This window comes from Mucilaginibacter rubeus (assembly GCF_003286415.2).
GTDB lineage: Bacteria > Bacteroidota > Bacteroidia > Sphingobacteriales > Sphingobacteriaceae > Mucilaginibacter > Mucilaginibacter rubeus_A.
The window spans coordinates 3,460,288-3,517,958 of the sequence record NZ_CP043450.1 but is presented as its reverse complement, the minus strand read 5'-3'; the positions used below and the strand labels follow the sequence as shown (position 1 = coordinate 3,517,958).

Below are 57,671 nucleotides of genomic sequence, written 5' to 3'. Positions count from 1 at the left end.
TATAATAATTCACGATGCTGCCTTTTAGCTTACCGTTTTCAAGCAGCGTAAGATCGAACATATGCGTTGTTGCGGCTTTTTGCTGTGTGCTTAATTCCATCCAGTACGATGGTTTAGTCATGCTGATAACCCGGCCTTTATCATTGATACATTTAAGTGGCAGTAAGCCGAATGAAAGTAACGGATCGGTAGCATCAAGCAGGTAGGTTTGTTCGCCAATAGTTAGCCTCGCTATAACATAGTTAAAGTCGGTTAGTACCGGATAAAGTGTATTCACCATGCCATGGTCGCGGGTTGAAAGTAATACGGCTTCGGCATTAAGACCGGCTGCGTTCAAGGCGGTAATCAGTGTAAGGTTGATATCAGCAATACTTCCGGAGTGAGTATCTAATGCCTTTTTCTCACCCTCGCTGCTATAAATGCCGATATAATCGTTCCATTTAATCTGGCTTTTTATCCATGCATATAAGGTTTTTGCTTTGTCAAGCTCATCGGTTTTACCCGCTATAACTGATGCTATTCTTTCTTTAAGCAGGCTTGTGCGTTTTACCTGCGAACCAAATTCATCGGCTATTTTTAGTTGACGGTCTACATCGCTCCACTCTTTGGTTACTACGGTTTTAACACTGGTATAAGGATTGGTAAACTCAACCAGCTCAAAATAAATGGCCGATAAAAAGTTTTTACGCGCGGTCATAAAGTCTTCATCAACAAAGGCAGGAATATCCTTCATATCATAAGTAATATGCGAGCAGTCTGCTTTTGAGCCGCCGGATGAAAAACATTCACGCTCCACTTCCGATGTGCTTTTGGTTAGCTTCAATACACCACGTATTGAGGCGTTAAAGTTCCAGAAGCCAGGGATATGTACTTCGTATTGTGAGTTTATTTTAGGGATATCATCCTGGAATGTCCACCCTCTGAAATGGTCCCAGTATGGTGAGATCAGTTCATATTTAAACTCAATAACACAACCCGGGCGTAGCGCAGGTAATGCAAATTTTACTGTGCTGCCGTATTTGTAATCTTTAACCGTATATACCTTTTTAGATTCAAATTCTGCCTTTTGGATGATACCGTTATCGTCTTTATAGTAAGTAAAACCGGTAACATTATTAACTTCCTCCGCCGAGTTATCGCCGTTATGTATCGGTATTTCGATGGTGCCGTGCTTAAGTCCTTCTTTAGTAAAAATTTTAATTTTGGCGTGATATGTATGGATGAGCCTGATGTGGTCCATATATTCATCTATTCGGGTATTGCCAAATTCATTTAAAAAAACAGCGTTGGCCTGCGGATCTTTATCATATTTGGCCATTTCAATTTCATCGTTGCTTACCCCGGTTTCAAAATCCTGTGCCGAAGCCCAATTTGATAAGCCGATAAAAATCAGAAGAATAAGAAAAAATCTGTTCATACAAATTGTGATAATTAGGGATAATGAAATTAAATAATAAATCGGTATATTAAATAAATTAAAAAATTTATTCTGCTGATTAATTTTAGGACATTTGCGACCTTTGCATCTCTGAACACTTACAAATGAAATTAAAACTAAAACGCCCCCTTGCTTTCTTCGATCTTGAAACAACTGGTACCAATATCGGTGCCGACCGCATAGTTGAAATATCGGTTATCAAGCTTAATCCTGATGGTAGCGAGGAGGTTAAAACATGGCGTGTTCACCCGGGCATCCCAATTCCGCTGGAGTCGTCGCTGGTACACGGTATTTACGACGAGCATATCCAAAACGAAAAGCAGTTTAAAGAACTTGGCCAGGAAATTGCCGATTTTATTGGCGATAGCGATTTGGCCGGATATAACTCCAATAAGTTTGATATTCCGATGATCATGGAGGAGTTTTTGCGTGCGGGAGTGAATTTTAACCTGGATGCGCGTCATTTTGTGGATGTGCAGAATATATTCCACCAGATGGAGCAGCGTACCTTGAAGGCTGCTTACCAATTTTACTGCAATAAGGTAATAGAAAATGCCCACTCGGCCGAAGCTGATACCCGTGCAACCATGGAGGTTTTGCTGGCGCAGATAGAACGTTATGAAAACGTAGAGTGGGAAGATAAAAAAGGAAATAAATTAGTCCCTGTTGTTGGCGATGTTGAGGCTTTACATGTATTTACAAACCTGAGTAAACCTGTTGATTTTGCCGGCAGAATGGTGTACAACGAGCAGGGCGAAGAGTTGATAAACTTTGGTAAGCACAAAGGCAAACGTGTAGAAGATGTATTAACTGCCGAACCAAGCTATTATTCATGGATGATGCAGGGCGATTTCCCGTTGTATACCAAACGTAAACTTGAGGAGATCCATGCCCGCTGGAACGCTAAGAAAACAGCCGAACGCCAGGCTAACAAAGCGGCACAGCCTAAACCGGCCGATCAACAGCCTGCAGCTCCAAAGCAAGAGTACCAGAAAAAAGAATATACCAAGCCCGATCATACCAAAAATCAACAATATCAAAACAAACCTTATAAAAAGAAAGATGAGCCTGCACAGCCCGTTAATGACGATATGCTGGCTCAATTAGCTTTGAAGTTTAAGAAAGGTTGATAGCGTCTGAATCAGAATTTTCAGAATTAAATATTGAAGCCCTTGCAGGAATTTATGCAGGGGCTTTTGTTGATAATATCCTGAAACCTTAGTCTCGTGAATTCGTTCCACTTTAGCCTTTAGCCTTTAGCCTTTAGCCTTTAGCCTTTAGCCTTTAGCCTTTAGCCTTTAGCCTTTAGCCATTCAAAAAATCAATATTCCGCTTCAATCCGCTAAATTTTGTGCGTTTAACAGCTGAGTTTTTGAATACCTTTTGAAAAATATCCTGGCTTATGTCTTGCCAGTCGGCAGTTTTCAGGTGCAGCAGATCGGGGTGGGGGCTGAAGGCCGGCTCGGTGTTCAAAACAGAGAAGCGGTTCCAGGGACAAACATCCTGGCAAACATCGCAGCCAAACATCCAGTTGTCCATTTTACCTTTAAACTCCTGCGGGATCTCGTTTTTAAGCTCGATGGTTAGATAGGAGATACAACGGCTGCCGTCAACCACGTAGGGGCCAACAATGGCATCTGTAGGGCAGGCATCAATGCAATTGGTGCAGGTACCACAATGATCGGCGGTAGGGGCTATATCGTATTCCAGTTCAAGATCGATGATCAGTTCGGCCAGGAAAAAGAATGATCCTGCCTTTTTGTTGAGCAGGTTGCTGTTTTTCCCAATCCATCCCATGCCAGCTTTCCGTGCCCAGGCTTTATCAAGCACCGGTGCCGAATCAACAAACGCGCGGCCACCTACTTCACCAATCTGCTCGTTGATGATCTGTAGTAATTGCCTTAGTTTGTCTTTAATTACGGTATGGTAATCAATGCCGTAAGCGTATTTGGAAATTTTAGGCGCCGAGGGATCGTCCTGGCGCTGATCGGTATAGTAGTTAATACCTAATGATATAACAGATTTTGCCCCATCAACCAGTAAACGCGGGTCGAGGCGTTTATCGAAATGGTTTTCCATGTAGGCCATTTCGCCATGCATATTCTTGTTGAGCCAGGCTTCGAGGCGTGGGGCCTCTTCTTCCAAAAACTCCGCTTTAGCAATGCCGCAAAACAAAAAACCAAGCTTTTGTGCCTCGTTTTTAATGAGTTGACTATATGTGGCCTTGTTTTGCTGCATTGCTGCAAAGATAGTACAAATTAAAATTGATGGCTGCATACGATATGTCGCAATATGTTGAGCGGTATTACGTACCTATAAAAGGGTATTAATACTCCGTTTGGCTATAAAATCACTATTGGTTCAGTTTTTGTAACTTATAAGCAATACGGATTTATGGCATGCTTGAGCATATAAGATATTTGCCTGCGCATGTGTTAGGGATACATGCAGTTGGCCACGTTAATGTAGATGATTACGAAAGAGCTTTACAGCCTTTGCTTGAGCAACAGGTAAGACAAACCGGGCGGTTAAACTTTTTACTGGTGTTGGAAACCAATATTAAGAATTTTACAGCAGGTGCCTGGTGTGGAAATGTCAGACTTGGCCTTAAGTATTTTACCCGTTGGAACAAGGTTGCCGTAGTAACTGACCAGGATGGCGTGCGCGAATTTAGCCACCTGTTTAAATATATTTTACCGGGCAAGTTTGCCGGCTACCGGCTGGAGGATTTAGACGAAGCGGTAAAATGGGTAACGGGAATTAAATAAACATATCGTTATGGAAACAATAGATAAAGCTGCAGCGATGAATAATGATAATTCGGACCTGCACAACGATGAGTTAGGTGAAAACACCGGCGATGATACCATAATAGCCGAAATTGTTCATTTAGCACCGGACGAAAAGGATATTAGCAAAATGCCGTCATCAAACAAGGGGCAGGGCCCGGCAGGGGAGGATTTGTAAACCCCGTCCCCCTAAAGGGGGAGGTTTTGATGCTATTATTTATTTCAATACTATCAAACGAAAATGCCCGCTCAACGAGCGGGCATTTTCGTTTGAAAATTTCTCCGAATACTCCCCTTTAGGGGCCGGGGGCTAAAAGCTATTCCTGATGCTGTTGCTCAGGGTTTTAGTGCTCCAGTAACCGCTGTCCAGGATACGGCGTACGGTCATCAGCGGATCAGTCTGGTCACGTTTATCAGCCAATTGGAAAGCCATTTTAAAGCCACGTTTACGTAATTCAGGCAAAGCGGCTTTGTTCCAGATACCGAACGGATACGCAAAATAATCCATTTTTTTACCGGTGATCTCTTCCAACGTTTTGGTTGGTTTTTCAATCTGGGTAACCCAATCATCAACCGGGCGATTAGTTATTTTACCGTTTTTACCAATGATTTTCAGGGTTGAGGTATGTGAATAACGGTCAACACGGTGATGGTCCCAGGTGTGGCTGGCAACAACGTTACCTTCGTCAGATAGTTGTTTTACCTGCTCTTTGGTCATGTAATGCGGACGGCCTAATGATACGGTCATCACAAAATAAACAGCTTTAAAACCATACTTTTTAAGGGTAGGGTTGGCGATAGTGAACTGGTCGAGATCAGTATCATCAAAAGTAAGCATGATAGGCTTTTTAGGCAGCGGCGCACCTTTGGTAAGGTAAGCATAAAGCTGATCGGGTAGTATAGTATGGTAACCACTATCGGCCAGCATTTTGATGTGTTCTTTAAAAGCCGCAACCTGTACTATGTAATCTTTGGCATTTTTTGAATCTGTAGGTTTCCAGTCGCGGATTTGGTGGTAACAAAGGATTGGTACCTGCTTACGAGCTAAAATCGCGGCAGCATCGCCTTGCGGAACAGCATTATTAGTAGTTGCCGGAGCCTCAGTAGCCGGGCTGGCAGTAGTTGATTTATCAGATGGCTTTGACTGGCATGAAACAGCGCCGAAAGCACAAAGCGCCAGCATGGCTAATGTTTGTTTTATCATATTATAGGTTGGTTTTATTCCTTAAATTAACGGCGGCTAAATTAATAATTATATAACATGCAAGCCCAGACATGTAAATAAAATTAATTATCAATTTAGAATTTAACCGTAAGATGGAAACTAAAATAAAAAGCCCCGCAAACTTTGCAGAGCTTTTTATAATTATACTAATTAGACTTATAATACGATGCGTTTACCTTCTTTTATTGAGCGTTTAGCAGCATCAAGGATCTGCATCACTATCATATTATATTTTAATGATGAACGGTCATCAGGGTTTCTGAGCGGGTTTTGCAAAGCGGCAGTAAAATATGCAACAGGTGCGTCGGCAGGCGAAACAAGCGGTGTTGCTTTATAGCCTCGCACTCGGTTATTAACTTTTAGTTCCACGCTATCCTTATCAAAAGCATGAATATAACCCTTAGCTCCAAAAATCTCCATATCCTTAATACCGAAAGGCCAGTTCCATGAGGCTTCTATTTGCCCGGTGGCATTGGCATATTCAACTAATATGGTGGCATCATCTTCAACCTTTGGATATATATTGGGTTTGTAATGCCTTGCAATAGCGGTTACAGCTATCGGACGCTGGCCTTTCATTAACCAGGTCATTAAATCGGCACCGTAACAGCCAAAATCGTTAAGTGCTCCTGCGCCATTCAGAACAGGATCGGTAAGCCAGCTCAGGAAATCTTCACTGCAACCAATTTCACGAGGACCCTGATGTCCGTCATGAACTACCATTCTGCGGATCATGCCTACGCTATCCAGCTTAACTGTATTATAAGCATCCTGGAACGATGGATACCAGGTAGTTTCATAGTTGGTTAATACCTTAACGTAATATTTAAGCGCCAGGAATTCCATGCGTTTAGCCTGTTCAAGGGTAGCTGCCAAAGGTTTTTCAACCATAACGGAAATACCCAAAGGTGCGCAGGTTTCCACAATATCAACATGTTTGCCAACCTCGTTGTAACCTAATACAATGGCAGGTTTGCGGGTAGTACACATTTTCTTCAGATCCTCAAAAAACAGGGAATCGGGAAGGTTATATGCTTTGCCAAATTTTTCCCAAAGCTTCTTGTTAGGTTCGGCAATACCTACAATATTCACGTTGCCTTTACGATACTCGCTTAATATCAGGTGAATATGATCGTGGTTTAAACCCATGATACCCACTTTTAAAGTAGGTATAGGTTTGTGAACTGCAGGTACGGTATCCTTTTTTGCTTTGTTAACAGAATCGGCAGGTAGGGTTACTGATGGGGCAGGAGCGGGTGCAGAAACCGGCGGCGGAGGTGTTGTTTGTGCGCCCGCTATGCCTATGCCGCTTAAAATAAGCGCGGTTGTAGTTAGCAGTAGTTTTAATTTGGTTTTCATGATTGGTGGCAATGTATGTAGGTTTATATCAAAATAACGATGGATTTCCCCCCAGCTTTATCTTGCCCAAATGTTTATAGGCGGCTTCGGTAACTTCTCGTCCGCGCGCTGTGCGCATGATAAAGCCCTCCTGTATCAGGAATGGTTCGTAGACCTCTTCAATGGTACCTTCATCTTCGCCAACAGCTGTGGCTACGGTTTTTAAACCAACAGGGCCACCTTTAAATTTATCAATGATAGTCAACAGGATCTTGTTGTCCATTTCATCAAGGCCGTGACTGTCTACGTTTAAGGCATTAAGCGCATATTCAGCAATCTCAGTATCAATTTTGCCGTTGCCTTTAATCTGGGCAAAATCACGTGTGCGGCGAAGTAAAGCGTTAGCAATACGTGGGGTACCCCGGCTGCGGCGGGCAATTTCATAGGCCCCTTCATCGGTAATAGGAGTTTTTAATATCGATGCTGAACGTAATACAATGGTGGTAAGCAGTTTTGCATCATAATATTCTAACCGGGAGTTGATCCCAAACCTGGCTCTCAATGGCGCGGTAAGTAAGCCCGAACGGGTAGTAGCCCCAACCAATGTAAAAGGATTAAGGGAGATCTGTACTGAGCGGGCATTGGGGCCGCTCTCCAGCATAATATCAATCTTGAAATCTTCCATGGCCGAGTACAAATATTCCTCAACCAGGGGACTTAAACGGTGAATTTCGTCAATAAAAAGGATGTCACCTGTTTCCAGGTTGGTAAGTAAGCCTGCCAAATCACCTGGTTTATCCAAAACTGGGCCAGAAGTGATTTTGATGCCAACGCCCATTTCGTTGGCTATAATATGGGATAGGGTGGTTTTGCCCAAACCCGGAGGGCCATGCAATAGTACATGGTCAAGCGCCTCGCCACGTTGGCGGGCAGCCTGCACAAAGATCTTTAAGTTGGCTAATATTTTATGCTGACCGGTAAAATCCTCAAATTGCTGAGGCCGCAATACTTTTTCGATATCACGTTCGGCATTGTTGAGGCGTTCACGGTTAGGATCAAGATGCTCATTCATTGCCAACGAAATTAGTAATTTTTTAGGCTAAAGGTGAAAGGTTAAAGGTAAAAGGTTTGTTTCTTTTATTGTTAGGTTAAAGGCGAAAGGTAAAAGGCGAAAGGTTTTCTTTATTTTTTTAGAATGTAAAAAGGCGAAATGCTTCTACCTTTCGCCTTTAACCTTTATCCTTTCGCCTCAAGAATCATCCTTCCGGATATTTCCTGAAAATGCTGTTGATCTTCATTTGGATAACACCTAAAAATGCTTCGCGGAAAATACTGGTTGACATTTTAGAGGTACCTGCAGTACGATCTGTAAATATGATGGGTACTTCAACAAGCTTAAAGCCATGTTTAACGGTGGTGTATTTCATCTCAATCTGGAAGGCGTAACCCACAAATTTGACCTTATTGAGCTGAACGGTTTCCAGGACTTTACGTTTGTAGCACATAAAGCCCGCGGTAGCATCCTGTACTTTCATACCGGTTATAAAACGTACATAAACGGATGCAAAGTAACTCATGAGTACCCTGCTCATTGGCCAGTTTACCACGTTTACACCGGTTACATAACGTGAGCCAATAGCGGCGTCGGCACCATCAATGCAGGCTTGCCTTAATTTCAGCAGATCATCCGGGTTATGCGAAAAATCGGCATCCATTTCAAAAATATAATCGTAATGGCGGGCAATGCACCATTTAAAACCGTGTATATAGGCGGTACCCAGTCCTTGTTTACCCGCACGTTCCTCAATAAAAAGGCGTCCGTCATATTCGGGCTGTAAACTTTTTACAATCTGGGGCGTACCGTCGGGCGATCCGTCGTCAATGATCAGAATATGGAAATCATGAGGCAGAGAAAATACTTTGCGGATCATCCGCTCGATATTTTCCTTCTCATTATAGGTAGGTATGATTACAACGCTATCGGGCACTGAACAGTATTTTGAAAATTAGGTAATATTTAGGGTGCGAAATTAATCAATTTAAAGGGCATCAAAACAAAAAAAAAGGAAAGCTTGCGCTATCCTTTTCTTGTTTTAATATTTTAAAGATTATTCGTGTCGGCAATAACCTGGTTTTCCTCGTACGGATCTGTAATGTAGTTTCTTTCTTTAAGGCGCGGAGAAACAAACAGGAATATGATGATGAACACACAAATAAAGGTCACAAAAAACCATTCATAATTAGCGCCTTTCAGGTTTTTAGCCCACCAGCCACCGTCTTCAATGAGTCCGTTAACAAGTGCGGTGATCAGGTTTCCGAATGAAACAACAAGGAACCAAATGCCCGACATGGTACTTTTCATTGATTTTGGAGAATGTGTGTATGCGTATTCCAGGCCGGTAATTGATACCAATACTTCTGCAGCCGATAGTATTAAAAAGGCCAATACCTGCCACCACATTGAAGGTGTGCCACCATTATCAATACTAACATGGGTAAAACCGATAACTACAAATGATAATGCTGTTAAAACCAAACCGGCACCAAGCCTGCGTAAAGGTGTTGTTTTTAATCCGATTTTATCTAAATTAGGATAAATCAGATAGTTAAAAAGTGGTATGAATAGCAGAAGGAAAATGGTATTAAACGTAGACATTGAACCCGGTTCTATCTGGAATGAAGTAAAACCGAGATTAATGTTACGATCCATTTTTGCAGCATAAAGCGTCCATTCTGAAAGGCACTGGTCCCAAACAGCCCAAAACGCCAATGCAAAAAAGAATACGGCAATTACGCGGTATACCGCTTTAACTCCTTCAACACGTTCCGGATCATAACTTTCTTTAGCAATATCAAGGAATGATTGGCCAGGTTTCCTTTTACTCAAATTGGTAAGTGCATACCATGTAATAAACACCAGGTTGTTTCGGTTTACGCCCTGCGGAGGCACTTTTACATATTTTTTGCGGCCCATGAAAAATATAACAGTCGCCAAACCCATTAATATGCCGGGAATACCGAAAGCCCATTTAGGGCCATAATATTTGTAAATAGTAGGGATAGCAACAGTAGATAGCATAGAGCCCGCGTTTATGCTAAAGTAAAACCAGCCGTAAACCTTTGATAGCAAATCTTGATTGCTGGCATCAAACTGGTCGCCTACGTTGGCCGAAACGCACGATTTGATACCACCGGCACCGATAGCTACAACAAGCATACCTATCTCGAAACCACTAAGACTTGTATCAAACATGGCCAGCAAAAGATGGCCAAGGCAATACACCATGGAAATATAAAGGATCAGTTTATATTTACCGGTAAACCAGTCGGCCACCATACCGCCTACAAATGGCAAAGCGTAGGCCACCATCACAAATAAGTGATTCAATTTATTGGCATGGGCATCAGCCTGTTGAGCTAATGCTTGAGCCCCGGTAGGGTTAAAGAATTGTTTTACCAAAAATAAGGTGAGTATGGAACGCATGCCATAAAAGCTAAAACGTTCTGCGGCTTCGTTGCCAATAATGTAAGGGACGCTCTTGGGGAATCGAGATTTTAGGGGAGCAGTTTTTTCTTGCATCAGTTAACTTAAAAATTTGCTAAAGGTAATATAAATCTTCCAAACCAAAATTTAATACCGAAAGTGGGATACTTTATGTAACAAAATGGTTAATTTTTGATTATTGCTGTTATTTAATTTCTTAATGACGTGTTGGCACGAGTGCGCGATCTTTCGCCGCCTGTTTTTTAGGATCAACATATTCCGTATCGGTAGCTGAAGATTCTCCGCTGGAAATATTACGCATGTCGAGGTCTTCTACATAAGTCCAGCGCCCTTCTTTCAGTTTATAGCCATCGTAACTCAGATCCGGGCCAAACGTTTCGGGTTTATCTTTGCTCCTGCCATCGGGGGCCGAAAGGTGGTCGAACACAATCAGATTTTGTTCGGGGAGATACCGCAATAGCATAGATACCTGCCTGGCGTATTCAAATACCACCCTGTCGCGGGTTTTGCCGTTACCATTAAATACTGGCATGCCAAATTCAGGTACACCGTTATTAAAGGAGATTACATCGATCACTTTTTTGGTGGATTTTACAGTGTTACCTTTCCAACCTAATAATACGTAGTAAGGTTTAGGACCATACACCGGCATTATTTTATAATATTGGGCGCCATACCATTTGTGGCTATCGGTTACGGAATCTTCCGGATTTTTTTGAAGCGGTGAATAATCTTCAAGCGGGAACATTTTAAGCGCGCCGCCGGTATTTATTTGTACTGTACCGTAAAAGCGGTAGCTGCCATCAAGGTTGATGACATGCCAACTCAGGATACGAAAACGGTTATCGGGCGAGTTAACAATACTTATACTTTTAAGCGAATCAAAGGGGAACAGAAAAGAGTTATTGATTTTTAAGGCCTGTACCAATGTTTTGATAAACTGATAATTGGCATTTTTACGCTCCATATCATTTTCATCGTTCACAATTTTTTTGCCGAGTTTGGCCAGACTATCCTGGTACTCGTTGAGCTTTTTTAGCCGGGTACCCTCATCATAATACTGTGCAAAGCTTTGCAGACAAAGTAATATTGAAAATGCAGTCAGAAGCGCTTTTTTTGTCACTGTTTTAATTAATTAGGTGAGCTTATTTATATCAATGCCGGGTATAACACAAGCTTTATGAAAGCTGTTATACCTTACAATTATATAAGTTTTAGGGTATTAACGTAAATTTTCGATAACCATTGCGCTCGCGCCGCCACCACCGTTACAAATGCCGGCCGCACCATATTTACCATCATTTTGCTTTAATACGTGTAAAAGCGTTACAATGATCCGGGCGCCTGAAGCACCAAGGGGATGGCCCAATGAAACAGCCCCGCCGTTAATGTTCACCTTTTCGGGGTCGAGGTTTAAAAGTTGGTTATTGGCTATTGATACTACCGAGAAAGCCTCATTGATCTCAAAGAAATCAATATCCGAAGCCTCAAGACCGGCCCTGTGCAATGCAAGCGGAATAGCTTTTGATGGTGCGGTAGTAAACCACTCCGGCGCTTGCTGCGCATCTGCATGGGCGACTATTTTGGCAAGCGGTTTTATGCCCAGTTCATCAGCCTTTTCGCGGCTCATGAGTACCACCGCGGCAGCGCCGTCATTTAAAGTTGAGGCGTTGGCAGCTGTAACGGTACCGTCCTTTTTAAATACCGGTTTTAAGGTTGGGATCTTGTCAAATTTTACAGTGTTAGGCTCCTCATCTTCGGCAAACATGGTGATATCGCCTTTTTTATCTTTCAGACCAACAGGGGTAATTTCGTCTTTGAATTTGCCATCGCTCTGGGCCTTCTGAGCGCGGTGATAAGATAATATAGCGTAGGCATCCTGCTCTTCGCGGCTGATGTTGCAGTCGGTAGCACAAAGTTCGGCTGCCGAGCCCATGTGGTAGTCATTATATACATCCCAAAGACCGTCTTTTACCAGGCCGTCAATGATCTGCCCGTTGCCTAAGCGATAGCCATTGCGGGCTTTGTCAAGATAGTAAGGCACATTACTCATGCTCTCCATACCACCGGCTACTACAATATCATTCTGGCCTATGGCTATACTTTGAGCTGCCAGCATAATGGCTTTCATGCCCGACGCGCATACTTTATTAATAGTTGTGGCAGGCAAATAGGGGAGCCCTGCGAAAATAGCTGCCTGGGTAGCCGGAGCCTGCCCAATATTGGCCGACATGACATTACCCATATAAACTTCCTGCACCTGGTCGGGCCGTAAACCAGCCTTTTCCACTGCCGATTTGATGACTGCAGCGCCAAGCTGTGTGGCGCTTATGGCTGCCAAACTACCTCCAAAACTGCCTATAGGTGTGCGTGTAGCCGCTACTATTACTACTTCTTTCATGTGTCCCTCATTAAAATTGGTGGGCAAATTTAGTGATTTGGATGAAAGAAAATACTATGCATGCATAATAAAAAATAGTTGCAGTTTTTCAGCGGCAGTTGCAGTTTTTTAAATCGGATAGTAGTATTGGATAGTTGCAGTTTTTGAGAAATGGTGGCAGTTTATTTCGATAGGATAAAAGTATTAAACGTCGGAGCTGCAAACTAATAACTGCAAACTGCCTCTGCTACTGCCACTAATCACCACCTTCCTTTTTCTTCTTAGTTCCCTTTTTGCGGGCAAGCAGGGCTTGTTGCATCAGGTATTCGATCTGGCCATTGGTGCTTCTGAATTCTTCGGCAGCCCAGGTTTCAATCTCCTTCAACATATCCGGATTAATACGTAATACAAATGCTTTCTTCTCCGCCATATCAACTTGTGGCCGCTGCTTCGGCCTGTTTTAACAAAACTAAATTTATGCCCAGTAACGCCAATAAAGGTAGTTCTGGTACTTTTTTGATCATATCCGGATCGATTTTTATAATAAAAGGCTGTTTCCTGCTCCAAATCTTGGATTCAACACTCAATATATCGCCCAACTGTTCACTTAGCCATGTGTAGGTACGCGCCAGGATTTTTTTATTATAAAATGTAGCCGTAAGCCCATTGTTTAATTCCAGTGTTATCTTGCGGCTCCAGATCTCAGGTGTTATTAAACCTGTTTCCATGCCGTCGGGCTGTTCAATTATAAGTTTTCGGCCTGCCCAGCTTTTTCGTCTTATTATCCAGCTCCCGCTTGCAGTTTCAAGTATACAATTGCGTTTTAAAGCACCGGTGTAGGTGAGCTTACCATAGCTAAACTGCCCATCAGTAAGCTCATACCATGGTCGCCAAAAGCCATGCCTTAAAACAGGTAGTTCCTGTACACGCAAAAGATCAAAACCTCTGAACTGATCCATGGTATTAATGATATAAAGTGCCGGTATTAACAACCGGGTTAACGGCCTTATCTCCACACAATACAACCAGCAGGTTACTTACCATGGCTGCTTTGCGTTCTTCATCAAGTTCTACAATGTTTTTTTCAGATAGTTTGTTCAGTGCCATTTCAACCATGCCAACCGCGCCTTCAACAATAAGCTTACGTGCAGCAATAATGGCCGATGCCTGTTGTACCTGTAACATGGAATGCGCAATTTCCGGGGCATAAGCTAAATGCGAAATGCGGGCTTCCAATACCTCGATGCCGGCGCGGTCAAGTCTTTCGTTCAGTTCCTTTTCCAGCATGGTGCTCACCTGTTCTGCACCACCGCGAAGGGTGATGGCAGCGTTTTCGTCCTCCAGGTTATCATAAGGAAAAGAATTGGCCAGGTGCCTCACCGCGGCCTCACTCTGGATATTTACATATTGTATATAGTTTTCAACCGCGAATACAGCAGCAGCGGTATCCTTGATCTGCCATACAATAACGGCCGCAATTTCAATAGGGTTACCAATGCTATCGTTTACTTTCAATTGCTGCCCGTTAAGGTTAAAAGCCCTTAATGATACTTTTCTTTTTACAGTGAAAGGGTTTACCCAGAAAAAGCCGTCCTTTTTTACGGTGCCCAGGTACTTGCCGAAAAGGGTAAGCACTTTTGATTCGTTTGGGTTAACGACAACAAGTCCCGGGAGCAGAAAAACGAAACCTACAATGGCTAATATAGCCCCAATAGGTTCTTCGCCAGCCCAAAAACAAAATGCGGCTACTGCCAGCAATGCCAGAAATATAAAGAACACGGCAAAGCCGGATGGCGGGTTGATTGTTTTTTCAGCATTCATGATTTAAATTGATTTTAAAGTGATATCACAAAGATATCAAATTTGTTTTCGCAAAAGCAAGAAAAACTGCATATAACAGAAACTTATATTATTTTTGGCAGGTTATTTATTTACATGGCAAAACTATCCACTTCGCGCCAAAAGGCTTTACTGCGCAAATACGCCCGTAATGTTAAGTTTTTGATGATGCTGCTCAGTGTCATACTCATTGTTTATTTTTTACCGAAGCAGGCAAAATTTAGCTATGAGCACGAAAAAGGCAGGATATGGAACCAAAAAGACCTGGTATCGCCCTATAATTTTGCCATATTAAAAACACCCCAGGAAATCATGGCCGATCAGAAATCGGCACTGGAAAGTATAACGCCAATTTATCAGTTAGATGCCGCTATGCAAAACCAGCAGATAGATGGTTTCAAGGCCGATCTGGAAATCAAATGGCATAATGCGGGTATTAACGATAAACTAAAACCAAAATATATTGCTGCAGGTGTTGATCTGCTTACAGAAATTTATCAAACTGGTGTTTTTAAACCGAATGCAAAATACCAGCAAAGCACAGAAAACTATCCCATAAGAATATTGGATAAAAATGTTGCCACTGATAAAAATACCAACGAGCTTTTCACTAAAGAAAAGGCGCAGGCCTATTGCGATAAAGTGTTGAGCAAACATACAGATGTGGACAAGGCTTTCCTGCTCGATTTGATCAGTAACCGTCTTCAAAATAACCTTGCTTATGACAATAATCTCACTTCCAGACTGGAGAAAGAAGTTGTTGACGGCCTTTCGGTAACCCGTGGTATGGTGCAAAAAGGGGAGGTAATAGTTTATAAAGGTTCGGTAGTTAATGATGATGTTTATCAAAAGCTGGAATCATTTAAAAAAGCCTTTGAGGATAATGCGCGCGTTAACGGCAACCGGAACCTGGTATTGCTGGGGCAGTTTTTCCTGGTAGCCATTGCTTTATCGCTACTCATGATTTTTCTTTACCTTTTCCGTAAGGACATTTATGCCGATAACAGGCTGGTGAGTTTGATATTGCTGGTAATTACCGCTATGCTGGCTACTTTGTCGCTTGCTATTAAGCTGCAGTTTCCTACCAATCTGTATTATATTCCTTACTGTATTGTACCAATCATCATCCGCATATTGTTTGATACCCGTTTGGCGCTTGAAATTCATTTATTAGTAGTACTGATAGCCGGCTTTTTTGTTCCGAACAGCTTTGAGTTTGCTTATTATGAGATTACGGCGGGTATGGTATCTATTTATAGTATTAAAAACCTGGTGCGCAGGGAACAGTTCCTGATCTCGGCGGTGATCATCATCTTTACCTATTTTGTCGCGTTTTTGGGCATCACCTTTATCCGCGAGGGGGATTTCATGAATATTGACTGGATGGACTTTTTGCCTTTCGTGGTTAGCGTATTGCTTACGCTCCTGGCTTATCCGCTTATTTACCTGTTTGAGAAGATATTTGCCATCACATCAGAAATTACGCTCATTGAGCTTACCAATACCAACGCGCCGTTATTACGTGAGCTGGCCTTTAATGCTCCGGGTACCTTTCAGCACTCGTTACAGGTAGCTAACCTTGCCGAGAATGCTATTTATGCTGTTGGCGGCAATGCACTACTGGTTAGGGCAGGGGCGCTTTACCACGATATTGGTAAAATGGAGAACCCGCTGTTCTTTATCGAAAACCAGAGCTCGGGTTTTAACCCCCATGATAAACTGCCTTATGAGGAAAGCGCGCAGATCATTATCCGCCACGTGAGCAAGGGTATTGAAATGGCGCGTAAAGCCAATCTGCCGGAAGTAGTGATCGACTTTATACGTACCCATCATGGTAATACGCGTGTCGACTATTTTTACCAGTCGTCACTGAAAAATTTTCCTGAAAAATTCATTAACGAGAATATTTTTCGCTATCCCGGGCCTATTCCTTTCACCAAAGAGGGGGCCGTTTTGATGCTTGCCGACTCGGTTGAAGCCGCTTCACGCTCGTTAAAAGAACCGGACGAAGAATCTATCAGCGTACTGGTTGATCGGATCGTAAAGTATAAGCTCGATCAAAATCAGTTGAAAGACAGTAATATAACTTTAAAAGATATTGAAACTATCAAGGCTATTTTCAAGCGGATGCTGATGAGTATTTACCACGTTAGGATAGATTATTAGAAAATGATTTTTTTTTTTGACGGGAGGCTTGAATTACTATATTTGCAGTCCCTGAAAAACGGGACATAGCTGAAAAGCAAAACGGAGAGGTGCCTGAGAGGCCGAAAGGAACAGTTTGCTAAACTGTCGTACTGGAAACGGTACCGAGGGTTCGAATCCCTCCCTCTCCGCAAAAAGCCCAAACAGGGCTTTTTTTATTTATGATGTCACGATTATAGCATTAAATTAATTAATGCTGTAGATAGTGAAACCCGGAGAGATGCCTGAGAGGCCGAAAGGAACAGTTTGCTAAACTGTCGTACTGGAAACGGTACCGAGGGTTCGAATCCCTCTCTCTCCGCAAAAAGCCCACCGAGGCGTGTTACGGCGGATGAAATCCGCCAGTGGCAAGCGCATAAGAGAATTGTTGAAGCGAAATAAAATTGAAGCCAGATAGATTTATGATTTATCTGGCTTTTTTTATTTTAGTACAACTTAAAATATCAAAAAAGGTATTATATGTTTGATTGAGAATTCTTTTGCATGTATAAAATTGAACCCTTAGAAAAATGGAAGCAGTAATATTTTGTGGTATACAGGCAACAGGAAAAACTACTTTCTTCAAAGAAAGGTTCTTTAAAACGCATATCCGAATCTCTTTAGATCAGTTAAATACCAGGAATAAGGAACTTAGGTTTATCGAAACCTGTATTTCCACCAGCCACCCTTTTGTAGTGGACAATACTAATCCAACTCAAAAGGAAAGGGCAAAATATATAGCTATTGCAAAAGCAAATAAGTTTAAAGTAACCGGATACTATTTCCAATCAAAGTTGGTTGACGCGTTGGAGCGTAATAACCAACGTTCTGGCAAAGAGAAGATCCCCGAAATTGGCATAAGAGGAACTTTTAAGCGGTTGGCCCTGCCCTCTGCTGACGAAGGTTTCGACGAGTTGTTTTATGTAACAACTGAGAATAATACATTTACTATAAAAGCATGGTCAAATGAAATTTGATGATCTGGATGTTAAAATGAGGGTTTATGAAACCTCACAGGACCGTTGCGTTTTACCTGAAATGTATATCGTAGCAAGAATTGATGGGCGGGGCTTTACCCGGTTGACTAAAGAAGTACATCAGTTTAAAGCACCTTTTGATGAAAGGTTTCGTGACCTCATGGTTGAAACGGTAAAGCACCTCATGAATTGCGGTTTCAACGTAATTTACGGTTATACACAAAGTGACGAAATATCACTGTTATTTCATCCCGACGAAAATCTTTTTGGGCGAAAAACCAGGAAGTATATCTCCGTATTAGCAGGCGAGGCCAGTGCTAAGTTTTCAGCGGGTTTGGGAGATTTAGGAGCTTTTGACTGTCGTATTTCTGAGTTTCCCAATAAAAAATTGGTAGAGGATTATTTTAGATGGCGTAATGAAGACGCCCATAGGAATGCGTTGAATGCTCATTGCTACTGGCGTTTGAGACAAGATAATTGTACCGTAAAGGAAGCTACTTTTAAAATAGAAGGCATGAGTATTGCTGCCAAGAATGAATTGTTATTTCAATATGGTATCAACTTTAATGATGTTCCAGCCTGGCAAAAAAGAGGCATCGGTTTTTATTGGGCAGATGTAAAAAAAGAAGGGTTTAATCCCAAGACCAATGAACACGTATTGGTTGATAAACGTATTTTGCATACCGATTTCGAGCTGCCTATGCGTGAAGATTATAATAAATTCATACAAGATCTTTTAGAGAAGTATGAAAGTAAATTAGATAAATAAATAACACTTTATTGTGTTGCATATTTTTAATTATTAAAGAGATTATTTATTAATTTTATCTTATTCAAAAGAGTCGAAAGCGATATAAGATGTTCGCAGAGAGCTCGGTAGCACGTATTACCGGGATCGCAGTGGAATCTTCAAAAATTGTTGCCGACCCGGGAACCAATTGTGACCCTATTTCGCAATATTCCAAACGCTTATCAGTTTAAAATTAAAGACTATCCGGCGTTTGTTTTTTGCTGTTTTCTGAGCTATTGTCTAATATCCTGCTCAAAAGTATCCGCTACTTAATTGGATGCTTTTAATAACAGGTTAATCTAAATATCAGGCATTGGTATAGGCTACCTTACCTGATGATTTTTATCTTCTATCTTATAAAAACGGAGTAAGCCAAAAATCCGATGAAGAGTAGGCAATCAACAACAGGCGTTATGAAAAAAGGACAATTGACTTTGAGCCATGATCACTGTGGCTGTACTTGTTTTATCGTTCCCGAGAAAATTCTTAAGAAACTTTCACGTGATGAGAAACTTACGGATCAGGAACGTAAATATTTTGCTGATGCTGCGAAGTTTGAAAGTGAATGGCGCAAAAGCCGCGATTTCAGAACACAGATGTCGCTGACTGCCCAGAAGATTTTGCCAAGCGGTTTGCAGGCTTTGCCCATTGTTCCGCCGGCGGTGACGGTTTACGATTGTCAGCATCATAATACAATTCCAGGCGTGTCGATTCCTAATCCTCAGCTTTCAACAGATCAGACTTGTACCCGTGCCTTTAACGAGACAACAGGCGTTGATAAGTTTTACCAATCAGTATTTGGGCGAAATTCTATTGATAACGCGGGGATGGCGATGATTTCTTCCATTCATTATAGTGTAAATTATAATAACGCCTTTTGGAACGGAGGGCAAATGACCTATGGTGATGGCGATGGCAATATTTTTCTTGATTTCACTAAAGGGAATGATGTTATCGGGCACGAATTGACCCACGGGGTAACGCAATATTCTCTTGGCTTAAGTTACACTGATGAAGCCGGCGGTTTAAATGAGAGTATCTCCGACGTATTTGGTTCCATGTTTCGTCAATGGGAAAAAAACCAAGACGTAAATGCGGCCGATTGGCTGATCGGTAGTGATATCATGGGGCCTGGCGCGGCAGCGAGAGGTTACACCTGTCTTCGTGATATGGCCAAGCCGGGAGCAGCACATTGTCTTTCTCCACAGCCCGATAATTATTCCAAATATAAAAAAGGAATGGATCCACATGAAAGCAGTGGAATCCCCAATTTAGCATTCTATAAAGCAGCTACAGCAATAGGGGGCAATAGCTGGACTATTACCGGACGCATCTGGTATCAATCGTTAACTGGTTTTGGAGCGTCGCCAAACATGTCAATGAAACAATTTGCTAACCGCACCCGTTCTGTTGCAAAGAGTATGTTTGCCGGGCAAAAAGCAGTCAAAACAGCTATAGATAAAGCCTGGAAAGCAGTTGGATTATAATAATCAGATCATGACACTATTAAAAGTTGAGCGAATTGGCGGCCTTGCCGGATTCGGCATAACTAATTCCCGGATTAAAAGCGTCGGCGAAATTGATATGAACCAATTAACCGACGATGATAAGCAAGCGGTGAATAATTTATTCACGAAAAAAAGTAGCTCAGCATCCCCGCAGTCGCCGGATACCTTTTTATATAAAATTTCCCGTACAACAGGTGAAGGCGTTGAAAGTATAGAGACAACGGAGGATCTGGTGCCAACTTCAATTAAGGATTCGGTCAGAGATGAACTCGTTTAGTTTTGAAATCGAATTGAGTTTTAATTGTCATTCTTGATCAAAGCAAAGATGGTACTGTAAAGATCATCTTTGCTTTAATTGGGTAAAGGATGTTTTGCATTAAAATATTGGGGAAAATGTGAGGCGCTGTAATTCTGTTAAGTTTAAACAACTACATATGAAACGTCTGTTAATACTATTGATATTTTTACCCTTTGGATGTTTTGCGCAGCAGGTTTACCAAACAGACTTTCGAAATTTCTGGATAATGAGAGATAGTGTGCTTACACTATCTGATTCTGCAAAGCAAATTGATGTAGTCAGGCGCTTGTATATAGATAAAGCGAGCGACGGATTAAAAGCTTTCATGCGAAATAAAAACGATCTCGACAGCAAATGGCTTTCCTTGCTGAAAAGTTACCCGGCATTTTGGGATTCATTACGTATGAAAACAGCCTTGGTTGACCGGGCCACGATCAAGCTTGATAAATACATTACTCATTTTAAAGCGTTATACCCCGATCTCACTCCTGCTCAGATATATTTTCTCATCGGGATCAGGCAACAAGGTGGTACCATAAGGGGAAATCTTTCGCTTATAGGCGTAGAGGTTGTGCTGGCAGATCCAAAGTTGAAAGAGGATGAACTTATACGAATGGCCATACATGAATACGTGCATACCCAGCAAAAGCGCCCCGATTTCAAAAAAATCGATGTGCTAACTTCTTCAATCCGGGAAGGCTCCTGCGATTTTTTGTCCTATATTATCACAGGCATATCGGTGCAATCCCCCTATATGAAATATGGCTTCAAGCATGAGCAGGAAGTATGGGTCGCTTTCAAAAAAGATATGTATACCAACAAAAATGACAATTGGGTAAGCACCGGTAATAACCCAGATTTGCCGGCGCCTGATCTTGGTTATTTTGTTGGCTATCAAATTTGTAAATCTTATTACGATAAAGCTATAAATAAGGCGGACGCTATTAAACAATTGGTTGGTCTGGATTACGCTAAAGCAACAGATGTCACCACTTTTCTGGAAGCCTCGGGGTATCACGGTAATTAAGATAGGTGGGATTAAGCCATTGTAATGATTTGAAATGAAGATGTTGGTGTGTTGTTTGTTTACTATCTCCCAGATATAAGCATTGTTACAAACCGTAACCGTATTGCAGCTCACCGAAGTTTAAAAATTACTGTCCTTTTATTAGCTTTGAAAATATGCAGGAAACTATACAGTCCCGGTTAGCATCCTCCAGGAAGGAATTGCTTGACCTGGGGCTTCGAAACCCTTTACTGAATTATAAGCTCACCAAAGGTAAAGGCGTACATATCGCAGATGAAAAAGCGGAATATGTTTATGATATTTTAGTGCGGCAGCAAAAAGCCATGACTTTTCTGGCGCTAAAGGAAGGGCAGCTTTTTCCGGAGGATGAGGCCAAATACCAGGATACCCGGCTGCAAACCGACGAGGATGAGCAAAAGCTCCAGACTCGGCTACTGAATACCTATTATTTTGCAAGAACCAGCATTGAAGAGCAAGGCGTTAACCTGTTATACCTTGCATTGGGCATGTTGCATTGGTGTGATGCCGGTGATCCCGAAACATTGCGCTCGGCACCGCTGGTGTTGGTGCCGGTAAGTTTGGAACGGTCAAGCGCCCAGGAACGTTTCCGGTTACGTTATACCGGTGCCGAGATTGGTGCAAACCTATCCCTTCAGGCCAAAATGAAAAGTGATTTCAATATCACTATACCTGATATGTCAGATGATGAAGAGTTTGTTTTTAACGATTATATAGCCGATATCCGGTCGCATATCGGGAAACAAGCTAATTGGTCGGTTAAACCTGATGCCATTGAGCTTGGCTTCTTTTCCTTCGGCAAATTTCTCATCTATAATGATTTGGATACAGAGCAATGGCCAAAAGCTGTAAAGCCCGAAAACCATCTCAATGTGCAGGCGCTTTTGGATAACGGGTTTCACGAAGATGTACCGGAGGACGAGCAGGACCTTGATGCTGATACCAAAGCTAACGAACTTTTTAGGGTGGTTGATGCTGATAGCTCTCAGTTAATGGCAATGCTGGCGGTACAGGAAGGCAGTAACCTGGTGATACAGGGGCCGCCGGGTACCGGTAAATCGCAAACCATCACTAATATTATTGCCAATGCCGTGGGGCAGGGGAAGAAAGTTTTATTCGTGGCCGAAAAAATGGCCGCGCTTGATGTGGTAAAACGCAGGTTGGATAATATTGACCTGGGTACGGTGTGCCTGGAGCTGCATAGCCACAAAACCAACAAACGTGATGTGTTGCAGGAAATAAAGCGTGTTATGGATCTCGGTAAACCTCAAACAGCTAAGCTTGAACTCGAGATCAGGATGCTGGAGATTTACCGGGCCGAACTTAATGATTATTGCCGTGCAATCAACAACCAGCTTTCTGGAAGTGGTTTAACCGCGCAGCAGGTCATCGGTTTTTTATTGCAGATTGATGGGTTGGCCGCTGGTCGTAATTTGATTAAGCTGCCTATCGAAAACATGGCAGATTGGGATGCCGAAAAAGTTCGACTGGCTGAAGAATGGGCCGACCGTATACAGGCACGGCTTAAAGATATCGGAACGCCGTCCAACCTGATCTTTTACGGAACCGGTTTGATGGTTTTGCTCCCGCACGAAAAGGGAACAATTTTATCATATATGGAAGCCGCGCAGCTGGCAGTAAGCGAATTGTTAAGCTTATTGAATAGTATCCATGCAGGTACAGGTTTCACAGTTCCCTTAACAGATGAAGGAATCCCCGCGTTAGAAGCGCTGTTGGAAAAGGCAGCTTCGGCACCAGATTTGAAAGAACTGAATATCACGGACCCTATCTGGCGTACCAAGGCTGCTGATATCAAAGAGTTGCTGGATACAGGCGAAGAGCTTGAAAATTTATACCGGCAATATAAAGACACTTTTGTAGCGGAAGCATGGTCGCAGGATATCCTTGAGATCCGGCGTAATATTGTTAGCTATGGCGATAAATGGTATAAAATCTTCAATGGCGATTATCGCAAGAGTAAACAGCAACTGGCATCTTTATTGAAAATTACCTTACCGGATGATGCTTCCGAAAAACTCAAATTGGTAGATGCCATTTCGGAGGCGCGTAGGCTGGAAAATCAGTTACGGCAATATGATACCTTTGCGTTAAGTCTTTTTGGCAACCGCTGGCTTAAACAACGTTCGGATTGGAGGTCGTTACACGCGGCAGCTAACTATTTAGCGGGTATCAACGATCCACTTTTATTAAGCTATCTAAGTAAACTGGAAATACCTGCGATTGCGGCCGATTACCTGAGCAAACTCCGTAACGCGTTAAAAGTTAACAGCGAGCAGCGGGTTAGGGCATTGCTTGCATTAAAATTGAATGTGTTCCCAAAAACTTATGCAGAGCAGGAACATACATGGAAAAGCTGGATAGCGCATTTTGGAGAGTTGCAGTTGGCTATCGACTGGAACCAGCTTTGTGCACAGGCCGAAAAAGAAGGCTTATCGTTCCTGACCACACTGGCCGCAAACTGGGACGAAGCCAGAGATTTGTTAAAGATCAGCCTGCAGAAAACCTGGTATGAGTATTTGATAGAACAGGCTTTCAGAACCAGTCCGGAAATCACCAAGTTTGAGCGGGCCAGCCATGAAGAGGTTATCGCCAAATTCAAAAAGCTTGATCAGGTTAATCTTTATTATAACAGGGCAGTAGTGGCGCTTAGGCATTGGGAAGGTTTGCCCAAAAACGGTGCCGGTGGCCAGGTAAATACCCTGAAAACCGAATTTAACAAAAAAGCGCGGCATATGCCCATTCGTAAACTGGTAGAAGAAGCAGGCAAAGCCATGCAGGCTGTTAAACCGGTATGGATGATGAGCCCTATGTCTATCGCCAATTTTCTGCCGCCGGGCGCTATAGATTTTGATCTGGTTGTTTTTGACGAAGCCAGCCAGGTACGTCCAGTAGATGCTATCGGAGCCATTGCCCGCGGTAAACAATTGGTGGTAGTTGGCGATACCCGTCAGTTACCTCCAACCAGCTTTTTTGATAAGCTGAATACCGATATTGAGGAGGAAGAGAATGTTACGGCGGATATGCAAAGTATTTTGGGGATGTGCGACGGGCAGGGCGCACCTACGCGTATGCTCAAATGGCATTACCGTAGCCAGCACGAATCGCTGATTACCTTATCTAACCATGAATTTTATGAGGATAAGCTGGTGATATTTCCAAGCCCCGGTTCAAGGCAGAACCTTGGCTTACGTTTTAATCATTTACCCGATGCCATTTACGACCGTGGCAAAACGCGTAGCAATCCCTTAGAGGCGAAGGCCGTTGCCAAAGCGGTAATAGCACATGCCGGCAAATATCCTGCACAAAGTCTTGGTGTAGTTGCATTCAGCACAGCCCAGGCACAGGCTATACAGGCGGCGCTTGAAATTGAGCGAAACGCTAACCCTGCAACGGAAAGCTTTTTTACCGGGCGACCGGATGAACCGTTCTTTATCAAAAACCTTGAAAATGTACAGGGCGATGAGCGGGATGTGATCCTGATCAGTATTGGCTATGGCCGTACGGAAGATGGCAAAATACCAATGAACTTCGGCCCGCTGAATAACGAAGGCGGGGAACGTCGATTGAATGTTTTGATTACAAGGGCCAAAATGCGCTGCGAAGTGTTTACCAATATCACTGCTGAAGACATCAAGCTGGGTGAGTCGGCACGCTTCGGTATCCGCGCACTCAAAAGCTTCCTGTATTTTGCGCAGCACGCCAAATTTGATAAGCCGGAGGCATTTATCCCGCAAGAGCTCAGGCCATTTGAAGAAGAAGTAGCACATCAACTCAAAAAAGCCGGTTACATTGTACGTGACCGTGTGGGTTCACCGGGTTTCTACCTGGATCTGGCGGTTGTGGATCCTGAAAATCCGGGTCGCTACATTTTAGGGCTCATATGCGATGGTAAGGCTTATGACAGCGCGGCATCAGCAACTGATCGCGACCGTTTAAGAGGGCAGGTGTTGGAGCTGTTTGGCTGGAACTTATACCAGGTTTGGAGCACAGACTGGTACCGTAATCCGTCACGCGAATTGAACCGCTTACTTGGCGCCATTGAAGCAGCTAAACATTCAACCGAAAGCAATGATGTGGAGGCCGATATTTTACCGGATGAGATTCGCCGGGAAGTCGCAGCCGAAACAGCCCCTGTAATTCAGGAATACAAGCTGGCGGACGTTCACATTGAACATCTTCGCGACGAGTTTCAGCTGTATACCTTCGCCGAATTGGGGAATTGGATCTCTGAGGTTGTACAAATAGAAAGCCCGGTACATTTTGATGAAATGGCCAAGCGCATTACTGAAGCTGCAGGAATAGCTAAAGTTGGTTCAAGGATCCGTTATACGTTAACGCAGGCCTTGCAACAAGCTAAAGATGAAGGTAAGGTGATTGTTAAAGATGAGTTTTTGTGGACGCCGGAAATGGAACGGCCCGTTGTTCGCGACCGGAGTAAGTTGCCATCTGCCTATAAAAAGCTGGCACTGATAGCGCCCGAAGAAATTTATGAGGCCATCAGGGATGTAGTGCGTGGTGCTATTTCAATTACCGAGGAAGACGCTATACCGTTAGTGGCCAAACAATTGGGCTTTGCCAGGCTTACTGAAGAAATGCGTCAGCAACTTTCTGAAGCGATAGGAAAAACAATTCAGTCGGGGATCTTAACTTTTGAAGGCGTTAACCTGAAGCTGGCATAAGCCGGTCTATATTTCTGCTAAATGGAAAGAAGAACTTTTTTTAAGAATACGCTGCTGGGCGGAGCGGCGGTATTGGCTAATCCGTTATTGGGAAAGGCCGATCCCCTGGGTTTCCTGACGGGAAATTCCCCTACATCTTTGATGGGCAATCGTTTTGTAACTTTTTGTATCATGATCCGCACTTCGCCTTGGGAGGTATCTCGGGATGTGAAGCTGATCAAGCGCGACGAAGGTTTTGCGCATACGCTGGAAGTAGTGCAGCGTTTAAGGGAAACTTTTGCAAAGAATGTACCCGGAGGGCGGCTAACCTGGGGCTTTACGTTAAACGCGCTTGAAGATAAACGCCAGAATTATGTAGATATCCGCAATTATGCCGCGGAGTGTCAGCTTAAATTTGGTGATGAGGTCTCTTATTTTCCGGGATATTTCCCCGCCATGTACCTACCCCGGCACCGTGTAAACCAGGAGATGACCGAGGCATTGCAGCGTATAACTGCAATGGTTGGTAAGGGATACCGCCCCAAAAGTGTAATGGGCGGCTTTTTATCTGCTGATAACCTGGCTTATTTGGCCGAAAAAGAAAATATTCATGTGGCACATGCCGTAATCTGGAGCCAACATGAAACGGATGGCGGCGGCGCGGACGGATCGCCATCTTACCCATTTTACCCATCAAAAGAACATTTTTGTAAACCGGCACAAGGTAAAAGCGATTTTATCGATTGTGTAAACCTGGACGGCTGGAGTGTCGACTTTTTGTGCGCGCTCCAAAGCGGAAATGTATGGGGCACGACACCTTTTAACGGCGCTGCAAGTCGCCGTGGTGTTGGTCCTATTGAAACCTATGGCGATTGGGGTCTGGAAATTGGGCATCTTTCGGTAATGCACACGCAGTCCATACATTTTGACCGCGGTTTTGAACTTAACGGTTTCGGCTGGATCCCTAATATATGGGAAGCCGCTCTGGTTAAAATAGCCGAGCGCAAAAATTGGGACGATACATTGGCCTACCGGGCATTGGAGAAATGGACAAGTGCCACAGTGCAGCGCTGGCCCGATGTGAAGTTCGTAACCTTTGGAGAGTATGGTGAGCTGTGGCGTAACCAATACCGGGATAATAGCCGCTGGAACTACAGGTTTGAAGAAAGGGGATTGGGTATAGGCAATTCCTGGGGCAATCAGGAAATCAAGTGGTATATGAACAGGGAGTTTCGCCTGGCAACGCTAAAGAACTGGCACAAAAACACACCAGAAATGGTGGTAGATTTTACACGATATGACCTGCCTGCAAAAGAACCTGCCGATCCATCGCCGGAAAAGCCGGTAAAAGACTGGAGCCTGATGAACCGGATCAACCAGAAAGGCGTAAGGCCCCAGGATACACCGGTCTTATTATCAGACCTGAAAAATGATGAAAAAGATATGATTGCCAGGTATTATCCGGGTTTGTTTAAATAGGAGAATTAAGTTTAGATTCCTGCTGTCTCACAGAATAATCGAAGTTTTTAAAAGGAATTAAAATGATGTAGTGTATTTATTAAGTATTTTATGAAGTATTTTAATTAATAAATAATATATTAGCTTTTGAGAAACCTATAACCGCTTTATGGACAACGTTTATGGAATTAACCTGATACCGGATAATGATGCGGAACGAGTTGCCGCGCTTGAACGCTATCAGATATTTAATTCACACCGCGAAAAAGCCTTCGATAGTATATGTGAGCTTGCATGCGAATTGTTCTCATGCCCAATCAGTCATATTTCGTTTTTAAATTCTGATACAGAGTTTATTAAAGCCGAAGTAGGCCTGAACGGTATTCAATATGTAAGCCGTAATGAAGGTTTTTGCGCTGTAGCCATTTTGCAGCCGGATTTGCTCCTGGTTGAGGATACTCATCAACATGAACTTTTTGTTAATCACCCTTATGTTGTAGATAAACTGCGAATCCGTTTTTATGCCGGAGCGCCCATCATTACTCCAGATGGTTTTATCATCGGTACATTATGTTTAATTGACATGGAGCCCCGCTCGCTTACCGAAAAAGAAAGAAAGCTATTAAAAAAGCTTGCGGATGTGGCAATGGAACAAACACAGCTAAGGTCTGAAAACCTTGCTTTGCTTCAGCAGCGGGACGAATTTATTGCCGTAGCCAGCCATGAGATGCGCACCCCGGTGACAGCGTTAAAAGCTGCGGTTCAGATTTTACATACCCATCAGGATGAAGGCGCGGTTGCCCTGCAAAAAGCAATGATAGAGCAGGCCAACAGGAGCGTAAACAAATTGGCTTTCCTGGTAAACGACTTATTTGACGCCAGCAGACTTGCGGCGCGTAAATACAGTTTAAACAAAACATATTTTGATTTAGGCAAACTCATTAATCATTGTTGTGATTTGCTTAAGGTTTCGGGTAAACACGAGCTGGATATTGAAGGTGATTTATCTGTTCGGGTTGTTGCTGATGAGGAAAGGGTAGAACAGGTACTTGTTAACCTTATAGAAAATGCAATGAAATATGCCCCGGACTCCAGGATCATTTTGATCCGGATTTCCCGGTTGTCTGATCATGTTCGCATTGAAGTGTCGGATAAAGGGCCAGGCATTGATCCTGATCAGCTACCACATATATTTAAGCGCTATTTCCGTTCTGAAAACGGAGCTCCGCAGGCCGGTCTTGGATTAGGTTTATATATAAGTTCTGAAATTGTTAAACAGCACGGCGGCGAAATTGGCGTTGAAAGCGAGCAGGGCAGGGGCAGCACTTTCTGGTTCACATTGCCGGTATAAATAAGGTGTCGGAATTGGTACCTGTCATAATCGAATCTTTTTAATTTTCATGCTAATGAATATTTAACCGCGGTGATCTGCCGAAATATATTTATACTTGTAAAATCATTGAGTAGTCAAGTATATGTTAATGATTAATCCATCACTCAAAACACTAATAAACCTTGCGAAAGTGCAAGCCGTCATAGCCCGCAGATTTGACCGCCTGAATATGCATGGCATCGGATTTACCGAATTTGTGATTCTCTATCTTTTGCAGCAATCGGAAGAGGGAAAGGCGCGGAGAATAGATTTAGCCGATAAAATCGGAATAACTGCTTCCGGGATAACACGCATGCTGTTGCCAATGGAAAAAATAGGATTGGTAACGCGCGAAGCTAACGAACGCGATGCAAGAGTGAGTTATGTAGTACTTACCCCTGCCGGCAAGCAATTGTTTACTGATGCAGAAAAGACAGCCAATGCCCTTGCGCTTGAAATTATACCTGCTAAAGAATCAAAAGATATTACTTCGTTAACAAATATCCTCGCCAAACTTGGCGGTAACATCACCTAATTGCCTGTTACAAATGCAATCGCAAACACTAAATTCCATTATCCCTGCTTCAAGTTTATTAGCAGTTGAAAGCGCGTTATCACAAACTTTTGGTACAACCACGGTGGCAGAGATAATTTTACTGGCTGGAGGCTTATCAGCATCCTCCGTATTTAAAATTGTGGTTAACAATCAATCCTATATTTTAAAAGTCGATAGTTCTTCAGGTATTGTAAAAACTCCGAGTATCAGTTGCATGGAAGTTGCCGCTGAAGCAGGCATTGCTCCGCGGGTTTATTATTTGAATAAAGCAGCAGGTGTAACCATCACTGGGTTTATAAAAAACATACCATTGCAAGCTGTTTACAAGTCGCCAGAAGTTTTGTTACCCGAAATTTCAAAAACAATCAAACGTATGCACGAGCTACCGGCCTTACCAACCGAAAATAGTTTATTGGATACAATTGACGGCCTTATCGCTCAGTTTAAAACTTCGGGGATGTTAACGGGAGTGGCTTTTGACGAGTGTTTTGCCTATTATGATGAAATTAGAAAATACTATCCATGGAATGATGCTGATAAGGTTTTTAGTCATAATGATCTTAATCCCAATAACATGGTTTTTGATGGCGAAAAAATATGGATTATTGATTGGGACGCAGCTTTTACAAACGACCGCTACGTTGATCTGGCTATAACAGCAAATTTTTATGTTGCTAATGACGAACATGAAAACGTTTTTCTTGAAAGCTACTTTGGAAATGGCTTAACAAATTATCATAAAGCACGGTTTTTTCTGATGCGCCAAATATGCAGGTTGGTTTATGCTATGTTAATGTTTAAACTGGCGTATATGTCAAATAGCGGTACAGCTCATGATCCGGATATGGAGGGCATCAGCCTGAAAAATGTAAAAGAAAACTTAGGCACAGGAGAGATAAGCCTTGCTTCTTACGAAGGCCAATTACTATTTGGTAAAGCTTTAATTAATGAAGCGCTGAACAGTATGCGGTCTCCGCGATTTGTCGCATCTATTGCTCAAATGACTTAAGATTTTTTTACGCTTCGTTGTAAAGATAACGTGTTGTTTGCATGCTTATTGCGTATAAAAAAATATACTTCAAAAGCCTGTAAAAGTTATCATTAGCTCATTATTTTCGGCTTGTTAATCAAGCTAACAGAAAAAATATGGGCTATTATGTGATCGGTTTTCGGGATGCAGATATTTCAAAACTTGCCTTGGTTGGCGGCAAGGGGGCTAATTTGGGCGAGCTGTCGGGGATTGAAGAAATTGAAGTACCTGACGGCTTCTGCATTACCACGGAAGCTTATAAAATCATAACGGAAAACAATCTGGAGTTTAATGATCTGTTGAGTCAGCTATCACATGCCAAAGCCGATGATAGGGGAATTATTAATGAGATCAGCGCAAAGATTCGGGCTGTAGTTGAAACTGTACCTGTTCCCGAAGCTGTAGCTGAAGAAGTTGCCTGCTATCTCTCAAAGTTTGATAAAAACACTGCGTTTGCTGTAAGGTCAAGTGCTACGGCAGAAGATCTGCCAACGGCTTCTTTTGCCGGGCAGCAGGATACATATTTGAATGTCATCGGGAATACCGCCATCCTGAAACACATAAGCAAGTGCTGGGCATCGTTATTTACCGATAGGGCGGTGACCTATCGTATCCAAAACGGTTTTGATCATCGTAAAGTACAGCTTGCTGTAGTTGTTCAGCAGATGGTTTTTCCACATGCTTCGGGGATTTTATTCACTGCCGATCCCGTCAACGGTAACCGGAAGATACTTTCTGTTGATGCAGGCTTTGGGCTTGGAGAGGCCATGGTATCTGGTCTGGTGAATGCCGATAATTATAAAGTTCGCGATGGCAACATCATCGATAAGAAAGTACCGGCTAAGAAACTGGCTGTTTATGCTTTAAAAGATGGCGGTACCGAAGAGCAGCGGATTGAACCCGAGTTGCAGCATGATCAGGTACTGACGGATAAGCAGATTTTGCGGCTGAATACCATCGGCAGGATGATCGAAGAGCACTTCAACAGTCCGCAGGATATCGAATGGTGCATAGCTAATGATACTTTCTATATTGTACAAAGCCGGCCGATTACTACTTTATATCCTGTTCCTGAAATTAACGACGGGGAGAATCACGTTTTTATATCCGTAGGTCACCAACAAATGATGACCGATGCTATGAGGCCTTTAGGGCTATCTTTATGGCAACTAACAGCCGCCCGGCCCATGTATAAAGCTGGCGGAAGATTGTTTGTTGATGTGGCTGATAGTTTGGCTTCTGCAACAGGCAGAGCGGCTTTATTAAAAGCAATGGGGCAGCATGATCCGCTTATAAAAGATGCGGTAACCACACTCATAGATCGTGGCGATTTTGTAAAGATGTTACCGGAAGAAGAGCCGGATTCCACTAAAAACAAAAAGGTTGCAACCTGGGCACAGCCGCCGCAAGTAGCCAATGACCCGGCAATTGCTGCCGAATTGATCCGAAGCAGTCAGTCATCCTTAGAAACCTTAAAGCAAACTATTCAGGCTAAGTCAGAAACCGATCTGTTTGATTTTATCCTGGAAGACCTTCAGGAAATGAGGAAAGAACTATTTGCCCCGCAAAGCATTGCAGCTATTATGGCTGGCATGAATGCCACGTTATGGATTAATGAAAAAATGCAGGAGTGGTTGGGGGAAAAGAATGCCGCAGATATACTTTCACAATCGGTAGCAAACAATATCACCTCAGAAATGGGTCTTGAGTTATTGGATGTTGCCGATGTAATTCGTCCTTACCCGGAAGTAATTAATTATCTGCAACAAGCGAAAGATGATTTTTTTAACGGGCTGGCGATCCTTAACGGTGGACAAGAATCCTTGGTTGCTATCAATTCCTATCTTGATAAATACGGAATGCATTGTGCCGGCGAAATTGATGTTACCCAAGCCCGCTGGATGGAAAAGCCGGTTACGCTTATCCCGATAATCCTCAATAATATTAAAAATTTTGAGCCTGGCGCGGGTAAGCAAAAATTTGAAATGGGGTTACAAGCGGCTTTAAGAAAAGAACAGGGGTTAATAGAGCAATTGATGCAATTACCCGATGGAGAGCAAAAGGCTGAAGAAACAAAACAACAGATCGGGCTGATTCGGAATTTTGCCGGGTATCGTGAATATCCGAAGTATAGCATTGTTTGTCGCTTATGGGTTTATAAGCAGGCATTACTGAAACAAGCTGAGCCGCTCATGCAAGCCGGTATTATACATAAGAAAGAAGATGTTTATTACCTCAGTTTTGAAGAGTTTAGAGGTGTTGTAAGCACTGGAAAGTTAGATTATAAGCTTATCCTTCAACGAAAAATTGAGCACGCACTACATGAAAAGCTAAACCCGCCGCGGGTTATTACTTCCGATGGCGAAATTATTTCGGGTAAGTACAACCGTGAAGATTTTCCGGTTGGGGCTATGGTTGGTTTAGCTGTTTCTGCCGGGGTTATTGAGGGGAGGGCGCGGGTTATCTTAAACATGGAAAATGCCGAACTGGAAGAAGGCGATATATTGATCACCACGTTTACTGATCCCAGCTGGACACCCTTATTTGTATCCATAAAAGGCCTTGTTACCGAAGTTGGCGGCCTGATGACCCATGGCGCTGTGATAGCCCGCGAATATGGCTTACCGGCAGTAGTGGGTGTTGAGGATGCTACCAAACTAATTAAAGACGGGCAGCGGATCAGGGTGAATGGAACGGATGGGTTTGTCGAGATACTGTGAGTCGAAATAGTCATGGGAAAAGGATAAAAGCGGGTGTTACTCAACTTCACCGTTAAAAAGCATGCTTTTACCGATTAACCTTATTGATTAACCTGTTTGTGGTTGCCCTGCTTATAGCTCTACCATAGTTTTGGTGCCATGAAAGCAAATAAAATATTGATTTCAGGCGCCAGCGTTGCCGGGCCTGCCTTGGCTTACTGGCTCAATCGTTATGGCTTTGAAGTAACCATTGTTGAACGTGCGCCCGGCATCAGGCCCGGTGGCTACGCTGTTGATTTTCGCGGGCCCGCCATGCAGGTTTTGGAGCAAATGGACCTAATCGATGCTATCAAAAAACATGAAACCCGCTCTGGTAAAATCACTATCGTAAATAAAAATAATAAAAAGTTGGCCAGTATGCCCGACGCTTTCACCAGTGGCGAATTGGAAATTATGCGCGGAGATCTGGCGGGCGTATTTTACGAAGCGACAAAAAACGATACCGAATACTTGTTTGATAATAGTATCACCGCTCTACAAGAAGATTCCGATGGTGTTGATGTAAGCTTTAGCAACGGCGAAACACGGCGTTTTGACCTGCTTGTCGGTGCCGATGGATTACATTCCAATGTACGGACCCTGACTTTTGGCGAAGAATCGCGGTTTATGCACCACCTGAATATTTACTTTGCCATTTTCAGTACGCCTAATTTTATGAACCTCAAAGATATGGCAGGTTTATACTATGGTACATTGGGCAAAAGGGTAGGTGTGTTTAGTGCCAAAGAAGATACCGAAGCCCGTGCCTCCTTTTACTTCGCATCGCCAAAACTCGATTATAATTACAGGGATCTCGCACAGCAAAAAGAGATGATCCGCAGCAGGTTTGGCAACGAGCAGTGGCAGGTACCTCAACTGTTAAAGCTGATGGATGAAGCGCCTGATTTTTATTTTGATTCGGTAAGCCAGATCAGGATGGATCGCTGGAGTAAAGGCAGGGTTGGATTGTTGGGCGATGCCGGTTATTGTGCATCACCAATGTCGGGTATGGGTACCAGCATGGCCGTAGTTGGTGCCTACATTTTGGCAGGCGAATTGCAAGCCTCAGCCGGAGATCATTTAATTGCCTTTAAGAACTATGAAACAAAAATGCGTCCCTTAACAACTGCGTGCCAGAAACTGGCAGAAGGGGCCGAATGGTTTGTACCGCAAACCACGTTCAAACTATGGATGAGCCGTCAGATCTGGAAAATACTGCCTCATACCCCATGGAAAAATATGATGATTGAAATGCCGTTAAAAGCTGCAAATGCCATCGTTTTACCCAATTATGAGCAAATGGGAGTCTTAGCTGATACAGTGTATTAATATTAAAATCATTTTATTGATTTTACTTATACAATTTACTTCACACAACGGCACTTATCATCCTGAAATGTTATAATTTACCTAATTTAGGTTTCCTAAAAACCTATGACAATGTTTGATGTAAAAGCCGCCGTTAAAAAGTTTGAAACCACATTTGAACCCGCATTATTAACCGAACTTGAAGCCAGTTCTATGCTAATGAATGTAAAAGGCGGCGATACCATGCTTAATCCGGGGCAAACCATTCGTGCGGTTCCGCTGCTGTTAAGCGGTACATTCAAAGTAAGTCGGGTAAATGACGAGGGGCAGGAAATACTGTTGTATTATGTTAAAGAGGGCGAGAGTTGTGCCATGACATTTACCTGCTGTATGATGTCGCATTTCAGCGTGATCAGAGGGACTGCCGAGGAGGACAGTGAATTACTTTGCGTACCTATGGATGTGATGGACGGATGGATGATAAAATACCCAACCTGGAAACGTTTTGTAATGCAAACTATATTGAACCGTTTTACCGAGATCCTGAAAAGCATTGATGATATAGCTTTTAAAAAATTGGATGATCGCCTGGTTAATTATCTCAAGGAAAAGGCTAAAACAACCGGCTCTTCACTCATTAACTTAACCCATCAGCAAATTGGTGACGACCTGGGGACAAGCCGGGTTGTTGTATCTCGCCTGCTGAAGAAACTGGAAACTGATAATAAATTGCTGCTTTACTACAACCAGATCAAATTACTGAGCGAATTGTAACCTTTGTTACAGGCAATTGTATCCTTTGTTACAAAATATGCCCTGCTTTCTGTTGCATCTTTGTTATGTCAAAAGCAACAGACCATGAAAACTCAAGCCCTTCAACCCACTGTAAGTTTTAATGTAAAACCATTTGCAGGATTTAAAATCCCTGCTGGTTTTTGTAGGAATATGCTTGTAAAATTTATCCATTTTATTGGCTCTGTAAACCTTACGACCTGTAAAGACGATCAATTTATTTTTTAACCATCTAAAACTATAAACATCATGAGTATCAGACTAAACGACACAGCTCCCGATTTTCAGGCAGAAACAACTGAAGGAACTATCAATTTTCATAATTGGATAGGTGGTGGCTGGGCAATTCTTTTTTCGCACCCTAAAGATTTCACCCCTGTTTGCACTACCGAACTGGGCTACATGGCTAAACTTGCCCCCGAATTTCAACAGCGTAATTGTAAAGTGATTGGTTTAAGTGTCGATCCGGTTGTTCGTCATGCCGAATGGGCAAAAGATATCCACGAAACACAGGGATATGCGGTAAACTACCCCATGATAGGTGATCCTGACCTGGCTATAGCAAAATTATACGATATGTTACCTGCCGATGAACCAGGAACCTCAGAGGGACGCACTGCTGCTACCAATCAAACCGTACGCTCTGTGTTTATTATAGGTCCGGATAAAAAAATTAAACTGATGCTCACTTATCCAATGGCTACAGGGCGCAATTTTGATGAGATATTGCGTGTGCTGGATTCGTTGCAACTAACAGCAGGTTACAAAGTAGCTACACCGGTAAACTGGAAAAACGGCGAAGATGTAATCATTGTGCCTGCCGTATCTGACGAAGAGGCCAAAGAAAAATTTCCCAACGGCTGGAAAACCGTTAAGCCTTACCTGCGTATAGTAGCGCAACCCGGTGAAACTGTTATGAATTAATTCTTTTAAAGAGAAATCCATCTGCAAAGCGCGCATTTTTTGCCCGGACATGCGCGCTTTGCATTGGAATATTAATTTAACGAGCGGTATTCAATAGGAGAGTATCCGACACGCTGCTTGAATAAACGCGTGAAATGCTGCGGGTATTTAAAGCCTAAGCCATATGCAATCTCGCTTAGCGACTTACTGGTGTCAAAGATCTTCTCCTTGGCGACATCAATTACTTTTGATTGGATATACTCCTGCGCCGATTTTCCGGTTTCTTTTTTAATAAGATCGCCAAAGTAATTGGCCGACAGGTTTAACTGGTCTGCGCAATAACCAACTGAGGGCAAACCTATGGTAGTTGGTTTATCTGATGTCCAATAACTATCCAGCAAGTTTTCAAACTTTTGTAATACACCTTTATGTGCAAGATCACGGGTGATGAACTGGCGGTCATAAAAACGTTGACAATAATTCAGGAACAATTCAATATTGCTTACAATCAGTGTTTTGCTGTGTTTGTCTATAGCGTGTTCAAGTTCGTACCTTATCTTTTCAAAGCAATCAGTAATGATCTTTCTTTCACTTTCTGATAAATGCAGCGCCTCGTGTACATCGTACGAAAAAAAGGTATAATCCTGAATATGGCGGCCAAGTGAGGTGCCCCTGATTAGATCTGGATGAAAAACCAATGCCTGGCCTCTTGGCTGATAGTACTCACCATTGTCTTCCTGACCTATCACTTGTCCGGGGCCGACAAATATCAACGAACCTTCCTGGTAATCATAGTAATTGCAACCATACTTCAGGTCGCCGCATTTAATCTCTTTTAAAAATACGGTATAAAAGTTATAGTTGACGCGGCGATTCAGGCGTATATCTGCTTTCGACAGATCAACAATATTGATAAGCGGATGAAGCGTTTCATGGTTGTTGAGCGCGTTGAACTGGCTTATCGTGTCCACCTTAATGATATTTTCCATAACTATCCCTTTCAATTATATCAAAGTTAAACCTTCTTTTAAGGTTTGCCTTATATTAATGTCTTAATCAGTGATATTGGTAAGCAATACAGTAATTGGTATAACAGTTGCTTTAAAAATACATCCCACCTTTGTGTTGTTAATTAGAATGATGATCTGTTTAATTTACTAAATATATGAAAACGAGAAAATTAGGTAATAGCGGCCTCGAGGTATCCGAACTGGGATTAGGCTGTATGGGTTTAAGCTTTGGTTACGGCCCGGCAACCGATTTAAAAGATGCTGTTAAACTACTGCATGCCGCGGTTGAAAAAGGCGTTACCTTTTTTGATACGGCAGAGGCTTATGGTCCTTTTACAAACGAAGAGCTTTTGGGCGAGGCACTTGCCCCTTACCGCGATAAACTGGTTATAGCTACTAAATTTGGTTTCAAAGATGGCAAACCAGGCGACGGTATGGATAGCCGTCCTGAACGTATCAGGGAAGTTGCCGAAGCATCGCTTAAAAGATTAAAAACCGATCGTATCGACCTGTTCTATCAACATCGTGTTGACCCTAATGTACCTATTGAGGAGGTTGCAGGGACAGTTAAAGACCTGATACAGGAAGGAAAGGTTAAACACTTTGGTTTATCAGAAGCCGGTGCGCAATCCATCCGCAGGGCACACGCGGTGCAGCCGGTAGCCGCTTTACAAAGCGAATACTCCCTATGGTGGCGTGAACCTGAAGAAGAGGTCATGCCTTTGCTGGAAGAGTTAGGTATTGGATTTGTTCCGTTTAGTCCGCTCGGAAAAGGCTTTTTAACAGGCGCGATCAACGAAAACACATCTTTTGATAAAATAGACTTCAGAAACATTGTACCACGTTTTGCTCCCGACGCAAGGGCAGCAAACCAGGCAATGGTTGACCTGCTTATCAGAATAGCGCGGGAAAAGCAAGCTACTCCTGCTCAAATAGCATTAGCCTGGTTATTGGCTCAAAAACCATGGATAGCTCCTATCCCCGGAACCACTAAATTGCATCGCCTGGAAGAAAACCTTGGCGCTGTAGATATAATATTAACAGCCGATGATCTGAGCCAGATCGAAAAAGCTGCCTCAGAAATTAAGATAGAAGGCGCACGCTACCCTGAGCATCTGCAAAAAAGGGTCGGAAAATAATTTATAATTGAATTACCGGAGCAGGCATGAAGGATATACTTCATGCCTTTTTTGTTTTGTGAAACCGGTTTACAGATACTGTAAAGCCTGTATGCAGCGTGTTTACAATTTAATCTCATTGTTTTATATTCCTTGTTTGTTTAAAAGCATACCTATAAATTAGGCTCATAATCTAAATATCAGTCACCTTTACATCGCTACTATTGATTTCTGTACCCTGTTAATATACCATCCGGATATTAACGTTTCTGTATTGTTGCCGCTCCCCTGAGCTGATATAACCGATTTTAAATGATTTTTTCACTAAATGAAATTTGAACCGATTATGATTGAACAAAGCTCTTACCTTAAACCGAAAATTTATGATCTGATGAACCTCATGATCAACGACGAAAGTGGTTTGTTTGAAGTGGGGGATCTGGATGGTTACATTGACAAACTTATTGATAGGGCATCTATCATAACCATTATGGCACAAGATGCCTTACTTGGTTTTTTAGCTTATTACGCTAACGATTACGTTAATAAAATTGGATTTATTTCGATGCTGATCATAGACCCCTCAACTAAACGGATGGGATATGGCCGCAGGCTTGTTGAATTTGCAGTGAAAGATTTAACACTAAAAGGCTTTAAAAAATGCCGTACCGAGGTAAATGCTGATAATACAAAAGCAGTAAATATCTGTAAAAGGTTAGGTTTTACCTACGTAGGGCGAAATGAGGAGTATTGTGTATTTGAATTAACGCTTTAACAATGGGCAATTATGAAAACCGGCAATAATCAGGTAATTTAGTTTTTAATTATTTGTTAACCGGCATCAGCCAATATTTAAGCTGCAAATATGCAACACAAGGCAACATCGCTCAGGCCGTTTATCGGCGCTAAAGATTTTGAAATATCCCGCAGTTTTTATCGCGACCTGGGTTTTGAAGAGGTTGTACTGGATGCCGGTATTTAAAACCGGTCAGCTCGCTTTTTACCTGCAGAATGCCTACGTTAAAGACTGGATAGACAACACCATGCTTTTTTTAGAGGTGGATGATGTTGATCGCTATTGGAACGAGTTGGTGGCTTTAAACCTGCCTGCCAAATATGCGGGTGTGCGATTAACTCCCATCAGGGTAGATCATTGGGGGAGGGAATGCTTTCTGCACGATCCCTCCGGCATACTCTGGCATTTTGGCGAGTTCTTTTGATAAAGCTTGTATACAAGCTTAAAGCGGAATGCGTAAAGCCTAAAGCTATCCATTAGCTTTTACTATTATTATTTAATTGACGACAGATCGAGAACGATATTATTGCCCTGAGGTTTTAGTCGAAATGCTGCTCCGTTTCCTGGTTCGGAAAAAGTGCCTTTTATTGCTTTAAAAGCATATGGTGTTTCCTCAAAGCGGCAATTAATCTGCTTGTCGCTGACGGTTTCAAAAGGCAATTTTGTTCCGGCGGCAGTAGTCATATCAAAATACCAGTTGTTAGTTTGTGCGCTTACCAGTTTCATGGATAATTGCTTTTCGTTCAGGTCTATCTCCAAAGTGCCTTTAATGGTTGTCAGGGGCCATGATATATGCAAACTACCGGATGTTGGATGGGTATAAACCGGGTCTTTCCCGACCAGCAGAACTTCATCGCCATTAATTAAAGCCTTGAGTCTTAGCCCGGCAATCTGATCGGGTTTACTCCAGATATAACCATCAATCACCGGCAAAGTGAAAAACGTGCATTCGTTTGATGTGGCTACCTGCTTGGTATAAACTGATGGGAAGTTTTCATCAAACAGGTGAAGGTCGCGGATACGCAGATTGCCCTTCTCCCATAACAGGTTAACGCGGTAAAAACGGCTGTTAAACCAAACGGTTTTCAGGTCACTTTCGCCAAGGTCATGGCTTACGGTAAATGATGTAGATGGGGTTACTTTATACTGCTTTTTAAACCAGCGGCCTGATGTTTCCATGGTTTCCAGCCTGATCTTGTGCTCATCCCTCAGCCGTGCAATCAAAGGCATCTGGATTTCAAAACCTTTTGCCATGGCATCCCACGTAAATGAATTTTCCTGGCCTGCTTGCGTGTAGTTAAAGCCGAGTGCCTTGTCATCGGTAAATGATTTAAAAAACCAGTTTACCCAATCTGCATCGCCGCCGCCAAATTTATAAACGGGTTCCAGTGTTACTACCCCCTGGCGTGTTGTGCCAAGTCCGTTATCGTACTGCCGAATCGGGTCGCTGCCTAACATCCTGAAAATAGGTACGGGGATTTGATTGACGGCGTTTTGTGCAGGCATGTATGAGTTGATCTTGCTGGGATAATAGGCCTGGTTCCAATAACCTCCCCATAAGGTATAACCATCTGTACCATATTGGTCTTTGCAATTGGCCGATGCTACAATATGATATTTCTGGTACATGTATTCCAGGCTGTAGCTATCAATAAACCACGAAGCAACAGATTTTGGATAATAGCCAAAGATCTTTTTGAAATCGGTCATGTAAACATCTATCAGTTTTTCGCGCTCTTTGGGTGTGTATCCGGTAGAAAAACCAATGTTTGCGCGCCAGTCCCAGGGGTAACGGCCACGCCATTTCATTCCTGCTTTTTCAACTTGTGGCTGGGGGATTTCCCACCAGGCGCCAATCTCGAATGAATCGCGCGGTAAAGCTTTTAATAGTTTCTGATATCGGGGATTCATCAGCGCATCATACTGTAGAAGGAACGTGCCACCAAGTTTATATTTTTTCATGATCTCCACTTGCTTTACTACGGTTTGGTAAAGCACATCCTCGGTAATAGCCGGGTCACGTGGTTCAAGCAAGCGAATGAAATTAACGATGTTAACTATCCTTGGTGTCGAAGGCTCTTTTGCAGGAGTAGTTTGGCCGTAGGAGGGAAGCCATCCTGATATACAGATGCAAAAAATACCGGCAATAATAATTAGGAAAATATTGGAATAGTTTTTCATGGCAAAGGTGGCGTGATTAGTTAACAATAACAGGGTTATAAAATAACCTTGGTTAAAGCCTATAATGGTAAGCTAAGCTATTTATAACAAAAAGCTCAACTGTCCTGAACTGTCTTATAACAGTTCGGTTTAAAGTTGCCTGTCACCAAAGCGTAATAAAACTATGCATGTGTTTTAAACAAATGTTTTAATCAAACGATTGATTAATTTTGACCCGTTATTTAAAGAACACAAAACTTTTATCAAATGGCCGAGTCAGGATTTAAAAAGTGGATAATTACTATCACGGTGATTATCGCTTCATTGTTAGAATTAATAGATACCACCATAGTTAACGTTTCTATTCCTCAGATTCAAGGTAACCTGGGGGCCACCATAACAGATGCTGCCTGGGTAGTTACCGGGTATAGCGTGGCAAACGTTATCATTTTGCCTATGTCGGGCTGGCTGAGCAGCTTTTTCGGACGCAAAAATTACTTTTTAACCTCCATTATTGTATTTACCATCGCCTCGTTTTTATGTGGTAATGCTCATAGTTTAACTGAGCTTGTTACTTTCAGAATTTTACAGGGCTTAGCAGGCGGCGGTTTGCTTTCAACATCACAGGCTATCCTTATCGAAACATGGCCTGCCGAACAATTGGGTACTGCTACGGCGCTGTTTGGGCTGGGTGCGGTTGTTGGGCCAACTATAGGCCCAACTATTGGTGGGTACATAACAGACCATGCCGCCTGGCGCTGGATTTTTTATGTGAATATACCTGTAGGGATCCTGGCGGCCATATTTACGGTGATGTATGTAAAGGTAACTTCCCGTGATGGGAAGGATAAACCTATCGACTGGTGGGGAATTGTCTTGCTGGCCATTACGGTAGGCAGTTTACAAACCATATTGGAAAAAGGGGAGGATGAGGACTGGTTTGCCACTACTTATATCATCGTACTTACTTGCACCGCGGTTATTGGTTTGCTGCTTTTTTTATGGCGAGAGCTAAGTACAGATCACCCTATTGTTAACTTCAAGATCATGCGGCACCGAAGCTTTTCGGCGGGGATGGTTACCTCGTTTATATTGGGTGTCGGTTTGTACGGATCACAGTTCGTGTTCCCTGTTTTTTGTCAAAACCTGCTTGGGTTTTCGGCACAACAAACCGGCGAGATCTTGTTGCCCGGTGGCTTGTTCACCATTATGATGATGCCTTTTGTAGGTATTATGCTTAATAAAGGCCTGCCAGCGCAGTTTATGGCTGTGTTTGGCATGATATTGTTCTTTGTTTTCTCCTGGTTTATGAGCGGTTCAACACTGGCCTCCGGTACCGGTGATTTCTTTTGGCCTTTAGCCATCAGGGGTATCGGTTTATCCTTGCTTTTTGTGCCGCTTACTACTATCGCGATAGGTGGCTTAAAGGGGCCGGAGATAGGTCAGGGCACGGGTTTAAACAATATGATGCGTCAGTTGGGTGGTTCGTTTGGGATTGCCGGTTTAAATACGCTGATCCATATCCGTGTGGCTACGCACCGCAATAACCTTTTATCTAATATTAACCCATATAATAACTATTTCACTGATAGGTATAATGCTTTGTTACATGGATTTATGGCTAAAGGAAAATCATTCTTTGACGCTTCAAAAATGGCCTATGCAGCCATCGACGGCACGGTTAACAGGCAAAGTACATTGTTGAGTTATAATGACGCCTACATCGTAGTTGGCTGGGTGATGCTGGCGGCAATTCCACTGATATTTTTAGCGCCGATTGTGAAAGGTCAAAAGGCCGTTGCCGATACACATTAAATCCTCCGGATGATATATGTTTTTGAATGACTAAATTTGAAAACATATATCATCCATGACTATAACCGCCGAAACAACAACCGAAGAGAAAATACTGAATGCAGCAAGGTCAATCTTTACCAAAAAAGGGTTCCTCGCTACAACTGTAAGAGATATAGCGACAGAAGCGAATACCAACGTGGCGTCGGTTAATTACTACTTCCGCAGTAAGGAAAACCTTTTCGCGTTCATCATGGATGAAACCATTAAAAAGCTTTTTGATAAAGTTGAGCCGGTTTTAAATGATGAAACTACTACAGCCATTCAGAAGATAGAAACCTGTGTAGGCTACTATATTGATCAGCTTCTGGAAAATCCGGATTTTCCCTTTTTTATGATAAACGAGGTACTTGCCGGACAAACCAATTTGCCGATGGTTGAAAAGTTTAAAACGCTAACCAACTCCGTATTTGCTAAACAGCTTTACGCAATGCAGGCCGATGGTGTTATCAAATTTCACCCGGTTAACCTGATGTGGAATATTACAGGTATGATTGTTTTTCCATTCCTATCGCGCCCAAAACAACTGGAAGCAGGTTATTTCAACGGTGCTGAATTTGAGGCTATGATGAGGGAACGGAAAAAACTGATCCCGATTTGGATTGGACAGATATTGAAAGGGGAGTAGCGTGTTTTTAATCAGAAACCGATACTGTGTTTCTGTTGATGATCCAACATCCCCCGATAAAAATGACTATTGAAAATCCCCAGAGTAAAATGTAATAAGGCCATCCCAAAAGTGCTAAAAAAGATTGCTGGCGCAAAACAGGCAAAAACAGAGATAGTGCGGATGTTCCATTAATTGTTGCATGTATGATCATCCCCGGGATTACCGATTGCGTTTTATAGTAGGTCCAGCCAAGAAATAAACCACTCAAAGAAGCAGTCATTGCCTGCCATGGATTTAGATGAATTAACCCAAAAAATAAAGCGGAAATCAATATTGCTTTATTTGGCGTATAGTTCTTTAATAAGCCTTTCAATACAATGCCACGACAAAATATCTCTTCAAGTACGGGAGCCGCAATAACGAGCATTATCAGAGAGGAGAAATCTTTGGTAAAACTCTTTTCAAAAAACTTACGGACTGATTCGGGCATCGGTAACAGGGTTGAAACCCATTCCAAACCCACAAGCATAGCTGCAGTTGTTAAAATAAGAACTGGTATTAAAAAGAACGGTATCCGGGTAAAGCGAATTTTGAAAGGAGCTTGTTCCTGCTTTTTTGCTTTTCTAATAGCATACCTGATAGCGAACAACAAATAACCAACGTATAATATTAAGTTGATTAGTGGCTTTATTGATCTGACATCTAAATACCTGGTCTCAAATAGAAATAATCCTCCAATTAAGCCTCCAATTAGCATATACAAGATCAGGATAAAAAATAACCCTACGAGCGACTTTAAGTTTGGGTAAGCGGGCACGATTTTCGGAGAGCTATCCAAATTATTGGTAATAAATGAATCGTCGTTTAGGTCGATATTGTCCATGATGGATATTGTGATAAGGTAAAATTAAGGTTGGTGTAGATTCAATAATCTGCTATTCGCCAACCGCCTTCATGGTAAACATGCCGCTGTAATATTTTCGGTAGGCATAGCCCAGCAGCAAGTTCGGAACTACAAGGGTAACGCCCATTAACCATCCGGATGGTACTAAAAAGGTATGGAATAGCAGTACATTTAAACTGATGGGGAACAATACCACGGCCGAAAAAGGTGCATAGCGGTTAAACATCAATGACAAGCCGCCTACAATCTGTATTACTTTTTGCATGGGATAAAAATAACCTGTGCCTTTTAAACCGGCTATAAAAGCGCCTGCTTTACCGGTGTGCAACGGCTGATAAGGTATAAAGTGCAAAAAGTAGTCGAGCCCGAAGATCAGGTAAAGTGAACCGAGCAGCACCCGGCAAATCAGCGTTGTAGTTTTCATGAATGATTTATAACCCGGGCTGAATTTATTGAAAATTAATGATCAAACTTATATTTAAAAATATCGGTTATAAATAAACTGAAAAAGGTCGGTACGCGACAGTAATTTATCGCGCTATAATATATAGCGACTCTTCTCTTAGAAACTCTATCAGGTCAACTTCCAAAACCTTTGCTATTTCAATAAGCCTGGCCAGCGTTAACTTAACGTTGCCCAGCTCAATTTTGCTGAATGTGTTTTGTGATACATTGAGTTTGTAAGCTACGTAAAACTGGGTGTAATTTTTTTCTTCCCTGACTGCACGGATCCTGTTGGCTATAAGTTTTTCGGTAAGCATTTCTTTTTTTGGGTGGATGGTTTAATTGATAAACGTAATTACAAATGCTTCGGATTGGGGAAAGGTTAATAAACAGTCAGATTTTGTACTTTAATCGTACTCTAAAATGGGGTGTTATTAATTGTTTGATAATCAGCAATTTGTATTGGTTTATTAAGGGGTTCGAATCTGCCTGACGAAGTGCCTCGTAGTTCTTACCAAATCAATTAAAACATAAATTATGAAAAAACTGATCATCGCGGCCTTTGCATTAGTAGCTTTTGCAGTAGCCCCTAAAGCCAACGCTCAAACCAAAATGGTAGGTGGCGCTGCTATGTACCCAACTAAAGATATTATTGATAACGCGGTAAATTCAAAAGACCATACCACACTTGTTGCCGCTGTTAAAGCCGCCGGTTTAGTAGAAACGCTGAAAGGCGACGGCCCCTTTACCGTTTTTGCACCAACTAATGAGGCATTTGATAAACTACCAAAGGAAACCGTGCCAACCTTGTTGAAACCGGAAAATAAAGCAATGCTAACCAAGATCCTTACTTACCATGTGGTAGCAGGGCGTTTAAGTTCGGCAGAGTTGTGGGCTAAAGTTAAAGCCGGTATGGGTAAAGCCGAGTTAAAAACAGTAGCAGGTGGTACACTTACCGTTATGGCGAAAGGCAAAAAACTATACCTTGTTGATGAAAAAGGCGGTAAATCGTGGATCACCATTGCCGATGTATTTCAAAAAAATGGTGTTATTCACGTGGTTAATACCGTATTAATGCCTAACTAAGTAAAATCTCAGTTTGTAAATAAATGCAGGCCCGGTTGCTTAAAGCGCCGGGCTTTTTTATTTAGGCTCGATTGTATTTGATTGATATTGGATGAATTACGACAAAATAAATTTAAATTAGGGTAAAAGTACCCTTATGGAAAACTTCTGGAAGGAAAAGAAAGACTGGCTCAACAAATTAACCCTTGAAGATGCGAAATTCATCTTTGATCAGGCCGAAAAATCATATAACTACACTATGGAAACGGCAAAAGGGATTTATGAACGCTCGAACGGGTTGTTAACGCTGGTGTCCGGTGTTTTGATTGGTCTGGTGGCGTATGCTATCGGAAAATGGAAGGATACCCCTCATTTAGATACTTTGTTGTTTACGGCAATAGTAGGTATATTTTACTTTTTGATACTGGGCCTGATATTTATTTTAGAAAGCGTGACACCCAGCGAATACCTTTTGCCTGGTACAAACCCTGAAGCATATTTTAATATTGGGTTTTTCAACGATAAATTGAAGGATGATGACCGGATTTTAGCTTTTTATAAAGTGGAGATCATCAATTTTAAGGAGCGGATTGAGGAAAACACCAAAAAGAATGATAGGCGCTGGAAGATGTACGTACTTTGTCTTAGGGCAATATTTTTCTCGCCAATAGTTATGGGTATTGCTTTTGGTATCGCTAATATCGCTTCCTGATTATTCTGCTTCAGCGTAATCTGCCTGGTCGGACGATGAGAGGTCGTTCCCTTCCCATAAATTGGGCGTTCCAAAATCTCCTTCTATATAAGGCTCGCTATCATCGGCACATGGTAAACTCTCTTCGATACTCTCTTCAAAGTTGGTATCTAATCTACCCACACGACCTTTCCCCGATGTTTTAATATCCCATATGTCGGGTATGTTTTGTCCGTCCTCGTCCGGGGTAGGTGTTTCGTCGGGGTCTGGAAATTGGCTCATAATCAAATAATTATTGCTAATTAAAGTTAAATCATTATTGGCGTAAAAGCAAATAATGATATGTGTTTCTGTTGCGCCAGAACATCCCGAAAGCTAACTTTACATCAAGCGTTCTTCAACGCCGACAGGTCACATTGCAGGTCTTTGTCCCAATTGCCCGTTTTAGCTGCAGCATCATAGGTTGATTGTAAAAACTGAAGCAATGTTTTTTCGGGATTGTCTGAGCCGGAAACAACTTCATAGGTCAATAAAAACTCGCCCATATCACCACTATAAAACGCTTCTGGGGGCGATACCTGTTGTGTGCCAAAATCTTCAGGAGTTGGGTAGCAGTAAGAATAAAATACCGGATGAGGAAAAGCGTCGGAGCCAGGCCAAAAACCACATGAACTTACTTCCTGCGAATATGCCTCCTGCATTATTATGGCAGGCATATTAGGCATGCTGCCCTGGTGTTTTGGTGCTGGCCTGCCCGAAAAACGGGTAACAGCCAAATCAAATCCTCCCCAAAAGAAATGTACCGGGCTATTTTTACCCTGAAATCCCGCTCTGAATTCGGTAAAAACATTATGAATCCTGACCAGTGCCTGCCAGTAATCATGCATAATGGCAGCATCATATTGACAAGGCGTATGGTTTTCGGCAAAAGGAATAGCGGGATCCACCTCGTTAGGCACGGCGTATATTTCTACCTCGGCGTTAACCGAGCTGATATTGTCCATCAATGTTTTGTAAAAGGTGGCTACACTACCTGTTCCAAGCCCGAATGAACGTTTTTCGCCGGTACTGGTGGATATGTTAAGCGTATGGCTGATAAAATCAAGATCTATTTGGAATACCCCGCCTTTAAAAGGCATGCTCCCTGTGGTAAGACCGGTAGAACTCACATACAAGGTTACCTGCCATGAATGGTTGATCCAGGGCATTTGTTTTAGCCTCACTTTACCAATAATCTGGGTCCACATATGTACACTTGCAAGTGTGTCTTTGAGGTCATGATAGTCAAGTTTTGGCCAGCGTGTTGTTATCGGATTGCTCATAGGTAGTTTGCTGAGTTAAATCGTTTAACTCTAATTTACTAAGTTTTGCGATGTTATCGTGTAAAAAATAGATCTGGTGAAAATTAAAGCGGGCTTTCCAGAAGCATTTTTAACTTATGAAATGAATTATAAGGACCAACGGGCAAAGTGCTGTTTACCAACCAGGCAGGGATACTTCCGCCGGGATCTACGCTAAATGTATAGTCTATTTTTAACAGGCTTTCGCTTTTTACAGTTACGTTCCATAGCGCAAGGGAGTAAGGTACCCTCACATATTTTTTATCCCTGGGTAAATAATCCGGAAGGCTTTTTACCTGGATTTGAAACTGTTCATGTTTTTCGTCTGGGAGCACGCTTAATTCAACAATAAGATCACGGTCTTTCAATGGCCATGGTAAATTTGATATAGAATGGTAGATGAATTGGTTGGGGTTCAAAACTTTCAATATGTTGTTTTCCTTTGTACTGTAAACCCAGTCATTATAGTGATCAATATCCTTTAGCGCATTAATTAGTTTTAATTTAGTAGTATTAAACTCACAAATTACACGTATTTCTTTAAGGTTACCCGTTAAAGGTGTTCTGGAATAAACCTCAATGCCATTTTCATTGCGTTTTAATTCCCATTTCCCCTGGGCGTAAAGCCATTCGGGCGAAAAAAACAAGAAACAGCTTAAAAACCATAGCCCATTGGTAATACTTTTTATGTGCCCGCCCGTCATAGTGCTTTTTGTTTTTTGATCAAAGTACATACCATCATAGATTGTTGCTTGTGCTTTAAACGTAATGGTCTTTGTTAACTACAATTGTTATTGTAAATCGTTTTGTTTAAATGTAAAAGCAAAGCGCTTGAGAACAAGGGACTCCGTCTGTTAGTTGCCCAATTGTATCGACGAATAATAGAATGATTTTAGATGTCTGTTTTAAACTAATCATTTTAATGCTCTGTCACATTTTTATATCATTTGCTCGTGTTAACGGTTAGCTAATATGAGCGGACTAAGTTGGCTGCTAAAAGTATTACACTGTAAAAATGATTTGCTAACACTACTTATGGTACTAAAAAATAACAGGAAAACTGGGCTGTTAATTAAAACCGGTTTAATGATCATGGTGGCAGGCTGCATCAGCACCACGTCATTGGCACAGGCGGCACACGCAAACCCATGGGCTTCCAAGCCGTTGGGTATATTGCCTCCGCCGGCCAGTTTGAGCAATGGGGTCTGGCTTAAAGGCGAGTTGCATATGCACTCCAGGCACAGTAAAGAATCATCAAATAATTCAATCAGCAAGATCATCGCATTTTGTAAGCTGGTAGGTATCGATTTCCTGGCTATTACCGATCATGATAACCATGTAGAAGGCGACGTAGCACACAATACCTGGGTTGATCCGGAATTTAAATCAGATTCGGTGTTATTGTTGTACGCTGCCGAATGGACAACCACCCGCGGTCATGGTAACGCATTTTCGGCCAAGCCTTACGATCATCAAAAACTATACGATGTACGCGATCAGCGTGATACAGTAGTTGGACGGATAAAAAATAGCCTGGGGATCCACTTGTCGGCCAATCACCCCAGCGGTAAAGATCATTTTGGATACTCGTACGATATGGTTAACTCTATCGAAGTATGGAACTCGGCTATCTGGTCAAAGAATGCCAACGCTATTATGATCTGGGATGATATGCTTTCATCGGGCCGAAAACTAACCGGAAGGGGAGGGAGCGATGCCCATCACGGCGTACCTGCAGGCGATGAAAAACCAGGCCCTAATACCTACCAGTCTAAGGCCAATTATGCGGGTACACCCACTACATGGGTATTTGCGACAGCCCGTACCAAGCAAGCCGTTATTGACGCGCTAACCAACGGACGGGTATCTATCAGTTCAAATCCTTATGCGCCACGTGTTGAGTTTTATGCCGATTTAAATGGCGATGATAAAATGGATATGATGATGGGTGATAATGTAAAAGCGACCGGTAAGCCTGTGAAATTTAAAGTTCAGCTAACCGGCAGCAGCATTAAGGATACCACTTATACCGTTAATGTTGTAAAAAATGGTAATCCGTTCAGCACGCTAAAAATAGATGGAAAAACGGCTGCAGTTGAGTTTACTGATACGCCTGCACTAAAAGGTCGTACCTATTACAGGGTTACGGTTGAAGGGCCGGCTACACCTTACCCACAGGTACCCCAATCGGCAGCCTTGAGTGGGAATATGGTTGGATTATCAAATCCTATCTGTTTTAACTTCGACCCCAATTTTTAATAATCTTAAAAAAAGAAAACCGTACACGAGCTTACTGTGTACGGTTTTTTATTGTAACTATTAACTAAAAGAACGAAGCTGCAGTTAAAAGTATAGGCGTCTAATTAAATAATTCATTAAAACACCCGCTTCAATACGGATTTGTTTAATTACAGATAAGGTTGGTACATCATTATTAGATAATTATGATGTTACAGGGTATAAAAAGAGCCGCATTGTGTAATGCAAGCGGCTCTTTTTGTTATTATGTTATTTGTGTTTTATCGTTTCTTCAACAACACGGAAACCACCGCTTCCGGTATATTGATAATTTAAGATAAAGCTTTTGGTAGCCGGATCATACGTGCTTGTTTTACCCGGAACCGGAATTAATGGTTGGCTTGCGCTAACATTACCAGAAACAGTTACTACGTTAGTAGTCTCGTTTACAGTTAATGTCATTGAACCGCCAATGTCACCAATTTCAGTACTTACTGCTGTAGCACCTGCTGTAGTAAGTGTTTTATCCCTGTCAATAGCACGGTCGCCTGCTGTTGGGTGGTGGAAAGTACCTGTTGAATGATATGCACCATCATACTTGTTTTTGATTGCAAAGAATGTATACAGCGTGTCTTTGCTTGCAGCGTGAATAGTCAAACCTGCAGCATCGCTAATTACATATGCAAGGGCATATTTCTTGCTAAGGTCAAACTTGCTTCCGTCCAGTTTAATGGTAAAGTAGTTTTGAAAATCGCCTGGCGCAAATTTGGCGTTAAGGTTACCTGAAGTGGTAGTAGTAACTTTAGTGCTGCTTACTGTATAGAGGCTTGTTGGAAGCAATTCATATGCGGTACCATTATCATCATTGTATTTGGTAATAGCATCAGGAATTGATTTCAAAACCACAGTTTGATCTTTTTGAAGATCGGCTGCGCTTTTCGCGTCGCGTTTGATCGAGAAAACGTCAACGGTTTTGATATCTGTGAACGGGTCAAAGAAATGGGCTTGCTCAAGTCCGTCGGGGAACCCGATAAATGATAGACCATTGTTAGCAGCCTGTCCGCCTACTTTATCGGCAGCTGTTTCTTTCCGGCAGCCAGAAAAAATGGCTACAGACGCGATACCGGCAACAAGCAAATATTTATTAAATATATTCTTTTTCATGTTGTGTCAATGTTTTAGTTGTTGTCCTTGTCTTTCCTTGTATCCCACCACACGCGTGAATCCTGGCTATCGCCACCGCTTAGTCTTGCAACTGCAGCGTTCACATTAGCGCCGTTTGTATTGTATTCGCTCGTAGCGTATACAAACCTGCGAACAATCTTCTTAGATGAGTTTGTAGCATCAGGGGCGGGGGTAAGCGATGGCCAGCCTGTTTTTCTCCAGATATTCCATCCCATATGCCCATCAGGGTAGCTTGAAATCCACCTTTGGGTTGATATGTTTTTAACCTGGGTGTGGGTAATATCAGCATCTTTAGTATCGGTAACCGGGAACTGGTTTAAATAAGCAGTTGAAGGTGTGCCTGCTCCCCACTGATCAAATGAAGCAGTTACGCCTGATTTGTAATCGGCAGAGATTGATTCTGAGGTCCAGCCTAAGTTAGCAGCTTCGGCACGGGCCAGCCAGGTTTCAGCTGCACTGATCAACATTACATAACCGTTCTCTAACCTGTAGTCGCCACGTAAAATGCGGGCCCATTTAGGGTTTGCATCAGTAAAGGCAGTTACAGTTAAACGTGCTAAACCGTAAGGTACGCCAATGCTTGATGTGTTAACATTACCTACAACTTCACTTTCGCCACCAAATGCAGCCTGACGCGGGTCGCTGGTAGAAGCGGTGATATCGGTAAGGGTTTTTGCTTCAGCAAAGTCCTTACGACCGTTGTAAAGGTTCCACCATGAGCTTTTGTAGTTGCCGCCTGGAAACTGAAGCTTGAAGTTTTGGTCGTTAGTAGTTATTACACCTGAAGTAATGGCTTCACTTGCCGCTGCAGATGCAACAGAAGAAGAAGCGGTTACATTTGACATTTGAACAGCAACAAGTAGTTTAAGCGAGTTTGCCATTCTTTTCCATGATGCAACATCGCCTCCGTAAATGATGTCGCCGCTTATTGGCGATGAATCAAACGAGTTGATAGCATCTGTTAAAGTGGTAAGGATGCCTTTGTAAATAGTTTCCTGTGTATCGTATTTAGGCAAAATGTTAGATGACCCTTTTAAAGCCTCGCTGTAAGGAACATCGCCCCATGAATCGGTTACAATCCAGAAAATGTATTGCTGCAATATTTTGGCAACATTAACCATGTTTTTGTTAGGATTTTGGTTAATAACCAATTGCAGGTTGTTCAGGTTACCAGCATAGTTGCCTGTAAAGCCGTTTTGAGGCAGGTTGTATAATGATGTTCCTGAGTACTGGGTTTCGGTAAAATATTGAGCATACTGACCGCCGCTTATTGCTTCGGTACCGGTTGAGCCATAGCCACCTAAGCTTGCTTCAACGTTTGATAACAAGGCCGAAGGGATTGGCGTTACTGTTGCTGCCGGATTGTTGTTCACGTCGCCAAAATCCTTTAGCTTGTTGCAACCCGCGCCTAAAAAGGTAAACGCGCCTGCTAATGTATATAGATATATCTTTTTCATTTTGTTGTTGATCTAATAATCCTTAATCGCTTAGAATGTTACTTTTAAGTTGAAACCGATACCTCTTGTACCTGGGTACTGAGCAGTTTCACCTTCTGTCGCACTGATCTCTGATGGGTCGAAATCTTTTGATTTAGCGTAAATCAGCAATAAGTTACGACCGGTTAAATCAATCCTCGCTGATTGGAATACATTGCCTAAACCCCATTTCTTGATTGGCAGGTTGTAACCTACAGCAACCTCACGAAGTTTGATGAAAGTAAGGTCGTACACATAAGGGTCGTAAGTTTTATTGTTTGTTAAACCCTGGTAGTATGATTTTGCGTCAACGTAGTAAGTAACAGGGTTGTTGTTGGCATCAACACCGGTAACTTTAACACCACCGCCATCAGCAACAGGGTCACGTACCGACATTCCTTTATCGTTAAGTGCTGCAGTATTGGCAGTTAAGCCGCTATACTGGCCCCAACGGTTTGATAATGAAACGAATTTACCGCCAAATTGATAATCGATGTTTGCGCTTAACACAAAGTCTTTAAACAAAGTGAATGTATTTTGTAAACCACCTGTGTATTTAGGTAACGCGCTTCCGAAATATACGTTAGGATCATTGATGTAAGCACCAGATGAAGTCAGGATAGGGATACCGGCAGAGTTACGTTTGATACCGTTACCGTAGATCTGGCCCCACCATTTACCTTTTTGGTTGATCAGGTATGGCATATCTGTACCCCAAACACCTGCAACCTGCACACGGTCAACACCATATTTGTTGCTGATTTCAACTACTGTGTTGTCAAGCAACTGGGCAAAGTTTGTGTTGATGGTCCAGCTAAAGTTTGGCAACCTGATAGGAGTGCCGCTTGCAGTGATCTCTAAACCTCTTCTTTTGATCAAACCTACGTTGGTAAGGATTGATGATACACCGCTGGCCGCGTTAACTGCTAAGCCCAGTGGAATGTCTTTATCATCAGCAGCCCAGTAAGTAGCACCAAAAGTTAAACGGTCGTTAAAGAAACCTAAATCCAAACCAATCTCTTTTGAAGTAGTGGTAGTACCATGTAATGCAGGGTCAACAAACTGAGTTGGGCCACCTTGTAATAAAGAGCCATTCCATTTGTTTGCGGCAATACCATAAAGGGTGTTGTTTCTGTAAGCACCAAATGTTTCGGTTGATGTACCTAACGCTAATGGTACCTGGCCCCATGATCCCCTTACTTTACCATAGCTCAACCAGTCTTTAAACTCAGGCAATACTTCGCTGAATACGAATGAACCACCGAATGATTTTGATAATACTGAGTTTGCATCGTTTACTGTAGAAATGGTTGAGAACCAGTCGTTACGTAAAGTCGCGTCTACATAAACAATTCTTTTATAGTTGGCGGAGGCCTTTGCAAATATTGCACGGTATTGTTCCTGGGTCCTGCTGTTGCTTGCGCTGATAGGGTCAACAGAGTTAGCAAGGGTGTACAGGTCCGGAACACTTAAGCCGTTGTTGGTATTAGCGCCGTTATCTTTGTAGCTCCAGTTATAGAAATCGCTACCGGCGTTAACATTCACATGAAAATCTTTGATTTGCTTGTCGTAGTTAAGCAAGGTTTCATAGTTTTCACGGTTTGAGTAAGTGTTTGAAGTACCATAGGTAGCTTTCTGACCTGTTTGGGTACCGCTTGCCTGAATTTCTGACGAAATTTTGTTTTCGTTCCAGGTATTGGTTTGGTTGCGGCGATAGGTAACCTTAAAGCTTAAATCGTTGTTGATTTTGTACTGTAAATAGATATTGCCGTACAAACGATCGCGAGTGTTCATATTTTGCCACTGTTTTTGCCATAAATATGGGTTATACCAGTAGTTGCCGCCATAAAACGCGCCTGGGTTAGATGCATCGTATGAGTTAGGGTTCTGGTGGTTCCAGCTTACATAAGTTCCGTCCGGAGATTTCAGGTCCTGTAACTCTTTCATGATGCCCATATCCAGATCACGGTGGAACCATGAGTTGAATGAACCGCTTGATGCACTTGCATAAGCGTCGCTGATTTGGCCATGAAGTTGTGTGCCAGAATAGTTGATGCTTGCACCTGCTGTAAGGTGTTTGTTAAGATCAAAGTTGGCGTTCAGGGTGAAGTTGTTTTTATTTAACCAGGTTTCAGGTACTATACCGGTAGTATGCTGGTTATTGTACGACATCCTGATGTTATAATCATCGGCAGCTTTGGTGAATGCAACACTGTTGTTCAAAGCTACACCGGTACGGAAGAAATCTTTAGCATTGTCTGGCTGAGGTGTCCATTTTGCTGTTTTGAAAGAGTATTTGGTGCCTGCGGCCCAAGCATACCATGGAATATACTCCTGGCCAACCATTTTAGGCCCCCAGCTGCTATCGTCGGTGTAATCCGGATAGTATTTGCCATCTAATGCTTTCCATCCTTCAGGATCGCCATCTTTCCAGTGGTACTGGATGAAATCGGCAGAAGCACCACCGCCATAAGTATTTTGGTAGTTTGGAAGGATGTAAGCCTTGTCAAAGTTAGCGCCAAGGTTCAGCTCAACACCAACACCTTTTGATTTTTTACCTTTTTTGGTACTGATAACGATTGCACCATAAGCACCTTGTGAACCGAATTGTGCAGATGCAGCAGGACCATTCAGGATACTGATGTTGTCGATGTCGTCATTGCTCAAATCGTCGGCGTTTGGCATAATTGTACCGTCAACAACATATAAAGGGTTGTTACCGCTACCAAAGCCAGTAGCACCACGTAGCCTGATGTTGGTGTTACGGCCCAGCGCCGCTGCCGATTGGCTGCGTACCTGAACACCGGCAACCTTACCGGCTAACGCGTTGTTAACGTTAGGCTGACGGATAGTGTTCAGTGCGTCTGACTTTACTACCTGCGCAGCATACGATGCCGAACGTGATGATTGTTTAGTACCGTAAGCACCGGTAATTACCACTTCAGATAGTTTGTTAGCACTGCTTGATAATTTAACATCCAGGGGAGCCGAAGTAATTTCGACTGTTGTTGATGTAAAACCGATAAAGCTAAAGCTTAATGATTTTGCAGATGCTGGGGCAGTTAAAGAGAATTTGCCATCTGCATTTGTTTGTGTACCAAGTGTGGTACCTACAACTCTTACGGACACGCCTGGCAGCGGTAGTCCATCGTCTTTTGAAGTTACCCGGCCGGTAACCGTTTTGTTTTGTGCATGTACCACACTAATAAATAGCATGAACAAACACCAGCTTGCGAGTAGGAGTTTTTTCATTGTTAAAAAATCAGTTTTAGTTAATACCCAAAACTACAATTTTTGTAATAAAATGAAAAAAAAGTTGAAAAAAGTTTAATATTCTTCCTCTATATTAAAATATTTATAAAAAAGTTGATAAAACGTTGTTTCAAACCCACCAAAATGGGGGATTTTTTAAATTCTTCATATAAAATTCATATAAATTTTGTGTGAATTTTAGTTTTTGAAGCTATTGCATGGGGTTGTAGATAAAAATAAGGAGAAAAATGCTTATAAATGCCTTATTATGAAAAATATTCAAGCGATAAGCTATAAAATGGGTCTTTTTTTTACGATTTAAGATAAAATAAATGGTTAGTTAAAATTCTGTGTTTTTGATTTTTAAAAATAATAATATTTTTTGGTAAAAAAAATGTGACACTTGGTGCCTTGTAGTAAATTTATTGGTAAAACCTTTTATCTTATGATATTTAAATGAATGATATGGTTTTTTAAGTTATTGATTGTGAGTGTTATGGTTTTATGTAAGTGATATTTTTTATATTATTTAAACTTTGTTTATTGGTTATTTTTTAATTTTTAAATGATAAATAATAATTAAATTATTGTTATCAGCTTGTTATTGATAAAAAAACAATTGATTTTTATTCATTTGGATTTAGAAAGAAGCCTGATATTTTGAAATATGAGGCACTTGCTGCTCTGAAATTCTCATTTGCTAATGTTGAAACTCCTTAAGACACTGGTTAAAATACCTGTCGGTAGGCTCAAAAAGGCTTAACCCACATGGATAGCAGAAGATATTTGCCGGATTAACATCTTTTTTGTCATTTAAGTGAACATAAACGCTGCTCTTTGTTGGTATCGATGCTGTTTTGCTCAATGCTGAAGGCTTGCTGAGTCTTTCTGTTAATAATGTTGCAAATATCTCGGTTTGTGATTCGTTTTTATCAATAATTAACTGAGGTGCTATCTCCAGAATCGTATTTGATACATTATTACATTTTGTTAACCGGTGCTTCCCCGGACTTGGGAGTTTATTTGAAGACCTTGGCAAACTTACACCGTTGTCATAAGATTCATCCTTTAGTAATGCGATTATACAAATCAGCATTATAATAAATGTGCTAATAAAAAACTGCATTACTTTTTAGGTTAATAGTTTAAGGGAATTGGTTTATTTGGTATTGGCGGGCCCTTGTTTCTATATGTATTCCGGCTTGCTTTATATAAACAATTTTATGAATGGCTGCGCGGGTGTACAATACAAAGCAGTTGGTATTTTTTAGGATCAGGATAAAGTATAGATTTATGGTGAATTTAAAGATGGAAAATACGTTGGAAAAACTATCAGTAATTATTGCCGATGATCATACCTTATTCATAAACGGTTTA

Annotated in this window: 51 protein-coding genes and 2 tRNA genes (2 of these 53 only partly in view); 30 read left to right on the top strand and 23 right to left on the bottom strand. The window is 42.2% G+C overall.

The genetic code is table 11. The features are described 5' to 3' along the window. Positions 1-1,417, bottom strand: partial view of a DUF3857 domain-containing protein gene (locus DEO27_RS13745; RefSeq protein ID WP_112574346.1) — the 5' portion only. It extends 557 nt beyond the left edge of the window; 1,417 of the gene's 1,974 nt are visible here — the first part of the coding sequence; its start codon is at positions 1,415-1,417; its stop codon lies off the left edge, out of view. 125 nt (positions 1,418-1,542) lie between these two features. On the opposite strand from DEO27_RS13745, the gene DEO27_RS13740 reads away from it, so the two are divergent. Then, a complete protein-coding gene (locus DEO27_RS13740) occupies positions 1,543-2,568 on the top strand; it encodes a 3'-5' exonuclease (RefSeq protein ID WP_112574347.1) in 1,026 nt (341 codons plus the stop codon). A gap of 175 nt (positions 2,569-2,743) precedes the next feature. Here the strand turns inward: DEO27_RS13740 and queG are convergent, their stop codons facing one another. Continuing rightward, on the bottom strand, positions 2,744-3,676 hold the full coding sequence (queG, locus tag DEO27_RS13735) for a tRNA epoxyqueuosine(34) reductase QueG (RefSeq protein ID WP_112574348.1): 933 nt from the start codon (positions 3,674-3,676) through the stop codon (positions 2,744-2,746). Between the two features lie 161 nt (positions 3,677-3,837). On the opposite strand from queG, the gene DEO27_RS13730 reads away from it, so the two are divergent. Together DEO27_RS13730 and DEO27_RS13725 are read left to right on the top strand one after the other, a co-directional pair. Further along, positions 3,838-4,206: an STAS/SEC14 domain-containing protein gene (locus DEO27_RS13730; protein ID WP_112574349.1), complete on the top strand. Its 369-nt coding sequence runs from the start codon at positions 3,838-3,840 to the stop codon at positions 4,204-4,206. Between the two features lie 10 nt (positions 4,207-4,216). Then, the gene (locus tag DEO27_RS13725) at positions 4,217-4,405 is read left to right on the top strand and encodes a hypothetical protein (protein ID WP_112574350.1); all 189 of its coding nucleotides are present in this window, start codon (positions 4,217-4,219) and stop codon (positions 4,403-4,405) included. Between the two features lie 132 nt (positions 4,406-4,537). Here DEO27_RS13725 and DEO27_RS13720 read toward each other — a convergent pair whose 3' ends face one another. The 10 genes from DEO27_RS13720 to DEO27_RS13675 all read right to left on the bottom strand — a co-directional run bounded on the left by DEO27_RS13720 (position 4,538) and on the right by DEO27_RS13675 (position 14,496). Continuing rightward, a complete protein-coding gene (locus DEO27_RS13720) occupies positions 4,538-5,431 on the bottom strand; it encodes a polysaccharide deacetylase family protein (protein ID WP_112574351.1) in 894 nt (297 codons plus the stop codon). Between the two features lie 177 nt (positions 5,432-5,608). Beyond that, positions 5,609-6,811, bottom strand: coding sequence for a Gfo/Idh/MocA family protein (locus DEO27_RS13715; RefSeq protein WP_112574352.1), 1,203 nt, complete (start codon positions 6,809-6,811; stop codon positions 5,609-5,611). Between the two features lie 28 nt (positions 6,812-6,839). Then, on the bottom strand, positions 6,840-7,862 hold the full coding sequence (gene ruvB, locus DEO27_RS13710) for a Holliday junction branch migration DNA helicase RuvB (RefSeq protein ID WP_112574353.1): 1,023 nt from the start codon (positions 7,860-7,862) through the stop codon (positions 6,840-6,842). A gap of 184 nt (positions 7,863-8,046) precedes the next feature. Beyond that, positions 8,047-8,778 carry a polyprenol monophosphomannose synthase gene (locus DEO27_RS13705; RefSeq protein ID WP_112574354.1) on the bottom strand — a complete coding sequence of 244 codons (732 nt, stop codon included), beginning with the start codon at positions 8,776-8,778 and terminating at the stop codon, positions 8,047-8,049. Between the two features lie 113 nt (positions 8,779-8,891). Then, on the bottom strand, positions 8,892-10,274 hold the full coding sequence (locus DEO27_RS13700; protein ID WP_223818245.1) for an MFS transporter: 1,383 nt from the start codon (positions 10,272-10,274) through the stop codon (positions 8,892-8,894). A gap of 217 nt (positions 10,275-10,491) precedes the next feature. Next, a complete protein-coding gene (locus DEO27_RS13695; RefSeq protein WP_112574356.1) occupies positions 10,492-11,418 on the bottom strand; it encodes a hypothetical protein in 927 nt (308 codons plus the stop codon). Positions 11,419-11,517: 99 nt separating this feature from the next. Beyond that, positions 11,518-12,696, bottom strand: coding sequence for an acetyl-CoA C-acyltransferase (locus DEO27_RS13690; RefSeq protein WP_112574357.1), 1,179 nt, complete (start codon positions 12,694-12,696; stop codon positions 11,518-11,520). Positions 12,697-12,931: 235 nt separating this feature from the next. Next, the gene (locus DEO27_RS13685) at positions 12,932-13,105 is read right to left on the bottom strand and encodes an Arc family DNA binding domain-containing protein (protein WP_112574358.1); all 174 of its coding nucleotides are present in this window, start codon (positions 13,103-13,105) and stop codon (positions 12,932-12,934) included. 1 nt (position 13,106) lies between these two features. Continuing rightward, positions 13,107-13,634, bottom strand: a complete 528-nt coding sequence (locus tag DEO27_RS13680; RefSeq protein WP_112574359.1) for a hypothetical protein — start codon at positions 13,632-13,634, stop codon at positions 13,107-13,109. Positions 13,635-13,638: 4 nt separating this feature from the next. After that, positions 13,639-14,496, bottom strand: coding sequence for an SPFH domain-containing protein (locus DEO27_RS13675; protein ID WP_112574360.1), 858 nt, complete (start codon positions 14,494-14,496; stop codon positions 13,639-13,641). Between the two features lie 114 nt (positions 14,497-14,610). Between DEO27_RS13675 and DEO27_RS13670 the strand changes: the two genes are divergently transcribed. From DEO27_RS13670 to DEO27_RS13590, 18 genes are all read left to right on the top strand, one after another. After that, the gene (locus DEO27_RS13670; protein WP_112574405.1) at positions 14,611-16,680 is read left to right on the top strand and encodes an HD family phosphohydrolase; all 2,070 of its coding nucleotides are present in this window, start codon (positions 14,611-14,613) and stop codon (positions 16,678-16,680) included. 83 nt (positions 16,681-16,763) lie between these two features. After that, positions 16,764-16,850, top strand: a tRNA-Ser gene (locus DEO27_RS13665). Between the two features lie 83 nt (positions 16,851-16,933). Then, positions 16,934-17,020, top strand: a tRNA-Ser gene (locus tag DEO27_RS13660). Between the two features lie 208 nt (positions 17,021-17,228). Further along, complete coding sequence (locus DEO27_RS13655; RefSeq protein ID WP_112574361.1) at positions 17,229-17,675, top strand: AAA family ATPase; 447 nt, start codon at positions 17,229-17,231, stop codon at positions 17,673-17,675. Beyond that, on the top strand, positions 17,665-18,444 hold the full coding sequence (locus DEO27_RS13650) for a tRNA(His) guanylyltransferase Thg1 family protein (RefSeq protein ID WP_112574362.1): 780 nt from the start codon (positions 17,665-17,667) through the stop codon (positions 18,442-18,444). Before DEO27_RS13655 ends, DEO27_RS13650 begins: the two co-directional genes overlap by 11 nt. A gap of 434 nt (positions 18,445-18,878) precedes the next feature. After that, positions 18,879-19,952: a M4 family metallopeptidase gene (locus DEO27_RS13645; protein ID WP_112574406.1), complete on the top strand. Its 1,074-nt coding sequence runs from the start codon at positions 18,879-18,881 to the stop codon at positions 19,950-19,952. 10 nt (positions 19,953-19,962) lie between these two features. Then, positions 19,963-20,250, top strand: a complete 288-nt coding sequence (locus tag DEO27_RS13640) for a protealysin inhibitor emfourin (RefSeq protein WP_146750092.1) — start codon at positions 19,963-19,965, stop codon at positions 20,248-20,250. 157 nt (positions 20,251-20,407) lie between these two features. Then, positions 20,408-21,298, top strand: a complete 891-nt coding sequence (locus tag DEO27_RS13635) for a hypothetical protein (protein WP_146750093.1) — start codon at positions 20,408-20,410, stop codon at positions 21,296-21,298. Between the two features lie 155 nt (positions 21,299-21,453). Continuing rightward, positions 21,454-26,016, top strand: a complete 4,563-nt coding sequence (locus DEO27_RS13630; RefSeq protein WP_112574365.1) for a DUF3320 domain-containing protein — start codon at positions 21,454-21,456, stop codon at positions 26,014-26,016. A gap of 21 nt (positions 26,017-26,037) precedes the next feature. Beyond that, positions 26,038-27,474 (top strand): DUF3863 domain-containing protein, encoded by a 1,437-nt coding sequence (locus tag DEO27_RS13625; protein ID WP_112574366.1) that lies wholly within the window; start codon positions 26,038-26,040, stop codon positions 27,472-27,474. 148 nt (positions 27,475-27,622) lie between these two features. After that, complete coding sequence (locus DEO27_RS13620) at positions 27,623-28,804, top strand: GAF domain-containing sensor histidine kinase (RefSeq protein ID WP_112574367.1); 1,182 nt, start codon at positions 27,623-27,625, stop codon at positions 28,802-28,804. A 130-nt stretch (positions 28,805-28,934) separates the two neighbouring features. Next, complete coding sequence (locus tag DEO27_RS13615) at positions 28,935-29,360, top strand: MarR family winged helix-turn-helix transcriptional regulator (RefSeq protein WP_112574407.1); 426 nt, start codon at positions 28,935-28,937, stop codon at positions 29,358-29,360. Positions 29,361-29,373: 13 nt separating this feature from the next. Continuing rightward, the gene (locus DEO27_RS13610; RefSeq protein ID WP_112574368.1) at positions 29,374-30,390 is read left to right on the top strand and encodes a phosphotransferase; all 1,017 of its coding nucleotides are present in this window, start codon (positions 29,374-29,376) and stop codon (positions 30,388-30,390) included. Positions 30,391-30,527: 137 nt separating this feature from the next. After that, a complete protein-coding gene (ppsA, locus tag DEO27_RS13605; protein WP_112574369.1) occupies positions 30,528-33,131 on the top strand; it encodes a phosphoenolpyruvate synthase in 2,604 nt (867 codons plus the stop codon). A 138-nt stretch (positions 33,132-33,269) separates the two neighbouring features. Continuing rightward, positions 33,270-34,478: an FAD-dependent monooxygenase gene (locus tag DEO27_RS13600; protein ID WP_112574370.1), complete on the top strand. Its 1,209-nt coding sequence runs from the start codon at positions 33,270-33,272 to the stop codon at positions 34,476-34,478. A gap of 111 nt (positions 34,479-34,589) precedes the next feature. After that, entirely contained in the window at positions 34,590-35,231 is a 642-nt protein-coding gene (locus DEO27_RS13595) for a Crp/Fnr family transcriptional regulator (RefSeq protein ID WP_112574371.1), read from the top strand. Between the two features lie 84 nt (positions 35,232-35,315). Further along, positions 35,316-35,477 carry a hypothetical protein gene (locus DEO27_RS31425; protein WP_190295411.1) on the top strand — a complete coding sequence of 54 codons (162 nt, stop codon included), beginning with the start codon at positions 35,316-35,318 and terminating at the stop codon, positions 35,475-35,477. 21 nt (positions 35,478-35,498) lie between these two features. Beyond that, positions 35,499-36,173 carry a peroxiredoxin gene (locus DEO27_RS13590; protein ID WP_112574372.1) on the top strand — a complete coding sequence of 225 codons (675 nt, stop codon included), beginning with the start codon at positions 35,499-35,501 and terminating at the stop codon, positions 36,171-36,173. Between the two features lie 71 nt (positions 36,174-36,244). On the opposite strand, the gene DEO27_RS13585 is transcribed toward DEO27_RS13590, so the two are convergent. Continuing rightward, positions 36,245-37,141, bottom strand: a complete 897-nt coding sequence (locus tag DEO27_RS13585; RefSeq protein WP_112574373.1) for a helix-turn-helix domain-containing protein — start codon at positions 37,139-37,141, stop codon at positions 36,245-36,247. 176 nt (positions 37,142-37,317) lie between these two features. Between DEO27_RS13585 and DEO27_RS13580 the strand changes: the two genes are divergently transcribed. The 3 genes from DEO27_RS13580 to DEO27_RS13570 all read left to right on the top strand — a co-directional run bounded on the left by DEO27_RS13580 (position 37,318) and on the right by DEO27_RS13570 (position 39,500). Continuing rightward, the gene (locus DEO27_RS13580) at positions 37,318-38,301 is read left to right on the top strand and encodes an aldo/keto reductase (RefSeq protein WP_112574374.1); all 984 of its coding nucleotides are present in this window, start codon (positions 37,318-37,320) and stop codon (positions 38,299-38,301) included. 307 nt (positions 38,302-38,608) lie between these two features. Then, entirely contained in the window at positions 38,609-39,055 is a 447-nt protein-coding gene (locus tag DEO27_RS13575) for a GNAT family N-acetyltransferase (RefSeq protein ID WP_112574375.1), read from the top strand. A gap of 193 nt (positions 39,056-39,248) precedes the next feature. Continuing rightward, a complete protein-coding gene (locus DEO27_RS13570) occupies positions 39,249-39,500 on the top strand; it encodes a hypothetical protein (RefSeq protein ID WP_223818244.1) in 252 nt (83 codons plus the stop codon). 68 nt (positions 39,501-39,568) lie between these two features. Here the strand turns inward: DEO27_RS13570 and DEO27_RS13565 are convergent, their stop codons facing one another. Beyond that, positions 39,569-41,257: a hypothetical protein gene (locus tag DEO27_RS13565; protein WP_190295410.1), complete on the bottom strand. Its 1,689-nt coding sequence runs from the start codon at positions 41,255-41,257 to the stop codon at positions 39,569-39,571. A 246-nt stretch (positions 41,258-41,503) separates the two neighbouring features. On the opposite strand from DEO27_RS13565, the gene DEO27_RS13560 reads away from it, so the two are divergent. Together DEO27_RS13560 and DEO27_RS13555 are read left to right on the top strand one after the other, a co-directional pair. After that, a complete protein-coding gene (locus tag DEO27_RS13560) occupies positions 41,504-43,051 on the top strand; it encodes a DHA2 family efflux MFS transporter permease subunit (RefSeq protein ID WP_112574376.1) in 1,548 nt (515 codons plus the stop codon). A gap of 55 nt (positions 43,052-43,106) precedes the next feature. After that, complete coding sequence (locus DEO27_RS13555) at positions 43,107-43,718, top strand: TetR/AcrR family transcriptional regulator (RefSeq protein ID WP_112574377.1); 612 nt, start codon at positions 43,107-43,109, stop codon at positions 43,716-43,718. A 7-nt stretch (positions 43,719-43,725) separates the two neighbouring features. Here the strand turns inward: DEO27_RS13555 and DEO27_RS13550 are convergent, their stop codons facing one another. The 3 genes from DEO27_RS13550 to DEO27_RS13540 form a co-directional block, all read right to left on the bottom strand. Then, the gene (locus DEO27_RS13550; protein ID WP_112574378.1) at positions 43,726-44,583 is read right to left on the bottom strand and encodes a CPBP family intramembrane glutamic endopeptidase; all 858 of its coding nucleotides are present in this window, start codon (positions 44,581-44,583) and stop codon (positions 43,726-43,728) included. Between the two features lie 52 nt (positions 44,584-44,635). Continuing rightward, on the bottom strand, positions 44,636-45,028 hold the full coding sequence (locus DEO27_RS13545; RefSeq protein WP_091211342.1) for a DoxX family membrane protein: 393 nt from the start codon (positions 45,026-45,028) through the stop codon (positions 44,636-44,638). A 106-nt stretch (positions 45,029-45,134) separates the two neighbouring features. Next, the gene (locus tag DEO27_RS13540; RefSeq protein ID WP_112574379.1) at positions 45,135-45,365 is read right to left on the bottom strand and encodes a helix-turn-helix domain-containing protein; all 231 of its coding nucleotides are present in this window, start codon (positions 45,363-45,365) and stop codon (positions 45,135-45,137) included. A 220-nt stretch (positions 45,366-45,585) separates the two neighbouring features. Between DEO27_RS13540 and DEO27_RS13535 the strand changes: the two genes are divergently transcribed. Then, the gene (locus DEO27_RS13535) at positions 45,586-46,134 is read left to right on the top strand and encodes a fasciclin domain-containing protein (protein ID WP_112574380.1); all 549 of its coding nucleotides are present in this window, start codon (positions 45,586-45,588) and stop codon (positions 46,132-46,134) included. A gap of 136 nt (positions 46,135-46,270) precedes the next feature. Further along, positions 46,271-46,825, top strand: a complete 555-nt coding sequence (locus tag DEO27_RS13530; protein ID WP_112574381.1) for a hypothetical protein — start codon at positions 46,271-46,273, stop codon at positions 46,823-46,825. On the opposite strand, the gene DEO27_RS13525 is transcribed toward DEO27_RS13530, so the two are convergent. The 3 genes from DEO27_RS13525 to DEO27_RS13515 form a co-directional block, all read right to left on the bottom strand. Beyond that, positions 46,826-47,086 (bottom strand): hypothetical protein, encoded by a 261-nt coding sequence (locus DEO27_RS13525; RefSeq protein ID WP_112574382.1) that lies wholly within the window; start codon positions 47,084-47,086, stop codon positions 46,826-46,828. 104 nt (positions 47,087-47,190) lie between these two features. After that, positions 47,191-48,126, bottom strand: a complete 936-nt coding sequence (locus tag DEO27_RS13520) for a DUF5996 family protein (protein ID WP_112574383.1) — start codon at positions 48,124-48,126, stop codon at positions 47,191-47,193. Positions 48,127-48,209: 83 nt separating this feature from the next. Further along, on the bottom strand, positions 48,210-48,848 hold the full coding sequence (locus DEO27_RS13515; protein WP_190295409.1) for an START domain-containing protein: 639 nt from the start codon (positions 48,846-48,848) through the stop codon (positions 48,210-48,212). 331 nt (positions 48,849-49,179) lie between these two features. Between DEO27_RS13515 and DEO27_RS13510 the strand changes: the two genes are divergently transcribed. After that, complete coding sequence (locus tag DEO27_RS13510) at positions 49,180-50,403, top strand: CehA/McbA family metallohydrolase (RefSeq protein WP_112574385.1); 1,224 nt, start codon at positions 49,180-49,182, stop codon at positions 50,401-50,403. Positions 50,404-50,652: 249 nt separating this feature from the next. On the opposite strand, the gene DEO27_RS13505 is transcribed toward DEO27_RS13510, so the two are convergent. Genes DEO27_RS13505 through DEO27_RS13495 form a run of 3 tightly spaced genes read right to left on the bottom strand, consistent with a single transcriptional unit; the run spans position 50,653 to position 56,294 of the window. Beyond that, entirely contained in the window at positions 50,653-51,546 is an 894-nt protein-coding gene (locus tag DEO27_RS13505) for a BT_3044 domain-containing protein (RefSeq protein WP_112574386.1), read from the bottom strand. A 14-nt stretch (positions 51,547-51,560) separates the two neighbouring features. Continuing rightward, the gene (locus tag DEO27_RS13500; RefSeq protein WP_112574387.1) at positions 51,561-53,024 is read right to left on the bottom strand and encodes a SusD/RagB family nutrient-binding outer membrane lipoprotein; all 1,464 of its coding nucleotides are present in this window, start codon (positions 53,022-53,024) and stop codon (positions 51,561-51,563) included. A 30-nt stretch (positions 53,025-53,054) separates the two neighbouring features. Next, positions 53,055-56,294 carry a SusC/RagA family TonB-linked outer membrane protein gene (locus DEO27_RS13495; RefSeq protein WP_112574388.1) on the bottom strand — a complete coding sequence of 1,080 codons (3,240 nt, stop codon included), beginning with the start codon at positions 56,292-56,294 and terminating at the stop codon, positions 53,055-53,057. Between the two features lie 1,308 nt (positions 56,295-57,602). Here DEO27_RS13495 and DEO27_RS13490 point away from each other — a divergent pair. Further along, positions 57,603-57,671, top strand: the 5' end (the start) of a protein-coding gene (locus DEO27_RS13490; RefSeq protein WP_190295408.1) for a response regulator transcription factor. 573 nt of this gene lie beyond the right edge of the window; 69 of the gene's 642 nt are visible here — the first part of the coding sequence; its start codon is at positions 57,603-57,605; its stop codon lies off the right edge, out of view.

What these genes read in the sequence shown, in the direction of transcription:
- DEO27_RS13680 (WP_112574359.1), bottom strand. Translation starts at nt 13,634, where the DNA reads ATGGATCAGTTCAGAGGTTTTGATCTTTTGCGTGTACAGGAACTACCT.
- ppsA (WP_112574369.1), top strand. Translation starts at nt 30,528, where the DNA reads ATGGGCTATTATGTGATCGGTTTTCGGGATGCAGATATTTCAAAACTT.
- DEO27_RS13565 (WP_190295410.1), bottom strand. Translation starts at nt 41,257, where the DNA reads ATGAAAAACTATTCCAATATTTTCCTAATTATTATTGCCGGTATTTTT.
- DEO27_RS13725 (WP_112574350.1), top strand. Translation starts at nt 4,217, where the DNA reads ATGGAAACAATAGATAAAGCTGCAGCGATGAATAATGATAATTCGGAC.
- DEO27_RS13610 (WP_112574368.1), top strand. Translation starts at nt 29,374, where the DNA reads ATGCAATCGCAAACACTAAATTCCATTATCCCTGCTTCAAGTTTATTA.
- DEO27_RS13640 (WP_146750092.1), top strand. Translation starts at nt 19,963, where the DNA reads ATGACACTATTAAAAGTTGAGCGAATTGGCGGCCTTGCCGGATTCGGC.
- DEO27_RS13515 (WP_190295409.1), bottom strand. Translation starts at nt 48,848, where the DNA reads ATGACGGGCGGGCACATAAAAAGTATTACCAATGGGCTATGGTTTTTA.
- DEO27_RS13720 (WP_112574351.1), bottom strand. Translation starts at nt 5,431, where the DNA reads ATGATAAAACAAACATTAGCCATGCTGGCGCTTTGTGCTTTCGGCGCT.
- DEO27_RS13560 (WP_112574376.1), top strand. Translation starts at nt 41,504, where the DNA reads ATGGCCGAGTCAGGATTTAAAAAGTGGATAATTACTATCACGGTGATT.
- DEO27_RS13595 (WP_112574371.1), top strand. Translation starts at nt 34,590, where the DNA reads ATGTTTGATGTAAAAGCCGCCGTTAAAAAGTTTGAAACCACATTTGAA.
- DEO27_RS13715 (WP_112574352.1), bottom strand. Translation starts at nt 6,811, where the DNA reads ATGAAAACCAAATTAAAACTACTGCTAACTACAACCGCGCTTATTTTA.
- DEO27_RS13740 (WP_112574347.1), top strand. Translation starts at nt 1,543, where the DNA reads ATGAAATTAAAACTAAAACGCCCCCTTGCTTTCTTCGATCTTGAAACA.
- DEO27_RS13730 (WP_112574349.1), top strand. Translation starts at nt 3,838, where the DNA reads ATGCTTGAGCATATAAGATATTTGCCTGCGCATGTGTTAGGGATACAT.
- DEO27_RS13505 (WP_112574386.1), bottom strand. Translation starts at nt 51,546, where the DNA reads ATGAAAAAGAATATATTTAATAAATATTTGCTTGTTGCCGGTATCGCG.
- ruvB (WP_112574353.1), bottom strand. Translation starts at nt 7,862, where the DNA reads ATGAATGAGCATCTTGATCCTAACCGTGAACGCCTCAACAATGCCGAA.
- DEO27_RS13670 (WP_112574405.1), top strand. Translation starts at nt 14,611, where the DNA reads ATGGCAAAACTATCCACTTCGCGCCAAAAGGCTTTACTGCGCAAATAC.
- DEO27_RS13555 (WP_112574377.1), top strand. Translation starts at nt 43,107, where the DNA reads ATGACTATAACCGCCGAAACAACAACCGAAGAGAAAATACTGAATGCA.
- DEO27_RS13620 (WP_112574367.1), top strand. Translation starts at nt 27,623, where the DNA reads ATGGACAACGTTTATGGAATTAACCTGATACCGGATAATGATGCGGAA.
- DEO27_RS13510 (WP_112574385.1), top strand. Translation starts at nt 49,180, where the DNA reads ATGGTACTAAAAAATAACAGGAAAACTGGGCTGTTAATTAAAACCGGT.
- DEO27_RS13625 (WP_112574366.1), top strand. Translation starts at nt 26,038, where the DNA reads ATGGAAAGAAGAACTTTTTTTAAGAATACGCTGCTGGGCGGAGCGGCG.
- DEO27_RS13570 (WP_223818244.1), top strand. Translation starts at nt 39,249, where the DNA reads ATGCCGGTATTTAAAACCGGTCAGCTCGCTTTTTACCTGCAGAATGCC.
- DEO27_RS13580 (WP_112574374.1), top strand. Translation starts at nt 37,318, where the DNA reads ATGAAAACGAGAAAATTAGGTAATAGCGGCCTCGAGGTATCCGAACTG.
- DEO27_RS13585 (WP_112574373.1), bottom strand. Translation starts at nt 37,141, where the DNA reads ATGGAAAATATCATTAAGGTGGACACGATAAGCCAGTTCAACGCGCTC.
- DEO27_RS13525 (WP_112574382.1), bottom strand. Translation starts at nt 47,086, where the DNA reads ATGAGCCAATTTCCAGACCCCGACGAAACACCTACCCCGGACGAGGAC.
- DEO27_RS13500 (WP_112574387.1), bottom strand. Translation starts at nt 53,024, where the DNA reads ATGAAAAAGATATATCTATATACATTAGCAGGCGCGTTTACCTTTTTA.
- DEO27_RS13675 (WP_112574360.1), bottom strand. Translation starts at nt 14,496, where the DNA reads ATGAATGCTGAAAAAACAATCAACCCGCCATCCGGCTTTGCCGTGTTC.
- DEO27_RS13575 (WP_112574375.1), top strand. Translation starts at nt 38,609, where the DNA reads ATGAAATTTGAACCGATTATGATTGAACAAAGCTCTTACCTTAAACCG.
- DEO27_RS13685 (WP_112574358.1), bottom strand. Translation starts at nt 13,105, where the DNA reads ATGGCGGAGAAGAAAGCATTTGTATTACGTATTAATCCGGATATGTTG.
- DEO27_RS13540 (WP_112574379.1), bottom strand. Translation starts at nt 45,365, where the DNA reads ATGCTTACCGAAAAACTTATAGCCAACAGGATCCGTGCAGTCAGGGAA.
- DEO27_RS13615 (WP_112574407.1), top strand. Translation starts at nt 28,935, where the DNA reads ATGATTAATCCATCACTCAAAACACTAATAAACCTTGCGAAAGTGCAA.
- DEO27_RS13630 (WP_112574365.1), top strand. Translation starts at nt 21,454, where the DNA reads ATGCAGGAAACTATACAGTCCCGGTTAGCATCCTCCAGGAAGGAATTG.
- DEO27_RS13655 (WP_112574361.1), top strand. Translation starts at nt 17,229, where the DNA reads ATGGAAGCAGTAATATTTTGTGGTATACAGGCAACAGGAAAAACTACT.
- DEO27_RS13600 (WP_112574370.1), top strand. Translation starts at nt 33,270, where the DNA reads ATGAAAGCAAATAAAATATTGATTTCAGGCGCCAGCGTTGCCGGGCCT.
- DEO27_RS13650 (WP_112574362.1), top strand. Translation starts at nt 17,665, where the DNA reads ATGAAATTTGATGATCTGGATGTTAAAATGAGGGTTTATGAAACCTCA.
- DEO27_RS13520 (WP_112574383.1), bottom strand. Translation starts at nt 48,126, where the DNA reads ATGAGCAATCCGATAACAACACGCTGGCCAAAACTTGACTATCATGAC.
- DEO27_RS13545 (WP_091211342.1), bottom strand. Translation starts at nt 45,028, where the DNA reads ATGAAAACTACAACGCTGATTTGCCGGGTGCTGCTCGGTTCACTTTAC.
- DEO27_RS13550 (WP_112574378.1), bottom strand. Translation starts at nt 44,583, where the DNA reads ATGGACAATATCGACCTAAACGACGATTCATTTATTACCAATAATTTG.
- DEO27_RS13645 (WP_112574406.1), top strand. Translation starts at nt 18,879, where the DNA reads ATGAAAAAAGGACAATTGACTTTGAGCCATGATCACTGTGGCTGTACT.
- DEO27_RS13530 (WP_112574381.1), top strand. Translation starts at nt 46,271, where the DNA reads ATGGAAAACTTCTGGAAGGAAAAGAAAGACTGGCTCAACAAATTAACC.
- queG (WP_112574348.1), bottom strand. Translation starts at nt 3,676, where the DNA reads ATGCAGCAAAACAAGGCCACATATAGTCAACTCATTAAAAACGAGGCA.
- DEO27_RS13700 (WP_223818245.1), bottom strand. Translation starts at nt 10,274, where the DNA reads ATGCGTTCCATACTCACCTTATTTTTGGTAAAACAATTCTTTAACCCT.
- DEO27_RS13590 (WP_112574372.1), top strand. Translation starts at nt 35,499, where the DNA reads ATGAGTATCAGACTAAACGACACAGCTCCCGATTTTCAGGCAGAAACA.
- DEO27_RS13690 (WP_112574357.1), bottom strand. Translation starts at nt 12,696, where the DNA reads ATGAAAGAAGTAGTAATAGTAGCGGCTACACGCACACCTATAGGCAGT.
- DEO27_RS13535 (WP_112574380.1), top strand. Translation starts at nt 45,586, where the DNA reads ATGAAAAAACTGATCATCGCGGCCTTTGCATTAGTAGCTTTTGCAGTA.
- DEO27_RS13495 (WP_112574388.1), bottom strand. Translation starts at nt 56,294, where the DNA reads ATGAAAAAACTCCTACTCGCAAGCTGGTGTTTGTTCATGCTATTTATT.
- DEO27_RS31425 (WP_190295411.1), top strand. Translation starts at nt 35,316, where the DNA reads ATGAAAACTCAAGCCCTTCAACCCACTGTAAGTTTTAATGTAAAACCA.
- DEO27_RS13635 (WP_146750093.1), top strand. Translation starts at nt 20,408, where the DNA reads ATGAAACGTCTGTTAATACTATTGATATTTTTACCCTTTGGATGTTTT.